Origin of the sequence: Microcoleus sp. S28C3, from assembly GCF_036700785.1 — a bacterium.
Lineage (GTDB): Bacteria > Cyanobacteriota > Cyanobacteriia > Cyanobacteriales > Microcoleaceae > Microcoleus > Microcoleus asticus.
Map to the genome: position 1 here is coordinate 1 of NZ_JAUBPO010000012.1, position 57,671 is coordinate 57,671.

Here is a 57,671-nt window from a genome sequence, read left to right on the forward strand (position 1 = left end):
GCCGCTTTTACCAACAAGGTATGCGGGCTGCAACCCTTATACAGTCTATCTCGTAGACCTCTTTGTCACCCCCCCAGGAAATAGACAGATCCTTCTAACTCCCAATGAGGTAAATTTCTGTAAGTAACTTTTAATTGAGCATCTCTGAGTTTAAGCGGCAGACTAGAACCCTGTCCCACAAAAAGCTGATATTGACCTGTGGGGTGGGCATCTTTCCCGCCCAAATCCTGATTGCTTGCCTGACTCAAATTTTCGCGAATCATATGACTAAGTACAACCGCAACTTAGTATAAAATAGCCTAAAAAAAGCAAAATCTCAATACCCTTACCGATGATTTTTGTAAAGTCTTTAAGCCTTGTGGGGTGGGCATCTTGCCCACCCCAAATATGCAAGTTAAATGGTCACAACTCCTCTCATCTTCAAAATCTTCTCTGCCGCACTTTCAGATACCGGCATCACCGATAACCGATTGCCTTTCCTCACCAGCAAAATCTCATCAGCGCTAAACTTTTGTTTCAGTTCATCCAAAGATATTAACTTAGCAAATTCCTCAACAAACTCAACTATCACAGTTTGCCAGCGAGGAGAATCAAACGGCGATTTTGGATCGTAATATTCGCTATTCATATCGAACTGACTCGGGTCAGCAATTTCAGTTTCCACGACACGCGCTAACCCGACAATTCCCGGTATTTTAGTATTAGAATGGTAAAAAAATACTAAGTCTCTCCGACTCATTTCTCGCATAAAATTGCGCGCTTGATAGTTGCGAACGCCATCCCAAATGGAAGTGCGATCGCCCTTCAAGTCCGCAATACTGTAAACATCGGGTTCCGACTTCATCAGCCAATAATTCATAGAATATCTTTCCGCTTCTGCAACCACAGAGTCAACATCAAATAAACAAAAATATGCACGCACAAAATACCCCAGTTCAAACCCAAATTTTCCCACGTTGGATCGTAAACAGGAGTAGGCTCAAAGGGCTGAGGAAGTATGCTGCCGTCCGGTAATGTAGTAGGTGCGGGAACCATCCCATTCACATTAACTAAAGAGCCGTAAGCACCCACAGACCAGCGGCTTAACATCAGCCAAGAAAACTTGCTCGCCACACCTTCCATCTTAAACAAAACTCCCGAAAAAATAATCTGAGGCAGCAATAATAGAGGCAAAGCACTGTTAGCTTGAGAGCTATTTTTAACAAGCGCAGAAACGACTAATCCGAGACTTATGCAGCTCATTAAAGTTAGGAATGTGGTAATACTTGCTCCCACAGGCCAGGAAATAAAACTCGGTTCGGGGGATTTAAAGGCACTCAGAATAACTCCTACCATTAACAGCGTTTGCAATACTGCCAAACCGGAAAGTATGAAAAATTTTGAACCTAAATAAGCAAACAATCCTAAATTTACCAAACGTTCGCGCAAATAAATAGCAGATTCTTTTACAATTTCTTGCAGAGAAGTTGCCAGTCCCACCCAAATAGCCGCGCAGGTAAATACAAACAAAACTCTGAGCGCTAAAGGTGCTAAAGTTGCCTCCGGCGCTCCAATTAACGGGTCTTTGTCTCTGACGGCCAACCGCAGCAAACTAATGCCGCTCGGCGCTGTTAAAAGAGCCAAACTCAAGTTAACTAAGTCGCGGGAAATAAGCTGAAAATAGCGCTGGGCGAGCAAAACGAGTTGTTTTACAAAAGATACAGATTTTGGCACAGAAGGTGCAGAGGGTGTTTTTCCACCGGGGTTGCCGATGCTGAAGTGGTTGACAATATAGCGCTGATAGTAGGGAGATTGTTTAAACTTTTCCGCCCAGATTAAAACGTTGTTTTCTCCTGTTTCTAATTCGTTGTAAATGTCTGCAAAATCGCCAGTTTTGACATCGAAAAAATCGAGCGCTTCCCTAGGCGGGCCGAAGTAACAGAGGCGTCCGCCGCGACCCATAAAAACGATACGATCGCACATCGTGATATTTGCCGTCGCGTGAGTCACCAGAATCACCGTCCGGCCTTGATTTGCCAACTTTCGCAGCAGTTGCATCATCTTCTTATCCAAACCCGGATCTAGTCCTGAAGTCGGTTCGTCTAAAAAGAAAAGTTTCGGGTCTGCTAACAGTTCAACTCCGATGCTGACCCGCTTCCGCTGTCCGCCGCTAAGCTGTTTTACTAAAGCCTTGCGGCGGTGAGTCATTTCAATATCTTCTAAAGTTTTTGCGACTACCTGATTGACATCTGTATCGGGAGGTAATCGCAATTTAGCTGCATAACTCAAGACTTCTTCTACTTTTAAATCTGCGTGAACTATATCATCTTGAGGCACGTAACCGATTTGATTGCGGTAAATATTGAAGTTTTGGCGCAGGTTATCGCCGTTGAGAAACACAGCGCCGTTAGTAGTTTTTTCAATGCCTAAAAGCGTCCGCATTAAAGTAGATTTTCCCGCACCGCTACCGCCGACTAAAGCCACAAACTGCCCCGGTTCGATCGCCAAAGTGATGCCATCCAAACGCTTTGGAATCACCAGACTGTCAGCATCCAAACGAATTTGATTGCCGGAGTCTTGCATCTCCAACTCACCGCTGCGGTAAGTTAGAGTAAACGGGCCGATCCGAATTGCATCTCCATCGGACAATTGTACGGAATTTGTGACTCGCTGACCGTGCACAAAAACCCCGTTAACGCTGTGGTCTCGCAAAATATAATTGCCGCGACTGTCTTGGTCAATTGTGGCGTGGCGTCTAGAAACAAGCGGCGCATCTAATTGCAGCGAAGCGTTTGGATCGCGGCCCAACAAAACCGACCGATTCTTAAGAAGAATTGACTGCTTGCTAGGGACAGCAACCTGATTCGCCAGCGGATTAAAATAACTCAGCAAAACTTGATTTTGAGGATCGAGACCGATTTTAATTTCTGTACCGTCTTTCAGACAATAACCGTCATTGGGAGTGATGCGAGTGCGATCGACAAATAAGCCATTAGTGCTCGGTCGCTGCCCGTCACCGTCGTAAATCCAGTAATTATCCCCAATTTGGCGCAAAACAGCGTGAACGCCGGAAACTGCCCGCCAAGCATCGGGAATGACTAAATCAGCACGAGTGCGATCGCGCCCCAATACGTGCTGCTGCTGTTTTAACTCTAACTGTAAAACCTCCCCTTGATTGCTTAATACTAAATACGGTCGATCGCTTAAAGCAGTCAGTTGTCCTATATTGCCTGTCATACTTCAATCGCGGTTTTTGCACTCACTTTTGTCAGCATATCAAAAGTAGGACAACAATACACTTATATTAAGCAAGTCTACTTACCAACAACCGACAAACTGCGAAGCCGATTAATTGCCGCCGCCAATTCAAACCGTCGAAACATGGCAAAATCCCCTTCAGGAAAAGGCGATAAAATATTCATCCCCTGCGCGTCAATATCTGCCATAACCAAATCTATGATTTCCGACAAAGTGCGTTTCCCGTCCGTGTATTGCTGCTTAGCATAAACCATTGCCGCAGCGATCGCCCTTAACTGTCCGCTGTCCACAATTTGCTCAACAGCACCCAAATCAATCTCCTCAGTTCCGAAAGCCAATTCATCAACATCCCGCACCTTCACCCGCACATCTCGCCGTCCCCGACTCGGATCTAAACTAGCAGGAACCGGCACTCTTTGAGTAATCTCACCAAAATATTCTCCCCCTTCAGCAGCACGGCTAATCGAGTAATTATTAGCAATCTCTTTAGCTTTTTCAGTCACGTTATCTGCTTGAAAATTATCCATTGCAATCACAGTATCCGCCACATCAAAATAATCGCCGCTTCCCCCCATTACTAAAATAGTCGATACGCCATAATCCGCATACAATTGTCTCACTTTATCAATAAACGGCGTAATCGGTTCCTTATTCTTGGCGATGAGTTCTTGCATTCGGCGATCGCGAATCATGAAATTCGTCGCCGCCGTATCCTCATCCACCAATAAAACAGGCACTAAATCCCCTTCTGAAATAGCGACTAATTCCGTCTCTAAAACAAAAGACTGAGCTTCTTCCCTCTTCCCTCTTCCTTCTTCCTTCTTCCCTCTTCCCTCTTCCTTCTTCCTTCTCCCCACTTCCAAAGCCTCAATAATATTAGCAGCTTGCGACGTGCTACCGCTCGCATTTTCAGTATAAAATTGTGCAGTATCTCTACCTTGTGGCAAGTGGTTAATAAAAGGCGAAATATCAACTCCCGCCACACTTCTGCCATCTTCCGCCCTAATTTTAACCGCCGCCGGATTACTCACCACAAATTCCCGGCCATCTCCCGGAATTCGGTTGTAAACTCCCAGCTCAATCGCCCTGAGTAAAGTTGATTTGCCGTGATAGCCGCCGCCAACAATCAAAGTAATGCCAGTGGGAATACCCATACCGGAAATTAAACCGCGATTCGGACAATTCAAGTCAACTTTTAACGACGGTGGCGACTGAAAAGCCACAGCATTATTTAACAAAGGACTGTTGTCAACACCGCTGCGGCGGGGTAAAATAGAACCGTCAGCCACAAACGCAACTAATCCTTTTTCAGCTAACTGTTTCCGCAGCCAGTCAGCATCTTCTACAGTTTCAACATGACGGCGACATTCAGCAGCATTTAAGTTAGCATACTCCAGAGATTTGCTGACAATTTCCGGGATATCTTCGCACAGCATTTCAGCAGCTTGTCGCCCTAAAATACTACGTCCACTCGCTGGAAGTCCGACGGCAAATCGCAGTTCAACTCCTCCTAAATCTTCAAGATCGGATGTATTTGAGGAAATGATAAATGCGGAAGTTCGTTCTAAAACTTCTTGTCCGAAGCGAGTCACTGCAATCATACCACTTTTCCCTGTGCCGCGTTTGCTGCTGATGCTGTAGGCTGCTTTGTCAAACTGGCGAGTTAGGTAATCTCTGAGGGCTATTTCTCGACTGCGAGAGTGGAAAAGTTGACAAGGAATTTGAGCAATGTTGGGGGGAACTCTGACTCTAAATTTACTGGGAGAAGCAAACGGATCTCCCTGCACGTAATCAATAATTAATGTGAATTCAGAAAAGTCGTAGTTACCTTGAATGTCTTTGTAGGCTTTGTAACCTCGATTATCTAGTTGCAATAAATGCCGTTGCAGACTTTCTTTGTTAATCATTTGTTATTAGTTATTTGTTATTAATTAATTTGTTATTAGTTATTTTAGCTGCTTCCTAGGCTCTGCCTGGGAACCGATGTCCAGAGGGTCTGCCTCGCTTGCTTTGAGTGGGAAAATCGGAGGCAGAGCCTCCGGATATGCGTTAGCAGGCAGAGCTTGGTAAGAAGTAGATTACCAATTAGCGAATTTGCAATAATTTAGCAGTAGCATTAACAACAATTTGAGCAGAACCGGCGAAAAAAGGTCGATCGATAGTTGCTAATGTATCGCTAGATTGGTGATAGTGGGGCGATCGCAAATTTGCAGTATCCGTCACCAACACAGCACCAATCCCTTTATACCAGAAAGGCGCGTGGTCGCTCCGCAAAACATCGGGAGTCAGCAACCCTTTCAGGGGAACCGGCAGCGCCACCACCGGCGGCAAATCGGCTTTTCCAGACTCCGCAAAACTTTTCAACAGCAGCGGATGTTCCGCATCCCCAATCACAGCGATAAACTCGCCTTTGTCGGGAGATTTTACCCCCGATGCTTCTAGAAAAGGTTGCGCTGTCAATCCTTCGGGATATTGCTGGCATCCGGACGTGCGGCACGCATAACCTACCATATCGAGGACGATCGCTCCCTGCAAATTTTTTAACCGCGCCTCGCTACCAGTGAATGCTAAACTGCCTAAAAGTCCGATTTCTTCCCTGTCGAAAAATGCTACTTGCAATGTCCGAGGTGTGGGGCGGGAACCCAGCAATCTTGCTACTTCTAAAACTACAGCAACTCCCGTCGCATTGTCGTCAGCGCCTGGGGAGTTTGGCACAGTATCGTAGTGTGCTGCGACTAAAATTGAACCTGCGTTTGAGTCAGTTCCTTTTCTCTCAGAGAAAACGTTGATTCCGCGATCGAACGACTGCAAATCCGGGGAAAATCCTAATGTTTGCAGTTGTTGGGAAATGTAGTCTCTAGTAAAAGAGCGAGATCGTTCTCCCTCGCGTTCTCCTGCTAAAGTTTCGACGTGTTTCCACAACCGGGACTGGTCAATTGGGGGCAAAGAAAAAGCATCATTTTCAGCAGGAGGCGGTAAGGGAGAAGGATTTTGGGAAGTGTGGATATTGCGATCGATCGAAACTTCGGGTACAGCCGACAACCGTTGCCACGAGTGAGAACCCCAACCCGCAACCGTCACCGCAACCAGAATAAATAGCGCTATCCAAATCAATTGTTTCATCAGTAAGTCTATTTGAGATTTTAGACAAAGCTTACGCACTCCTCACTCTCATAAACCGCGTTTTTTAGAGGGAGTCCGGGCTGCAACGAAGTTTTCTCGTACAACCCAGTTAATGCGTCCAGGACTGTTAGATTTTATATTTTATATTGACACCATAGTTAAAAATAAACCTGTTTCAAAAAATGAGACTCAAATTTTTTAACATTAGCTACAGCTAAGGCAGAACCAGGTTGTATACTTTTTGATTACAAGATAATAACCTAGGTAAAAACCTTTGAATTTCGCCGTCGAATATCTTGCTTATTGGAGCCTTCGACGGCGACATCCAACCCTACTAATTTACCTTTAAAATTCACAGTTTAACACTACTTTTTTTCCCACTCAATCTCCTTATTTTCCAATATCAACCCGCTGCTGCTGGGGAAAGCATAAGGAATTGTTTTTGCCGAAAATTCAACTATTTGAGTGGGTTGTTGAAACCACTCGGAATAACTGGGATTGAGTTGATCGTACAGTGCTTTTAAAGCTTGGATCTCTGCTTCTAGCTGCGCTGCTGCTTGATTGATTCTGCGAGCTTGTGCTTGCAATCGTTTTTCCCCAGTTTGAACGTGGTTTTCTACTTCTTGCCAGTGCTGTCCAGCCAGCAAGTTTTCTAATTCACCTTGTTTGTAATTGAGTACAGCCTGTTTTTGTTGCAATTGCTTTTCAATAATTTTAGTCTCTCGGTCAATCTCCTGGATTTGCTGCAACCACTGCTCCCCAAAAGCAGCATTTTGCTGGTGGAACTCGGCAATGGCCTCAGGAGTATTATTCTTGGGAAAACTGACTGCCACTCGGCACTCAGAGCGCTGTACGCTAAGTTGGTCCCGCGACTCTTGCAGGGCGGCAACTTCTGCTTGCAGCGTGCGGACTTCTTTTTGGAGTTCTGGGATCGTCTGACTCATTGGTTCAATTAGTGGGTGTCTGCATCGATTTTAAGCTAATTGTTTATTTTTATAACCAATCCCAGCCGCCTCCTTGGAGGAATTATCTAATTTTAGCGCGCTTAGGGCCGGTGTCTGAGCATAATGGCTGAGAATTTGTGGCACAATGGCTGATGACACATTTTAACTTAAGATTAAAATGATAATTATTTACGAACACCAATATTTGGTTGTAAAATCAAATTCAGCCCATAACGTTGGATATGTTTTGTTGTTTACCTCAAGTTAAGAGCGAGTGTGTTCAGGTTTTCTACAGCGCAAAAGCATCTATTTAACATTAGGAACAGGAGCAAATGAAAATTAGATATCGATTAATTTTGGCATCTTTAACTGCTGCTATTTTTGGTGTGGAATGTTGCATTAATGCAAAAATATTGCTGCCAAGTGTAGGGGATAGAGACGGCCGCGCTCTAGGAGAAAGTTTGGTTGCGCCTGAGAAATTTAGCTATTTGCGATCGGCATCTCACCCTCCTGCTTCTGTAAGCGCCGACTTATTTTTAGGAAAATTATCCCGCATAGAACCAGTAAATTTACCCAGCAACAATTTTATACAATCTGAGGAAATTCCTGAAAAAGAGCGTAGTTTTAAGTTAAAAATAATCGCTTATCTAGCTGTTATTTCTGTAGTAATCTCCTTATTAATTAGGACGAATAGAGTAAATATCTTATCCAAAGCTATCGGGTTAATCAAAACGAAGTCTGAAACAGGGAAAGACAAGTTACCAGAAGGAGAAAAAGTGTTGCCTCCAAAAAAAGAACAGGATATCTGGGATACTATTACCACAATGACCCAAGATTTGCAGCAAACTGCCGAATATGCCCTCGATATTTGCGAGGAAATGAACGTCTCGATAATTGCGACCACCCCGGGCGGTCATATTCTGTCGTTAAACCAAGCTACCTGTAAACTTTTGGGATACTCTAAAAAAGAGTTGTTAGGCAAACCAATAACCGAACTTTTTAATAAAACTGAATTACCTACGCCCGAGTTAGAATCAACAAATTTAACAACCGCAATTTCTGTCTGTAACATAGAAAAAGTCTATTTTTCCAAACATGGAAAAAAAATAATTGTACTGCTTTCTATTTCCACTATTCGCAACGGCAAAGGCGAGGTCAGCGGCCAGTTGTACATAGCACAAGATCTTACCGACAGCAAGCGGGCTGAAAGAAATTTGCGGCGCAGTGAAAAAAAGTTCCGGCAACTGATAGAAACTGTTAATGCAGCAGCATTGATCTATCACGGCAGACAGTTGCGCTATGTCAATTCTCAGACAGAAGCTCTGACTGGATATACTCGCAAAGAATTGCTAGGGTTGGATTTATACGACTTAATTCATCTAGATTTTATAGAAATAGTTAAAAACTGGGGTAAATGCAGCCAGCCACCAGCAAGCGCCGGCTCAAAATATGAAATAAAAATTCTCACGAAAACAGGAGAAGCCCGCTGGATTGAAGCAACTGTAGATATTATTAAATTTGAAAGAAAAACGTCAATATTAATTACAGCGTTTGACATCAGCGATCGCAAATTAGCAAAGTTAGAACTAGAAACATCTATTTCCTTGCTTCAGGCAACCATTGAATCAACAGCAGACGGCATTCTGGCGGTTGACGGCCAAGGAAAAGTTGTCAGCTTTAACCGTAAGTTTGCCCAAATGTGGCGGTTGCCAGATTTCCTGCTCGATTTGAGAGATAACAACCAAATTTTGGGTTTCGGAATCAACCAGTTAAAATACCCGGAAATCTTTCTCAACCGCGCTAAAGAATTGTCCGAGCGCCCGGCAGCAGAAAGTTTCGATATCATCGAATTTAAAGATGGCAGAATCTTGGAACGCTACTCGCTGCCACAGCGCACGGGAGGCCAAATTACTGGTCGAGTATTCAGCTTTCGGGATGTAACGGAACGCGTGCAATCCGAAGACAAGCTGCGCAAAAGCGAAGAACGCTTTCACCTGCTGACGCGGGCGACCAATGATGCAGTATGGGATTTTGATTTATTAAAAAATGAGTATTGGTTGAGTAAAGAGTTTGAAAACGTTTTTGGATATAAACTCAACGAAACTCAGACGATAGAATTAGAATCCTGGTGGCTAAATATTCATTCTGAAGAACGAGAAAAAGTGATGTTAAGCTTCAATGAAGCAATGAACTCAGACGCTCAATGTTGGTCAGAGGAATACAGCTTCCACCGTGCAGGCGGGGGATATGTTTTTGTGCTCGATCGCGGGTATATCATCCGCAATGAAAGTGGCAAAGCAGTAAGGGCGATCGGCACGATGATGGACATCACTCAGCGCAAGCAAGCTGAAGAAATTATCCGCTATCAAGCTGTTTACGACCAACTCACCGGTTTACCGAACCGGATACTTTTTAACGAGCGGCTGCTGGCGTCATTAAAAAAAGCTAAAACAACAAAAAAAATGCTAGCTGTGATGTTTTTAGACTTAGACAGATTCAAAAAGATTAATGATACACTAGGTCACGCTGCGGGCGATCGCCTGTTAGAAGGTTTTGCCGGACGCATCAGCGACACTTTGCGATCGACTGACACGGTTGCCCGCTGGGGAGGCGACGAATTTACCGTACTGCTTCCCGACATCAATTGCTTAGAAGATGCAGTTAAAACAGCTCAAAGAATACTCAACAATTTAAAGCCAGCATTTAAACTAGAAGAACAGGCGTTTCACGTCAGCAGCAGCATCGGCATAGCCCTTTATCCGGATGACGGTGAAGATGCCGAAACTTTAGTCAAAAATGCCGATGCCGCCTTGTACCGCGCTAAAGAAAAGGGAAGAAATAACTATCAGTTATATACTTCAACAATTAATCCCCAAGGCAGCCAGTTGCTAACTATAGAACACAGGCTGCACGAGGCTCTAGAAAAAGGAGAATTCGAGGTTTTCTACCAGCCAAAAGTCAACATCACTACTTGGAAAATTCAGGGTATGGAAGCCCTCCTGCGCTGGCAACATCCAGAATTAGGTTTAGTTACTCCCGCTACATTTATCCCGATCGCCGAAGAGAACGGACTAATTGTATCCATTGGGGAATGGGTGCTGCAAACTGCCTGCACTCAAAATAAAGCTTGGCAGGATGCTTTGCAGCCAGATTTGCGGGTAGCAGTCAACGTTTCGGCTCGGCAGTTCCAGCAATTTAATTTATTAGAAATGGTAGCGAACTGCTTGGAAAAAACTGGTTTAGCACCCAAGTATTTAGAGTTAGAAATTACTGAGACTACAGCAATGCAAGATGTGGATTATACCACAACTGTTCTGAGGGAATTGCAGAATATGGGAGTGCAGATTGCGCTGGACGATTTCGGCACGGGTTATTGTTCTTTAAATTATCTCAAAAAGTTTCCCTTGAATATCTTAAAAATAGACAGGTCGTTTGTCAGCGAACTGACGACCGATCCGTGCGAACGGGCGATCGCCAATGCTGTAGCGACCCTGGGGCGAGATTTGAACTTGAGTGTTGTAGCCGAAGGAGTAGAAACTAAAGAGCAGTTGGAGTGTTTGCGATCGCTCCACTGTCAAGAAATTCAGGGTTATTATTTCAGCCCTGCACTATCAGCCAATGATGCTAGCAAGCTATTGGTAAATTCTCAGTTGCGACAAGTAAAAACTGCATGATACTTATCGGTGAGGGCGATCGGGTTTTAAGATTATTGAATGTTTAATTTTATGTATGAAAGTATATTAAGTGCGCGAGTAAAGGAGAGTGTCACGATCCAAATCAACCAGCGAAAACTAATCTTTCGAGGAATACCTCAGCTATCAAGACAATACCGACAACCGCTACGAATTGATTGATGGAAAGTTAATCGCGCGGCCGCCAGAATTAGAACCAAATACCGCTATTGCCAACTATTTATTTTTGGTGCTAGTTAAGGTTGGCATCCCTTGGCGGCTCATCAAAACGCATAACTGCGAAATCCAGGTTCCTATCTTGCGGGGCGATGCAGCTAACCGCTATCTCGACTTGGTAATTCTCACCGCAGAGCACATCCCCCTGACGGCAAACAGGCTGACTTTCACCCTCAATATACCTGCCCCTCAGTTGGTAGTTAAGGTCGTCAGTCCCGGCAGAGTCGGGAACGGGAGTACGATCCTCTTCGAGGGCTTCGCCAACGCAAACGAGCTCAGTCCTCCGCCTGTGGCATCCCGGAGTATTGGATTGTTGACCCCTTTCTCTCACAAGCGTTAAATAGGTGAAAATCCAAGCAAACAAATTAACGCCAAGCTCGATCAATTATCCTAAGAAAGCCGATTTGACTGAGTTTCATCAGCAAGCAATTGGGATGCTGATTCCCGTCTTGCCATCAGCCACCGTCTGCGTTTCCAATTCACCAAACCAGTGATTAATAAAACGGTGGGTATAAAACCGATGAATACATAGAGAATGCGAGTATAAATTCCGCCGAAAAGACCGAAATGAAGAGTACCGATCGCAATCATAAACTTGAACATAGGCGGCGGTTCTACAACCCGATTGACATTCAACACTTTCCCGCTGTATCGGTTCAATTCTACGTTACTCAAAGCAAATCGAATTGACTCGTGAGCAAGTTGCTTGCTAACCGTAATTTTTTCAGCTTGATGTTCGTCAAAAACTACATAAGTCGTTTTTCCATCCGGCATAGCTGCATCAGCTTTGCGTAATAGTTCGCTTAAAGCTACCGGTTGTTTGGCAGGAGGTAATACTTTTGCAACTTGCGGAGGTTGATTGAATGCAAATAGCAGGGCAAAGCCTGAAAGCATGGCACCTGTCGCAGCCAGAATCAGTAAAAATGTACTTGATAAAATGCCTCCGACTTGATGGATGTCGTAACTTAATAACGGTAGTGGCGCCGTTGTGCGAACTGTAAAGCCTCTTTTCAATTTTCGCCAACCAGTCCACAACATTGTCCCTGTAATTACGATTAGTAAAAATAGCAAACCCGTCACGCCGACAATCACCGATCCTACTTTACCAAGGGCTAATTTGGAGTGCAAATTGTAGATAAATCCCATTAGCGATCGCTCCCATTTTCTCACCCCTAAAACCTTAGCCGTGTAGGGATTGACAAATGTATCTAGGTTTTCCCCGTCTTTGGCTTTTATTGTTACCTGATAGCTGCCATCCGGCGTTTGAGGAAAGCGAATCGACTCTAGAGGGAAGTCAGGATAAGCAGCTTGAACTGGCGCAACTATGTTATCAAGGGATACTAGTTTTGCTTGGGGAACAACTCGCATTAAAGATGGGTTAATTCTGCGATCGAGTTCTTGGTGAAAGACAATGGCGCTACCTGTCAAACTAATGATACTTAGTAATAGCCCGATTGCGATCGCAATCGCACCATGTATTGTTACTATTGGTTGGCGAACTTTCATATTTTTTCACTCTTTATTTAGATAAAAAACGTATTTAGCGGTAGGTTAATGACACTAGCTGTGAGATTTTAAACGGCGATAATTAGCCATCAAAACTATACGGAAACCGTGGACTCTGCCTCTGTTAAGCTAATGGTCATAGCAGGTATTGGGTTCAGTTCTGAGTTAACCATTCTAAGAGCGTTGGCGGAGGCCAAATGCGTCCGCCCTCGCGCCGTGCTTAAAATGCCTTTGTTAGCGTTACTTCGCACTGCTCAGCTTTCAGGCCGTGCAAAATATTAGAAAGAAAAACCACGTCACTCACTCTCCTTTGCCACATTTTGTTTTGCCGCCACCGCAATAAGTCGCAAACCAAGGACTGAATTTAGCCGGATCTTCTTTATCGTTGGTTATATTCACAAGCGTTGCAAAGCTAGATGGCTTACTGGCATACCGAAAGTGCATATGTATTGGTTCGCCATTTAATTCACCGTGCGGCGGGACGAAACTCAGATACTGGAACTGATTGCAGCCTGGATCTTGCTTTTCCTGTTTCGCTAACTCAAATAAATCCCAAGCTACTTTGTACTCTTTGTAATACTTGGAATCGGGAGTTGCACCCATGTAGACGTACTGGCAGTTGCGCGCGATCGGTTTTTTACCGGCTGCATCTGCGTAGAAGCTGAATTTCTCCATTTTCTCGATATCAATGCGTTTGGGATTGCGCGGATCTTTGACAGAGTTCTGGTGTTCTGCGTTGAGATTAAACACGCCATTAAATCCTAAATAAGGGACTTTGTAGGCATTGAGGGAGAGAACCTGAGTTGTTACAGGCGACGGGGGCACGATTTTCTGGGGCGCTTGCGGGGCTGTCTTTTCAGAGGTGCTAGAAGCGTTTGTCGGGGCTGCCCCGTCGGCCGGTTTAGTCGCTTCAGGTATATCTGATGCGGCTTGACAGGCGATCGCCACTACCGCAGTTAAAGCTAGAATTGTTTTGAGTTGAAATCGTTTCATGGATATCTCCTTGTAGAAAATTTAGAGTGCGATCGAGTCGCTGCCAACTCGCAAAATAACTCTCAAAACTGTATGGAAAATGAAGCAATTACTGTCAGTGGTTCACCAAGCTGATTGCTGGACGAGCGGCTATTTCGGACAGATTCAATGTAGTCGATATCGAACAAATTTTTGATGTTGATAGAAGCTCGCCAATTATCCCGCTGATAAAAAACAGCAGCATTGGGAACGAAATAACTACTTGCTTGAAAGCTGTTAGCTAAATCCCCTTGTCTTTCGCCAACAAAGTTGAATCCAACCCCAAAACCTAAACCCTGCAAATTGCCGCTTTGAATTTCATAAGTTGTCCACAGACTAGCGCTGTGTTTGGGAACATTAAACAATCTGTTGCCAACCAGAGATCGGTCTGTATCTGCTGTAACTTCCGCGTCAGTGTAGGCGTAAGCGGCAATCACATTCCAACCGGGCAAAATTTGTCCGGCTACGTCTAATTCAACTCCTCGACTCCGCTGTTCCCCAGAGGCAATTGAAGACAAAGGATTATTCGGATCGGCTACAGCAACGTTTTGTTTTGTAATGTCAAAGTATGCCAAAGTAGCAAGTAGCCTTCTGTCGAGCAACTCAGCTTTGACACCGACTTCGTACCCCGATCCTGTTTCGGGTTCGATGAGACCGCCGCCGGATGTTGTTTCCGAACCCGGATTGAAAGATCGCGAATAGCTGGCATAAAGAGAAAGTTCTGGGATGGGTTGATAAACAATCCCTACACGGGGGGTAAAATCATCGTAATTTTGAGTTGTTTCGCTCGCATCTGGGTTGGAAGTACCCGGAATTACTCGGTTTTTTTGCTCTGCGGTGTCATAGCGAAGCCCTGCTAGCAGCTTTAAATTCTCGAAAATTGAAATTTGATCTTGCACGTAGAATCCATATCGGCTTGTCTCTACATCATTCCCACCAAAGCCAGCTAGTGTACCCTCGTCTGGTTTGGGAACTTGACCGTAAACCGGATTGAAAATATCGAGGGGAATTGCTGTTTCAAAATCCCCTACTGAGAAAATTCTTTCATCGTTGTAACTGATGTCTGCACCGAAAATGAGAGTGTGGTCGACTGAACCTGTAGCAAATTCGCCAACGAAGTTTGTTTGGAGGGCGTAGTTTTTATTTTGCCCGTCTTGAGAAGCCCAGAAGCGAGTAACGGTGCCAGTTTCTTCATCAAAGTCAAATGGAAGAGCGAGTACGTTGTAATCGTAGTTGTAGGATGAATAGCGAAACGCATTCCGCAACTTCCAGTTCTCGCTGAAACGGTGCTCGAAATTGTAGGCAACATCGAAGTATTGGGTTCCTATCATCTCATCACGTTCGCCGCTAATACGATCGCGCGGAACGTCAACAATCCGATTGCCAAGAACAGGCAGTCCATCATCAGGATCTAGCTTATCATCGATGTATTCTAGGGAAACTGTCAAGTCGGTGCGATCGCCAATTCTCCAGGTAAGTGTTGGCCCAATAAACAAGCGCTCGTCGTTTTGTTCGTAGCCTCGAAAATTCTCAGTTGTTTGGTACAATCCGTTCAGGCGGTAAAGCAGGTTGCCATCTGAGGTTAAGGGGCCGGAAATGTCAAAGCGGGGGCTGACAAAATTCCTGCTTCCGAGTTGCAGTTCAGCTTCGTAGAAAGGTTCTGACAGCGGTTTTTTGGATACTAAGTTAATTAAACCCCCCGGTTGAATTTCGCCATACAATATTGAAGCCGGCCCTTTAAGAACTTCAACGCGATCGAGGTTGGCGACTTCTGGAATAGTTTGAAAAGAACCGTACTGCCTAAACCCATCTCGCAAGATAGGAGCATTGTTAAAACCTCGAATGCCGAAAGTGCTGCCTCGGCCTGTAGAGCTTCCGCCGTATGTGACACCGCTAACGTTGCGCAATGCTTCTTCGATTCGCACGACTTGTTGATCTTCAATCACGTCTTGGGGGATAATTTGAATTGACTGAGGAATATCGCGAATTGGCGTGTCGGTGCGGGTGGCGGAGGAAGCATTGGGGATGACATAGGGAGTTTGCTGACGGGCGGTGACTGTGATATTAATATCTTCTTGGGGACTGGGTGTCACGCCTAAAACTAATCCCCGATCGCTGTTTACTACCTCTGATGTCGGTGCTGCTTTTATGCCAGTTACACTCACTTGAATCCGATTGCCTTCCAACTGAGTTACTGTTACGGATGCAATTCCTCGATCGGCACTAGAAGCTTGAAATCCCGCACCTGAAGGTAAAGCTAATTGGGCATTTTCAATATCTGCGATCGCGCTTTTTCCCTCTATTGTGGTCGTAGCTTGCAGCACTTGCCCGTCAGGTGTCTCTAGAATTACTTCTAAACCGCTGGCAGTTGGGTTCAATCGCACGCCCGTTACTTGTACAACTGATTGAGAGATTTTCACAGTATCGTCCAAACCTCTAAAACTCAGTACCGACGGACGCAATAGCCCTTGGGCGCTGGTGCTGGGTTGTTCTATTTCGTCAACTTTAGGAATGGATCTCGTCGGTATTGATAGCCCAGCGGCTACTGGTGGAGGATTGGGGATAGAGGTAGAGCGATCGTCATTGTCAGAAATATTTTGCGTCAACAGGGGATTGGGTTGGCGAAATTCGTCCTCCGCAGTTTGCTTTGTTTCAAGCTTTTCACTTTTAATCGACGACTTCTTAAGGGAGAGTTCTGGCCGTGCCCCAAGAGCGCGATCGGGCAAGGGTTGAGGCAATTCCTCTGACTCGCCCGGACGCTCGAAAGGCGTTGGTGTCTGGCGGCTCGATCGCGATGCTTCAGTTAAGTCCTCTTTAGCAGCGTCAGCCGCCACAGACGGCGCGGTACCAATACTCAGCAGTGCAACGCACGCCAACGGTAAATACAGTTTCATCGGAACACCACACACCGGTAATATTTTTGGGTTGCTACGCAATTAGTAAGGGTCGCGGTCAACAAGCCAGCAGTTTATTGCTAATATTTGCAGTAACTTCGTCGAAATAAAATAACTCTGCTGCCAATGTCAAGTAAATCTGCAACTTTTTTTTGATAAAGCCTATTCCAGGTTTATGAAGTGTAGTAGGGACACGGCTGGGCCCCGTATCCCTAGGAGGATCGAACGGTAGGGGCGTCTACTTCATAAACGTGGAATCTGCTGTAAGTAGCGAGGACTTGAGCTATAAGCTTCGGACTTAAGTCTTGGAGCGGTCTTTCGGCTTAAGTTGACATCTCGTCGTCGGCTCGCTCTAATCAAGAACTAATCTTAATAAGCTCTTGCGACAGAAGCAAGAAAAACTTTTTGAGGAGGAACATAGATCGGGCGATCCAACCCCGCTGGATCCGACTCGCCGGGAAGTCCCCACCTAACATTCCTATAGGTAGGGACTTCCCGGCGGTTTTGTTAAAACTTAAAATAGTGTGCAGAATAACGGACTTGCACCTAAAGACAGAGGAAAATAGCGCTACTCCAACATAAAAGCTTTGTCTATGCAGCCAATTCGCACATTTAACGTTTCCCCCTCGCTACCGACAATTCTCGAACCCCTGCGCAAGCTTGCCTACAATTTGCACTGGGACTGGAACGTCGATACCAAAGACCTCTTCCGCCGCCTCGATCGAGACCTGTGGGACTCCAGCAACCAAAACCCGGTGCTGATGCTCGGAACCATATCTCAAGAGCGACTGCAAGAAATGGCAGAAGACGAAGGCTTCATCGCCCAAATGAACCGAGCCGCCCAGCAGTTAGACGATTACCTCAAAAATCGCGCCTGGTACCGCAAACAGCGCGGCACAGAGCTGCAAGAATGCTATGCTTACTTTTCGATGGAATTCGGCTTAGTTAAAGCCCTACCGATCTATTCCGGCGGTTTGGGCGTGCTCGCGGGCGACCACCTCAAATCAGCTAGCGATTTGGGCTTGCCCTTAGTCGGCGTTGGCTTGCTTTACCAAGAAGGTTATTTTTCGCAGTATCTCAACGCCGACGGCTGGCAGCAAGAACGCTATCCGCTCAACGATTTCTACAATATGCCGCTGCACCCAGAACGCAATCCCGACGGTTCGGAATTGCGGATTGAGGTGGACTATCCCGGCCGCAAGGTGTATGCCCGAATTTGGCGGGTACAAGTGGGAACGGTTCCTTTGTACCTGATGGATACAAATATTGAACCTAACAGCCGCTACGACCAAGATATTACCGACCAACTGTATGGCGGTGATAAAACTCTGCGGATGCACCAAGAAATCATGCTGGGCATCGGCGGCGTGAAAATGCTCAAGGCATTGGGGCTGACAGTTACTGCTTATCACATGAATGAAGGCCACGCGGCTTTCATGGCTTTGGAACGCATTCGGATGCTGATGGAGGAATATCACCTGAGTTTCGTGGAAGCGGAACAGGTGGTGGTTTCGAGCAGTATGTTTACGACTCACACGCCGGTACCTGCTGGGTTTGACTTGTTCGAGCCGGATATGGTGATGCACTATCTCGATCAATATCCCAAGATTTTTGGCTTGTCGCAAGATGAGTTTCTGGGATTGGGCCGCGAGAATACTCGCGATTTGTCCGGGCCTCTAAATATGGCAATTTTGGCTATTAAAATGTCAAGTTTTGTCAACGGGGTGGCGGCTTTGCACGGTGTGGTGTCGCGCCCGATGTTTCAGGGATTGTGGCCGGGTTTGCCGCAGGAAGAAGTGCCGATTACTTCGATTACCAACGGGGTTCACGCTCGCAGTTGTGTGGCGAAGTCTACTCAGGAGTTGTACGATCGATACCTCGGCCCGGATTGGGAAATGACTCGCAAGGACGATCGACTCTGGGACAGGCTGTCGTCGATTCCTGATGAGGAATTGTGGCGGAATCACGAACGCTGTAGATCGGAGTTGGTGGTGTTCGCACGGGAGTGGCTGCAAAAGACTTTGCGCGAGCGCGGTGCGGCCCAAACGGAAATCGAGCGGGCCCGGGAGGCTCTCAATCCCAAGGTGCTGACGATCGGGTTTGCCCGCCGCTTTGCTACTTACAAGCGGGCTACACTGTTTTTGCGCGATGTCGAGCGAATTATGCGGATCATGCGGGACAGCAACCGTCCCGTGCAGTTTGTGATTGCTGGGAAGGCTCACCCGATGGATATTCCGGGTAAGGAATTGATTCGGGATATCGTTCACTTCATCCGCGAGCACGACACGATGAGCTCGATGGTCTTTTTGCCGAACTACGACATTAACGTCGCTCGGATGATGGTGTCTGGCTGCGATGTGTGGCTGAATACGCCGCGCCGCCCCCGGGAAGCTTCCGGGACTTCGGGGATGAAAGCTTCGATGAACGGTTTACCGAATCTGAGCATCCTCGACGGATGGTGGGATGAGGCTGATTATGTTCGTACCGGTTGGCCGATCGGACATGGGGAGTTTTACGAAGATACTAAGTATCAGGATGAGGTCGAGGCGAATGCTTTGTACGACTTGATGGAAAAGGAAGTTGTACCGCTGTTTTACAACCGGGATGATGATGGAATTCCCCGCGGTTGGACGGCGAAAATGAAGGATTCGATTCGCTTGAATTGTCCTTTCTTTAATACTGCTCGGATGGTGAAGGATTACGCGCGGCGGGCATATTTCCCGGTGAGCGATCGATTCCACACCATGACTTCGGATAATTGCGCTCCCGCCAAGGAGTTGTCTCACTGGAAGAAGCACATTCTCGCGAAGTGGAAGGATATTAAAATTGAGGCTGTTGATATTTCCCAGGATAAGGAAGTTAAGGTCAATCAGTCGATCGCTGTTAAATCTCGGATTAATCTGATGGGATTGACGCCTGCGGACGTGCAAGTCGAACTTTATCAAGGTTCGGTTGATGCTAACGGAAATATCATCGGTGGCGTGCCGGTGGTGATGGAGTATTTGGGAGAAGATTCTCACAATACTAGCCTTTATACGGCTGACATTACTTATACTTCTAGCGGCTTGCAAGGTTTGTCGTTGCGGGTTTTGCCGAAGCACGACAATCTCAGCAGTCCTTATGAAGCTGGCGTGATTCTCTGGGCACATTAGTCAGTTGACTGTTGACTGTTGACTGTTGACTGTTGTCATGCCCTATTCTGTCATTCTTCCTCTCGTGTTATCGAAGTTGGGGAATGACGATGTAGCCGGTTGTGCGATCGCCCAATACCAAATTCCGCTCTATTCCCCAGTACCACCAGTGCGCGCCGATATAAGCGCACAGCAAGGCATCTAGCTTGTCTTCTAAGACTTTGAGGGTTGCAACACTGGTGGGGATTTCTAAAGGAATTAAACCGCCAAGGCTCACAGGCATCTTGCCTGTGCCACAAGACAGATTTAGAGAGGGTTCAAGGCTCGGTAAAATATCTATAATATACTGGCAGAGTTTCATCAATTCTAGTTGACGTTCTGCCAGTTTTCCTTTTTTGTATTTGATGATTTTGTCTAATTTAAATAAGTTTATTGTGGCTGGATGGGGATAGACTTCTATTTGATATCTGCCTAATTTTTGAGCTTCTATTATTGGTGCGTGGACAAATCCTCTGGCTTCTAAACTGAGGCCGAATTCGATTGTTTTTTGGGCGAAGGGGCGGGAAAGATTGGCGGGATAGCAGCCGGCGTGGTAGCGCCCGAAGTGTTTGTGGGTGAGTTTGTCTGCTTCGCGCATTCCCGCAGGATTAGGGATGATTGTGGGGGCGTCTACTGCGATTATTGCTGGTTCGGTTGGGGAGACTTGGGTATCGATCCAGGTGAGAATGTCGTTAAGGGATTGTTGGCGATCGCACTCTATTAATTCTAATTGGTTATTTTGCCAATTCAAACAGCACAAACCGCTTGCTCCTGAGCTCCAACCTAAGTCTATGCCGATAAATTTCATATAGTTCTGGACGCACGGGTGGTCAGAAACTGGGTTTTTTTGCCAAATACTTCGTTACAGCCGGCAAAAACCGCAAAAAACCCGGTTTCTTTGGCTTTGATGCGTCCACTCAACTCTTCTCTTGCTTCTCATCCGATGGCGGGGGCTGTTGTTTCATTTCCTTTTGGTGTTCTCTGGCTGCTTGCTCCAAAATGAATGCTGACAAGCTGCTGACTGAACGGCGTTCTTGACTTGCCCACTCTTCAAGGATGTCATAGATTCCATCGGCTAAATAGGTCGCTAAGCGTTTGGTCATCAGAGATTCATTATTTTTTAGTATAAGCCGATCGTAATTGTGCTGTATCTAGACCATCCTGTCGAGTTTGGCTCATTTAAAGCATTTATGTGTGCTGTATCTATGCTATAGTTTCAAAAAGTCAAAAGCCAGCGCTGAACTTTTGCAGGGCCTGCGCTGGCTGATGGTTCCCCAGATACAAGGAGACAATCCACATAATAAGGAGACAATTACTATGGTAAAGCCTGTGAGCGACGGCAGCGAATATAACCGCGGCTATCAACAAGCTGTGAATGATTTTGGCATAACGCAACTGCTGTCGGGTATCCGCAGCTACTCTGATGAAGACTTTGATGCCGATCGCGCGCGCATGACTGGGCCAGAGATCGAAAGCTTTGCGGTGTTTCTGATTCTGCGCGTCGGGGCGAATCTCAAAGGAAGTACGATCGCCGGCTACCTCAACACTCTCAGAAAAGCCAATTCTCCGACGATCGCCGATCGCCCCGCGATCGAACTCAACTCAAATTCGCGATCGAAAACACCTGAAAAGTCAAAGCAGGGCGATCGCAATTCTTGGGCGATCGTCCGAATTTTACCGAATGCGGAGCACTATACGATCGCGCGTTTTGTCAACCGCCAAGATGCGGACGATCGGCGGAGGGCTTTGTGTCGGTTTATTCCAGGGGGTGTTTTTGAAGTTGTTATGTGCGATCGCACCTAACAAATAAACACAAATGACGGTGACAATGGTAGCGACTTAGTATTAAGTCCGTCGGAGGTTTTAACCTCCGCTTAACAGCAAAAGTCCGTCGGGGTTAAAACCCCTGGCGGGCTTCTGGCGGGCCTCGGGAGAATGAAACAGCCCTGAAGATTTAGGGGGGCATACACTTCTATTCAAACGAGAGATACAGATAAGTTGACACCAATGAATAGTCTTGTCTCCCGATCGTACATTTTTACCTAAACTCTCCCCCACAAAGCCAATCCGCCGCCCCTTCCCCTAGCCGCAATTATCCCATCTTCTACCAGAAAATATGCAAAAAATGCCTGCTTCCCCACACTCAAACTAAAAAAATCCGCTTCCCGCGCTTCTCCACCGCGAATAAATCCTTGATACACAGTTTTACCCAACAATTTCACCGTAATTTTGGTAAAATCAAAAGCTAAAATATTTTTATTAACCAAAAACTTAGTCGGCCCGGAAAGAGTTAGTACGATCGCCCCAACTTGCACCGAATTCTCCACCCTGCCGATTTCGCTATTCTCTTCCCCTTCAGCAACAGGTTCTGCCGAATAAGCAATTTGAATTTTCGCAATCCACTGAGGGATGTAACGTCCCGCACCCAACACAATCCCCGCTTTTTGTCTAGTCTTTTTTGTGCCGGTAATAAAGCAGAGTTGCCAGTTGCCGATTAATTGCTCGAAAGAATAGCGAATTTTATTGTTTTTCGCGTTTTTCTCAGCTTCTAAGAGGGCGGCAACTACAGCGTCGGGAGATGGTTTATAATTAGATTTGGCAGCTTGTTCGAGTATAGATAGATTTTCCATTTAATAATATACAGAGTTGTATTTTAAGGGTGGTAGCTGAGTCGATCACCCCCTAAATTCCCCAAAAGATTGGGGATTAGGGGTTGACTTTTACAGCTTCTTCGCCCTGATTAAGGGGGGCTTTTACAGCTTCTTGTCCCACCCCATACTCGCCTTGTTAAGGAGGGCTAGGGACGATCGCATCTGTTAAATGTGTAAGTCCTAAAGCTGCAAGACATTGATAATATTAGCTGAAGTAGCGGAGAAAAACATGGTTGCGATCGCCCCCACAGACACAGAAATCATCGTCATCGGCAGCGGGATCGGCGGCTTGACTTGCGCTGCAATGCTTGCCCGCTATGGCTTTGAGGTTGTGGTTTGCGAAAGCCATTCGATCGCGGGCGGGGCCGCACACGGTTTTGAACGCGACGGATTTAGCTTCGACTCCGGGCCCTCCCTGTACTCAGGATTATCCTACAGCCCGTCTGCGAATCCCCTGCGGCAAGTTTTGGATGCGATAGGCGAAAAACTCCCCTGCATCACCTACGATACCTGGGGTTGCTGTTTGCCAGAAGGCGATTTCGACACATCCGTCGGTGCGAGTCAATTTGGCGAAGTGCTCGCACAACTGCGCGGCGCGGAAGCAGTCGCCGAATGGCGGCAACTCCAGCGCATCATGGAGCCCTACGCCAAAGCTGCCATAGCTTTGCCCTCCCTGGCTTTGCGCTTCGATTTGGGCGCTGTTTTTACCCTCGGTCAATTTGCGCCGGCTTTCCTGCAAAGTGCTGGCGACGCGATCGCACTTGCAGGCCCTTTCAGCAAAATAATGGACAAAAATGTCAAAGATCCGTTTGTCCGAAATTGGCTGAATTTGTTGTGTTTCCTGCTGTCTGGACTTCCCGCCGACGGAACGATCGCAGCCGAAGTCGCTTTCATGTTCGCCGACTGGTATCGCCCCAATGCAGTTTTGGACTATCCGATCGGCGGTAGTGCAGCTTTGGTAAATGCCCTGGTACGCGGTTTAGAGCGCCACGGAGGGCGGTTGCTGCTAAATTCCCACGTTGCAGAAGTTTTGGTGGAAAACAACCGGGCTGCGGGCGTGCGGCTGCGATCGGGCAAAATTATTCGATCGCACAAAGCCGTCGTCTCCAACGCTTCCGTTTGGGATACCCTGAAACTGTTGCCTGAAACCTCTGTCCCGCAAAGGTTTCGGCAAGAACGGCAGGCGACGCCCGAGTGCGACAGCTTCATGCACCTGCATCTGGGAATTGATGCTGCCGGAATGCGATCGGACTTGGCTTGTCACTACATCTTCGTCAAAGACTGGGAAATGGGCGTTTCGGCCCCTCAGAACGTCGTTCTCGTCTCGATTCCCTCCCTCCTCGACCCAGACCTCGCGCCTCCGGGAAAGCACGTCATTCACGCATATACCCCCGGAAACGAGCCTTACGATTTGTGGCAAAAGCTCGATCGCACCAGCGAAGAGTACAAGCTGCAAAAACAAGCGCGCGCCGAGGTAATGTGGGAAGCCTTAGAGAGAATTATCCCCAATATTCGATCGCGCGCAGAAGTCACCTTAATTGGGACACCCCTCACCCACGAACGGTTTTTGCGCCGCCATCGCGGTTCCTACGGGCCCGGAATTCGGGCGGGTAGCGGCTTGTTTCCCGGGCCGAGAACGCCTTTAGCGGGGCTGTTTTGCTGCGGAGATTCGACGTTTCCGGGAATTGGTTTGCCCGCTGTTGCTGCTAGCGGGGCGATCGCAGCCAATACGATCGCACCTTTGTACAAACATTTGCAATTGATTCGGGAAGTTATTAGTTAGTTGTTATTAGATATCTCCCATAATTCTTGTGGAACAGACACCGTACCTTTTCAAAACCTGCTTTTTAGGAGATGTCTATTAGTTATTTGTTATTTGTTATTTGTTAACGGAATTATTGAAGCGCTTTCAGCGCGAAGGATGCGAAGCCAAGAGTAAAGAATAATTTGATATAGTTAGTAAAATGTGACCGATATCTGTCAGCATAGAAAAAGATAGTTCGATCGCAAAGAGGCCACCGTGCAACCCGTAGACTTTACAACTTTAACCGCAGCTTGCAGCGAACTGCGAGCCCAATGGCTGCCAGCGCGCTTAGAACAAGTCTACCAGCGCGATCGATTTACCGTGTCCCTGGCCCTCCGTACCATGAAAGGGCGCGGCTGGATTGACCTTTCCTGGCATCCTGTGGCCGCCCGCATCTGCGTCGGCGACCCCCCGCCCCGCATTCCCGACACCTTCACCTTCAGCGAACAACTGCGGCATCAACTCAGCGGTTTAGCCCTAGTTTCCATCGCCCCTGTGGCATCCTGGGAAAGAGTCATCGACTTGCAATTTGCCAAACGCCCCGGAGAACCAGCCCTCTGGCACCTCTACGCCGAAATCATGGGCAAGTACAGCAACGTCATCCTCACCGCCCAAGACAACCTCGTTGTCACCTGCGCCCACCAAGTCAGCGCCAAACAGTCCACCGTCCGTCCCATCCAAACCGGGCAGCCCTACGAAATGCCCCCGTCTTTGACCGATGCAGTGCCTAGTCTGAGCGAATCTCAAAACCGCTGGCAATCGCGAATTAGCCTGGTTCCCGGTCAATTAAAGGGCAATCTGCTGAAGAATTACCGAGGGATGAGTAAAGCCTTGGTTTTGTCAATGATTCGATCGGCAAATTTAGACCCCGAACAATCCACCGACAGCCTCAATCCCGACGACTGGCAGCAACTATTCCAGCGCTGGCTATACTGGCTGCAATGCCTAGAAAACTCCAAATTTCACCCGAGTTTTACCCCCGAAGGCTACACCGTCATCGATTGGCCGACACCCGATATAAAAGAGGCAGAACCTGGAAACGAATCTAACTCCTCTGTTCCTTCTTCCATCTCTTCGGTTCAAGAATTACTTAACAGCTACTACACAGGGGAAATCAATCAAGAAGTATTCGCCCAACTGCGGCACCAGCTTACCCAAAAACTCAACAATGTCTTAGCAAAACTGCGCCTCAAAGCCAACACATTTAAAGAACGTTTGCAGCAATCGGCAGACGCAGACACCCACAAATCCCAAGCCGATTTGCTGATGGCAAATTTGCAGCATTGGGAACCGGGAATGAAATCAATTTCTCTCCCCGACTTTGAAACCGAGAAACCAGTTATCATTCCCCTAAATCCGGAAAAAAACGCAGTTCAAAACGCTCAAGCCCTCTACAAAAAACACCAAAAACTTAAAAGAGCCCGCATTGCAGTAGAACCTTTGTTAGCCGCCGTACAGGAAGAAATCGACTATTTAGAACAAGTTGAAGTCGCACTTTCAGTATTGGAAACCTACCGCAACACCCAAGATTTGCAAACCCTCGCCGAAATCCGCGAAGAACTGATCCAGCAAAAATATTTAGATGTACCAGATTACCGCAGTACCGACAAAAATGCTGCGATCGAATTTCACCGCTACCAAAGCCCCAGCGGCTTTGAATTATTAATCGGGCGCAACAACCGCCAAAACGACCAACTGACTTTTCGCACCGCCAACGACTACGACTTGTGGTTCCACACCCTAGAGATTCCCGGAAGTCACGCTTTGCTGCGTCTGAAACCCGGTACTGTGGCTGAAGAAACCGATTTGCAATTTGCCGCCGACATGACTGCTTACTACAGTCGCGCCCGCCACAGCGAACAAGTCCCCGTGGTTTATACAGAACCGAAATATGTATACAAGCCGAAAGGTGCTAAACCTGGTATGGTTGTATACAAGCAGGAGCGAATTGTCTGGGGTAGACCGCAGCAAGCTCCGGCTTGAGTTATAGAAAGTGAGGAAAAGGTCGATCGGCAATCGAAACCTGGTTTTTACCCAAAACAACCTGTTTGGAACCGATAAACCTACGCAGAAACCGGATTTTTGAAGCCACGTTGGATTATACAAAGTGACGGGGAGTGCGATCGCCCTAAAAATTAAAATGCCTCTGTAATGTAAAGTTTTATTACACAAAATTAAATTTTGTTGTTATAATACCGCTTAAGAGAGATGATATTTCTTTGAGAACCCGCTGCAAAGAAACGTGCAACTTGGGTTTCCTCACTGTGAGAAAAACACTGTGGGAACACAACGGATTTAACTATTTGTGCAGACCAGCTTTTGCTAAAGCTGGTCGTTTCTGTTTAAACATTAAACCCAAGCCCCCACCGATTTTAGATTGGCGATTTTAGATATTAGATTAAAACCGCCAATCTAAAATCTAAAATCTAAAATCTAAAATCGGTGTGGGCTGCTCCTAGAAAGTAAACGTCGTTCTGAAAACCCCAATCACCAAATCAGAATTATCTTTATTGTGGTCGGGAGCAGTCAGCCAAATCAGGCCAGGAGTGATAGAAATATTGTCGCTCAACTTAAACTGATAAAAACCTTCAAGATGCAGCGAAGTATCCTTATCTTCCGGCAAAGTCCGATTAGTAGAATTCGTCACCCGCGGCTCCATACCTACCAGAATCCCCGCCACATTTCCTTCTTTCAACAAATCGGGAAAAGCCAAAGTAACTGCCCAGTTCCAGATTTTTTGATCCCCCCGCTGCACAGAACCGGTAGGAGTAGCCAAATTGGATAAAATGCGCTGGTTGGTGTAACCCGCCCAACCGCCAATTGCAAATCTCCGGTTCAACTGCCACGAAGCTTGCGCGCCGTAGGAATTGCTAGAAACTGGCAGATTGCTATCGCTGTCGAGCCCGAAAGAACCGAGACGCGCCGGGAAATTAGAAGCATTGCTGCCGGTACCGGTAACAAAGTTGTAGGAATTAACGTAAGTTAAACCTAAAGCCATGTTATCGTTCGGTTTGAAAGTCAACTGAGCCAAACCGCCGTAAGAACCGTTGAACAAACCGTTACCCCGCGTCGGGTCCGCCGCGTTGCCCGCCAAATATCCCAAACTCAGTTCGAGTTTTTCCCCGAATTGCTGCCGCAGAGCTATGCCAGAACCGCCAGTCAAATAGTAAATCGGATTGCGAGTACCGAAGTTAGAAAGAGCGCCGTAGCCGCCGTCTCCGTCAAAGTAAGGGTTGACTGTGTTGGTAAAATCGTCAGCCGCGCCGGCGTTGGCTTCTAGAATTACAGTAGTGCTTTTGCTTAGAGGGAATTGGTAAAGCAGCGCATCTAAACCTACAGTATTGCTAGCCTCGCCAAAAGGCCCGGCATTAAACCGCAATTCTCCTTCAGCGGTTTTCGTATTATTAGTAGAAAACGAACCCAGATTCAAAACTTGCAGTCGAGTTCTCAGCAAATCTTCTCCAGAAAAACTGGTGTCAAAATTGAGACGAACCCTGCTGCCAAAAGCCGTCGTTTTATCAGCTTCGCGACCCTCGGCATCCTCTCCTCCGGCAATTCCAGTCAAAGCAAATACCACTTCGCCGTTGAGTTTAGTCGTAGTTGAAAACTGATTTGCTTCTAATTCAGAGGTGCGCGCTTCCAAAACATCGACGCGGCCGCGCAAAGTTGCCAATTCCGCCGCAAATTCTTCTTGCAACCTTTGCACAGAAGCCAAATCTTCTCGCGTCGCCAGATTTCTCGAACCGCCTTGAATCAGCTCGCTAACTTTATCCAAACACGCATTTAAACCGGCTGCAAACTCGTAGCGAGTCATCGCCCGGTTGCCGCGGAAAGTGCCGTCAGGATAGCCAGCTATACAACCGTAGCGCTCTACTAGGGATTGCAAAGCTTGGAACGCCCAATCGGTGGGCCGAACGTCGGAAAGTTGCGAAACAGAAGTTACTTGGCCGGCCGCATCTTCGCTGCTGCTGTCTTCTGCGCTGTATTGGTTGATTTGTTCTAAAACATTTGACTGTGCTTGAGGTTGGGCACTTGGATCGCTCGATTGGGCAATCGGATCGGGTTGTGCTGCCGCTTTTTCTGCGTTTAAATTAGCCAGTGGGGCGGCGGGTTGCGTTTCGCTTAAGTTTGCGGGCGCGACTGCGGGGATTTGCTCTGCGACTGGTTGTTCGGCACTTAAATTTGCGGGCGCGACTGCGGGTTTGGTTTCGCTTAAATCTGCTGCTGCAACTTCCGGTGCTTTTGCTTGTTCGGCAACTGGGGCGATCGCTTCGTTAGCTAAGCCCTCGTAGAGGTTCGCACTTTCTTTCTCAATAGTTTCAACAGTCAAGTTGCTAGCTAGTGACGCTGGTTCGACCGTCATCGCTGCCGTCTCAGACTTTGCCACCTCGGTTGCAGCACCTGCTAATTGCAATTGATGAGCTTGAGCTGTCGCGGCAATTTCTACAGGTTGCTCTGCTGCTAGCGCCCTCGAAGATACGACTAAACTTGCTGCCAATACAGCGGGACTAACTAAAAGTCCCTTCCACAAAAATTTGGACATTTTTCCTCACACCACATTGAGCCGATCGCCCGTTCCGAAGATTTAGGCGCTCGCAAATCACCTTCAGTATTCCGCCTAATAGTATTTCTTGTCAACAATTGGGGGAATCGTTGTCGCAGATTGCGGTTTGGCTGTCTCTGATTTCATAACACCCCCGTTTATGCCAAAAATCCTTGGTTCGATCTCGATATCTACGTAGAAACCCAGTTGATCGCTTTAGGGTGCGTAAGTGATCCCTCGGTAAGATTAATATTGACAGAACTGGCGCTAACAAATCGTTCGATCGGCTACAAATACAAGTGAAAAAACTCAAATACGCCTTAGTTCACGAATGGTTGACGCCCTTAGCTACTGGCGGTTCAGAACTCGTAGTGCAGGAAATCCTCAAACACGTAGACGAGGCAGATGTCTATGCCCTCATCGACTTTGAATCGGCCAATCCCGAAAGCTATCTTTTCGGGCGACAGATTGGCACAACATTTTTGCAGCATTTTCCCGGAGCCCGCAGCGGTGTCCAAAAATATCTGCCCTTGCTGCCGATCGCGATCGAACAACTAGATCTGCGAGAATACGACATCATCCTCTCATCATCCCATGCCGTCGCCAAAGGTATCCTCAGCAGTCCCCAGCAACTGCACGTCTGCTACTGCCACACGCCCATGCGCTACGCTTGGGACTTAACTTTTGACTATTTGCGCAGCAGCAAAGCCGGACGGGGCATCCCGGGGCTGCTGACGCGATATTTGTTGCATCGACTGCGGCAGTGGGACGTAATTTCCGCCAACCGCGTTGATTATTTCATCGCCAACTCCCAACACACGGCGCGCCGAATTTGGCGGTGCTACCGGCGGCGGGCCGAGGTGATTTATCCGCCGGTAAACATCGATCGATTTTCCTTGATGCGGCAAAAACAAGACTTTTACGTCACAGTTTGCCGGTTGGTAAGTTACAAAAACGTTAGTGCGATCGTCCAAGCATTCAATCAACTCGGGCATACTCTAATTGTCATCGGCACCGGGCCAGAATTAGAAATGATTCGGCAAATCGCCAAACCCAACGTGCAAGTGCTCGGCTGGCAGCCCGCCTCCCTAGTTGAAAAGTACATGGCAGAGGCGAAAGCTTTTGTCTATGCAGCTTGCGAAGATTTTGGCATAGCTTTAGTAGAAGCTCAAGCTTGCGGAACGCCGGTAATTTCCTATGCAGCAGGCGGCGCCTTAGAAACAGTGCTCGACATTCGCCAACATCCAGAGACTGGGACAGGTTTATTTTTTTCTTCCCAAACCGCAGCAGCATTAGTCGAAGCTGTCGAGGAATTTGAGCAGTTGCAAGGCAAATTTGAGCCAGAAATCTGCAGGTTGCGCGCTGAACAGTTTGCCCCCGAAGTCTTTGGGGAGCGCTATCTAGCTTTTGTGGAACACTGCTATCAGGAATTTCAATCCCGCGATTTTACCAAGTCTGGGAGTTGAGAGAGTTGGAGAGGGGGAGAAGGCCAGAAGGCCAGAAGGGGCAAATCTGCCTTCTGCCTTGTGCCTTTTGCATAAGTGCCTTCAGAAGCCCTCTGTATAAATGCTTTGTGCCCTCTTCACGCTTGATGACTTCCATCGGACTTCTTCCTTCAGAAGCCTTATGCCTTAAGCTTCCGCTGCCTTCAAAATAGCTGCATTCTGCCTTCTCAAGTATTCAGAAGGCAGAAAATTGAGTATTTGAAACATAATTCAGAGAACAAAGCGTCTTGAGGCTTTATGATCAGGACTGTGTGTGGTGTGAAGTGAAGGAGTAAGATGACTGCCGACAGCCAACTAATCTCCGGCAAGGTAATTCGAGCGATCGCAAGACGCGGTTTTGGGCCTGTCCTGCAAGGAGATAGACGAATAAGTCGTTCTCTACAGAGCCTCGACGGAGAACTTTTCAAGCGGTTATTTGACATCCTGTTTTCCTTATCGGTTCTGATCCTGTTTGCTCCGGTTTACCTGCTTTTGGCTTTCTTAATCGCCTTAAGCTCGTCCGGGCCTATTTTTTACGTACAGGAACGAGTAGGCAAAAACCGTAAAAGGTTTTATTGCCTTAAATTCAGAACGATGGTGGAAAATGCGGACGACATATTGCTGGAAATCATGGAAAATTCTCCGCATTTGCGTCAAGAGTTTGAGGACAATTTCAAGCTGAAACAAGACCCTCGAATTACCTGGATTGGAAGATTTTTACGAATGACAAGTTTAGACGAATTTCCCCAGTTTTGGAATGTTTTAAAAGGAGATATGAGCGTCGTCGGGCCGAGACCTTTAGTTGAAGAAGAACTGCCGAGATACGGCCGTCACATCAACAAAATTCTCACCATAAGACCTGGAATTACAGGCTTGTGGCAAGTGTCCGGTCGCAACGACATTCCCTATCCCCGCCGAGTCCAAATCGACCTCTATTATGCAAATGACAAAAACCTTTGGATGGATATGTGGATTGTTTTCAAAACAATAGGAGTTGTGATATTTCCCAAAAATAACGGCGCATATTAATTTTTGTCCGCAGTCAGCAATCAGTAGTTAGTTTTATTTGTTACTAGCCACTGATGCTGACTACTGACAGCAAGCGACAAACTCTTTGTCAAAACTAAACAGTTTCTTGATGCCGATCGACGAATTGTGAGTTAACGTAGAGTTTGAGAAGAGGATCTACAGGCAACAACAGCCTCTGCCCACAAAGTCCGAAGTGAATTAACACAGCCTGTCAAAGGAAAATCAGATGACGCAACGCAAGCGAGCGCTAATAACAGGTATTACAGGCCAAGACGGCTCCTACTTGAGCGAGTTACTGTTAGAGAAAGGATATGAAGTTCACGGCATTATCCGGCGCAGTTCCAGTTTCAATACCGATAGAATTGACCACATCTATGTAGATCCTCACAGCGAGGGAGCGCGGTTGTTTCTGCACTACGGCGACTTAACCGACGGTACTACTCTGCGCCGGATATTGGAAGAAGTTCAGCCGGTAGAAATTTATAACTTAGGCGCTCAATCTCACGTTCGAGTCAGTTTTGACTCGCCGGAATATACGGTTGACACAGTAGGAATGGGAGTATTGCGCCTGCTAGAAGCAATTCGGGACTATCAGCGCCGCACCGGCATAGAAGTGCGGTTCTATCAAGCAGGTTCTTCGGAAATGTTTGGTTTGGTGCAGGAAGTTCCGCAGAAGGAAACAACTCCTTTTTATCCCAGAAGTCCTTACGCCTGCGCCAAAGTTTACGGTCACTGGCAAACAGTAAATTATCGCGAATCTTACGGACTTTTTGCCTGCAACGGCATCTTGTTCAATCACGAATCTCCCCGCCGCGGTGAAACTTTTGTAACTCGAAAAATTACTCGCGCCGTTGCCAGAATAGTCGCAGGCAAGCAGAAAAAGATTTTCTTGGGCAATCTCGATTCCAAGCGGGACTGGGGCTATGCTAAAGACTACGTGCAGGCGATGTGGCTGATGCTGCAAAAAGACAAGCCTGACGATTATGTCATTGCTACTAACGAGACCCATTCCATTAAGGAATTTCTCGATTTGGCTTTTACTTACGTCAATTTAGATTGGCAAAAATATGTGGAGTTTGACGAACGCTACTTGCGTCCGGCAGAAGTCGAACTGTTGATTGGCGATTCGACTAAGGCGCGCCAGCAATTAAATTGGGAACCTTCTGTAACTTTTCAGGAGTTAGTACATTTAATGGTAGATGCTGACATGAAAGCTTTAGACCAGCAAGGTCGGGGTTCGGGCAACGGATTTGATTGAGTAGCTAAACAAAGCCGTCAGTGCGAACAATTTGTAGGGGTAGTGCCCCGTGTCTACCCCCTTTCGCGAAAGGCGCGCACCGGGGGGGTTGCCCCTGCACACAATCCATAAAGGATTAGAGGATTGTTACAGCTAAGTAGGTGGCGACAAATAAACACTACATGGGAGGACGGGTGAACTCACTGCTCTACTCGCTTGTATCTCGCGATCTTAAGCCGTACTCGCCCCCACTATATACTATGGTTTTTTTCGAGCATCTACTCATTAGCGCGATCGGCATTCAAAGAACCAGCTTAATTGCTCGCAAAATTTTCAGATGTGCGGGCTAACAAAAACATTAAAATGATAGTTGAGGACTCGCGGCTCATAAATCTAACTTTCGGGTGTACACGGCTCACATTTTCCCTATCTGCATTAGCTAAAACTGATTTGTGGGCAACCGCGTTCTGTAGCTGAAAGCTTTTTTTGCTAAAGCAACAATTTTAGAATTGGAATTGTCGATCGACCCTTATTCAAAATCCCGAGGCTAAAATTATGACAAGCTTGGATTTAAGCAGCAAACGCATTCTAGTCACGGGCGGCGCCGGTTTTTTGGGCCGTCAGGTAATCGACCAGTTAGTGAAAGCAGGGGCCGATGCTGATAAAATTGCGGTGACTCGATCGCGCGACTGCGACCTCCGCGTTATGGAAAACTGCAAGCGCGCCGCCGACCAACAAGATCTCATCATTCACCTCGCCGCCCACGTCGGCGGCATCGGTTTAAACCAACTCAAGCCCGCTGAATTATTTTACGACAATTTGATGATGGGCGCGCAACTAATCCACGCCGCCTACGAAGCAGGAGTAGAAAAATTTGTCTGCATCGGCACGATTTGCGCTTATCCCAACTTTACCCCAGTTCCTTTCAAAGAAGATGACCTGTGGAACGGCTATCCAGAGGTAACTAACGCACCTTACGGAATTGCCAAAAAAGCCTTATTAGTGCAACTGCAATCCTACCGCCAGCAGTACGGATTCAACGGTATCTACTTGCTACCAGTAAATCTGTACGGCCCGGAAGATAACTTTGACCCCAAAAGTTCCCACGTCATCCCCGCATTAATTCGTAAAGTCCACGAAGCGCAAAAAAGAGGAGACAAAACACTCTCAGTTTGGGGCGACGGCAGTCCTAGCCGCGAGTTTTTGTATTCCACAGATGCCGCGCGGGGAATTGTGATGGCGGCTCAATCTTACAGTGAATCTGACCCTGTAAATTTGGGAACGAATAGCGAAGTTAAAATTCGCGATTTAGTGGAAACGATTTGCGAATTGATGGGATTTGAGGGAGAAATTGTTTGGGAAACAGACAGACCAAACGGTCAGCCACGCCGCTGTTTGGATACGGAAAGGGCTAAGCAAAAGTTTGGTTTTGTTGCTGAGGTGAAGTTTAAGGAAGGTTTGAAAAATACGATTGATTGGTATCGAAAACACGCAGTTTGAGTATGAAAAACCCGGTTTCTTGAAGAAACCGGGTTTTTTTAGTTATCAACCTCTTGGCATTCTGAATCTGGTTTTCTTGATTGGTCTACCTTGAGTAGCTTGGCGAATTGGTGTATGCAAACTATTGTATGGTGTACCTGCCATAATCATTGGCTTGCTTTATATTCCACCGTGACTACTGGCATTACTTTGGGATTACCCACATTATTTACTGTACTGGCTTGGAAAAACAAGAATTGGTCAGTTGTAGATCGGATCGCACTACTCATTGATTACGCTAGCGGCGCTGGCGTTCATTCCATGTTCATTGGGCTTTGAAGAAGTTGGAGGCGCGCGATCGCACGTCTGGCACAGTCTTAGGTTAGCCATCCCAAAATAACTTATGTATAGAGACTTGGTAGCAGATTAACTATTTATATCTCCGACTAAGCAATATTTATTAAACATCTATAAGTATAGGTGTAAATCCTTAACAAACGTTGTCAAAAAATGTTAATTGCCAGCTTATAAATTAAGGTATAAAAACGATATCTATAGCAATCCTAAATGATTTATGATATAATAGCCAAAATCACTACATAATTTATCCATGTTAGAAGAGTTAACGGAATTTATCCAATCTAATCCCGAGCCCCGCGAGTTGAAACGAGCAATTGCCGTCTCTATGCAGCTTAAAGGATATAAGCATCGAGAGATTCAGGAAAGTTTATCAGTGAGTTCTGGCTTTATTAGTAAATGGACTCAGATATTTATCATGCAAGGTCTATCTGCTCTCAAGCTGGCTTATAAGGGTTCTGTGGGATATTTAAAATCTGAGGAACGGGCTGCCATCATTGATTGGCTACACAAAAAGAATTATTGGAATTTAGGAGAACTAAAAGCTTATATAGAGTCGCGGTATGAGATAGTTTTTAGTTCTCAGCAGAGTTACTATGAGATTTTTGACGCTGCTGGCTTAACCTGGAAAAAATCTCAAAAACGTAATCCTAAAACAGATCCGGAACTGGTCAAAAAAAAAAAGAATTGACCCAATGGCTAGAAGCTCATCGTAATGAAATCGAATTAGGTGAATTAGTAGTTTTTTTTCAGGATGAATGTCATCTTCTTTGGGGAGATATTTGTGGCTATGTTTGGGGCAAGAAGAATGAAAGATTAGAAGTGCCAATAGTTAATGAGAAAGAGCGACAGACTTACTTTGGCGCAGTAAATATTGCAACTGGTCAAAGTCTGATCCAGGCATATCCAAAGGGAAATGGGGAACATACTATTGAATATATAAAATATCTGATGAGCCAATATAACGACAAGCGGATAGCATTAATTTGGGATGGCGCTAAATATCATTCTTCAGCAGAAGTTAAAGACTTTTTATCAGTGGTGAATAAGGGTTTAGAAGAATCTGATTGGAAAATCACTTGTATGAGATTTGCACCCAACGCTCCGACTCAGAATCCAATTGAAGATATTTGGTTACAAGCTAAAAAATGGATTAGGAAGTGCTATCATATGTGTAAGACATTTGCTGCCGTCAAATATATATTTAAGTTAGTTACTCATTATCAGATATTTGATTTCCCCAAGCTTCACAGTTATGGTAAATTCTCACAAATCATATAGGATTGCTATATATAATATTAGAGCGTTTTTTGTAAAAGTTAATATATTATATTATTGAATTTAGTCATTTGGTGTAAGCGTTGGTGATTTCCGTTATGAAACGCTAAATATGCAAGTCAGAGAAACCAGTATCGACAAAGCTTCTGGATGTTAAACTTATTTTTCTCATACCCTGATTAAGCAACGCCAGATTGGGGAGCGATCTAACTCACGAACGAGTTCTTTGAGCAGCAAATTGACCGCTTTAGGCGTTAGACGCGATCGCACTTACGTGAAATTGGGCATAAGTTCGATCGCCCCCAACAAACCGATCGCAATCCAATTACTACCGGATCGTCGCTCAAAGTACCCGAGATCGACTACAGTAAACACAAAATATTATTGGCGGTGATTTGAGTGATTGAGACTTTAGCAACAGGAATCGCAGCAGCCGGTTCGCTGCTAGCATTGGGCGGATTGGGCCTAGAGTTGAACTATCGCCGGACTGGGAGTGCAAATAAACTAGAACTAACAGCCGGAGAATGGCACTTAGCCATCTCCGAACCCAACCGCTATTTTTTAGTGGGGGAAATGGAGTTCCGCAACCTGACACAGCGGTTCGAGGTGATGTTACCGGAAGTGCGGGCACAGGTGAAACTGCTGTCAGACGGAAGTTTAGATGGCGTTACTTCCCAGACAAAGGTGATTCCTTGCCACAAAGAGGCAGCAGCCAGAGCAGACGATTACTGGTTCGGCTATATTGTTAAAGCCCAAAAAACCACGAAAATTAAAGTTTCTGTAGACATTCAAGGGCAAGATTTAACCAAATTGCAGTCAGCTTGGGTGCAAGTACACTTCGTCACCTACGGCCCCGGCGGGCGCATCCCCAAAGTCCGTAACGTAGTAGTCCCGCTGCAATTTCCGAACTCGGACACCGTACCCACAGCCAGAAATGTTGGAGTTGCAGAAGTCTTGCCGATTCGCACCCACATACTGGCGGAACTGGACAATCCCGTCGAAATTGTCAAGCGGTACGTGCTGCCGCGCGCCCAGAAAGGCGATATTGTCGCCCTGGCAGAAACTCCCCTAGCTTTGATGCAGGGACGCTACCGCCATCCCAGCGAAGTCAAACCCGGATGGGCGGCAAAGCGAGTGTGCTTGTTTTTCTTGCCCACGTCGAGTTTGGCGACGGCTTGCGGAATGCAGACGTTGGTTGATGTAGTCGGCCCTTGGCGCGTAGTAGCAGCATTTGCGATCGGCGCTGTAGCCAAAATATTTGGCAAACCGGGAGTCTTTTACCAACTAGCAGGCGAACAAGCCAGGCTGATCGACGACGTTACCGGGACTTTGCCGCCCTTCGACCAATTTATTGTCCTCGGCCCGGACAATCCCCAGCAAGTTGTAGAAGAAATTCAACGAGAAACCGGACTTGCGGCGGCGATCGTAGACGCTAATGACTTGAAAGCAGTTAAGATATTAGCAGCGACCTCCGATTTATCGGTAACATTTTTAGAGCAAGCCTTGCGCAGCAACCCCGCTGGGAATGCTGACGAGCGCACACCGGTCGTTTTAATTCGACCTCTGCCACAAAAATCTTGAGTTGAAAACAGAAAATTAAAAATTCAAAAAGATGATTTGAAATTTTTAATTTTCGATCGATCGAGAAAGGGAGAAGAATCAAAAGTTCTAAGTTTTGAACTCAAAATATACGCTTTCAAAACTCAAAACTTCTCTAACTCTTCCCCTTTCTGAATTTTTATTTTTAAATTTCCATTCCCCACTTTCATGCTATGACTTCATTTCCCTCCCAAAACCAAAACCAGGTTGTGATTCGCCCGTTTCAGTATCGCGACATCGAGGTGATGGAACAACTGTGCGCGGAAACAGCCGAAGAGCCAGAAAACCGCAAGGGCGGAAGCTGCGACGTGGTACTAGGTAGAAAGTTGCAGCAGATTCGCCGCTGGTACGGACTGCTAAAGATTTTTAGCTGGTTTCCCAACCCTTGTCAGTCTCTGTTCCGGGCCCACGTTGCCGAAGAAGAGGGGAGCGTTAAGGGCATAATTCAGATTTCTCCTTTCAACCGCACCCGCAGCACTTGGCGGATCGATCGCATAGGAGTAGACCCGGAAGCCCGCAGCAAAGGAATTGGTTCCATGCTGCTGCGCTACTGCTTTGAGGCAGTCTGGGAGGCGCGGACGTGGCTGTTGGAAGTGAATGTCGGCGACAAAACTTCCCTAGCTTTGTATCGGCAGAACGGGTTTCAGCCTTTGGCCCAGATGACTTACTGGACGATCGCCCCAGAACGCCTTCAAGAAATGGCAAACTCGACGCCAGATTTGCCCAACCTGCTGCCTGTTAGCAACGCCGACGCTCAGTTGCTCTACCAACTGGATACTGCCTCTATGCCACCGCTGGTGCGCCAAGTATTCGATCGCCACATTCAAGATTTCAAAACCAGTTTTTTCGGCGCTTTAGTCGAAGGTGCCAGACAGTGGCTGGGCAAAACCGAGGTAGTCAGCGGCTACGTGTTTGAACCGCAGCGCAAAGCCGCGATCGGCTATTTTCAGGTGCAGCTATCCCGCAACGGCCACCAACCGCACGTCGCTCAGTTAACGGTACACCCGGCCTACACTTGGCTTTACCCTGAACTGCTGTCCCAGATGGCGCGCCTCGTTCAAGATTTCCCGGTTCAAAGCCTGCAACTGGCTTCCGCTGACTATCAGCCGGAACGGGAAGCTTATTTAGAGCAATTTGGAGCAGTGCGCGTGGAACACAGTTTGCTGATGTCTCGATCGGTGTGGCACAAATTGCGCGAGTCCAAGTTGGTCTCTCTCGAAGGACTCCAGCTATCAGAAATGTTGCAAAGCTTCCAGCCAACTCGCAAACCCGTACCGGGCCGGATGTCCTGGCTCGGCCCAATGGCTGGGGAAGCGACAGCAGGGCCCCCGTCCTGTGAGATTAAACCCATGTTGGCTGACTCAGGAAACAGCCAAATAAATCAAGTTAACCCCTTGAACTTCCAAAATTCCGAATCAGCAGCAACAGATAGCAGCAGCATTTTGCCTCTAAAATTGCCTGAATTGCCTCTAGACGGAGGCTGGCCCGGAGAACTCAATTCTTAATAAGTGAAAGCAGAAGGTAGAAGGTAGAAGGCAGAAAAAAAGAAAATTAATCATCCAATAAATTCCTTTTTTTCTGTCATAATCCCAAAATATCCCTTCTGCTTTTGATTGATATCAACTTAAGATTACCTATATTCTTCTTGCTTTATTCTATTCTTGCTTAGCGTTTTTCGCGTCTTCGCGGTTCGTTAAAGAAGATTATTTCCGCAAAAAAACAGTAAATCTAAAATCTAAAATCTAAAATCTAAAATCTAAAATTGAATGTCCAACGATAAATTATGGATTTCAGCTCTGGGATTGGATATCGGTCTCAAACGTGTCGGCATCGCCGGGTGTGACGGCACCGGTTTAATAGCTACGGGCATTACAACTCTAGTACGATCGTCCTTTGATCGGGACGTAGCTTATCTCAGAGAGCTCGTCCGAGAGCGGAGAGTGCAAATTTTGGTTGCAGGCTTGCCCTACTCGCTGAGCGGAGAATTGGGTGCTCAAGCCCGACAGGTGCAGAAATATGCTGCTCGCATCGCCGCAGCCTTAGAACTCCCCTTAGAGTACGTGGACGAGAGCCTGACTTCGGTTGAGGCAGAGGAATTGATGAAAGCACAAGGGATTTCGCTGTCGCAAAATAAGGGTTCGATCGATCGCAAAGCAGCGGCCCTGATTTTGCAGCAGTGGCTAGACGAACGGAGGCAAAATATCTGCGCCATTCCCAATCCTTGATAGCTTGTAACAGAGGCGTGATATCCTGGTTGTGCAAGTTTGCGAAGCACACCTGTAACCCTTGACAAACTGGAGAAAATTCTGCTGTACCCTCGGTACTAAAGAAGCACAAAATCGTGATTTGTCCTCAGTGTCGCTTGCTGACTCGACTGAGATTAAAACGCTGCACTCCTCGCCTGTGGAAAAAGCCGCGAGTCTCGCGGTTTAAGCTTGTGGACTGGCGATAGTCGCCCACTTAGCCAGAATATCGCCACGAAAATTCCCAATTGTCAAGCAAACGTTACTGAATTATTGACGGAAAATAAGATACACGCGATGTCCTCATCCCCATACCGCAAAAAAGAGAATGGCAATTCCAACGAAGAGTCCGTCACCCTGACGGATGAAGTTGGGCGATCGCTCACTTGCAACATAGAATATTCTATGAACCTAGAAGGTCAAGAATACGCTTTGCTGCTTCCGATTGACTCACCCGTAGAAATTTTTACTTGGCAGGGAGACGATACCGATGAAGCAGCAATTCCTGTAGAAGACGAGACCGAAATTGACAAAATTTTTGATACAGCTAAAGTTGTCCTGCAAGAGCAGAACTTGACCCTTCGACGCACGGCGGTGACGCTGACTGTGGTTGGCGAATTGCCGGAATTTCCCGAAGAGGATATGGCATCCGATGTCGATCCGGATGAGGAGTCCGAGTTTGAGGAGCTGATGTGGCTGACCAGCTTCTACCACGAAGAACAGGAATATGCCATTTATACGCCTCTCGACCCGTTCTTTATCTTGGCTAGAATGAATGACGACGGCAAGCCAGAATTGCTCTCGGAAGAAGAGTTCCAAAGGCTGGAACCGATGTTGCCTATGCTGGAAGACCAGTTTTTTGACGAACTTGATTAGATATTAATTGCAGGCAGAAGGTCTGACGGCAAAAAGCAGAATTTTTTACTATTTTATAAAAAAGTAAACTGCTCGCTCGATCGAATTTTTTCGAGATTGTGCCTTCAGCCTTTACGCTCGGGCTTTTGAATTGGGCCGCGTGAATTGGGTCTTTTAAATGGCTTGTATCCGTAACTTTTCGGTCATCAATCGCAGGTCATCAGTCATTAGTCGCTAGTTAATCGCCACTTATCCAGGACAACGGACTATGAATAAAGAACAAATGACAACAGGCAGCGCGCGCGAGGGCCGAAAAGGTACTCCGCAAGTCTCTAAATGGTTGTTTTATCTGGCGTTGCTGCCGGCAATCTGGGGGATTTGCGCTTGGCAGGGCTGGGCTTGGTGGAGCTGGGCTTCGGCGCCGCCTAAAATAGCTGAAACGTCAACTTCCCCGGCAGAGGATGCTGCTGTTTCAATCCAAATCCCGGAGGGTACTCCCAGTCAAAAAATCGGCCGGGATTTAGAGGCCGCAGGGTTGATTCGATCGAGCTCGGCATGGAATATGTGGGCCCGCTGGCTGACTCTGCAAAACCGCGAGGGAGGTTTTCAAGCAGGAACTTACCAACTGTCGCCGACTCAGCCTCTGAGTGCAGTTGCTGACAAAATTTGGAAGGGCGAAGTCGTACAGCAGAGTTTCACGATTCCAGAAGGGTGGTCGCTGCAACAAATGAGCGCTTATTTTGAAGCGCAAGGTTTTTTCCCCGCTAAAGATTTTATTGCGGTGGCGAGTCAAGTTCCCTACGCCCAGTACCCTTGGCTGCCGAGCGGCTTACCTCATTTGGAAGGGTTTTTGTACCCGGATACTTATCAGCTAGACGGCGATGCAATTAGCCCGGAAGCTGTCATCAAGCAAATGCTCGGTCGTTTCGAGCAGTTGGCTTTGCCGATATATCAAAAGAATCAGAAGAATACTAAGCTGGATTTGAAAGAGTGGGTGACGCTGGCGAGTATTGTGGAAAAAGAGGCTGTAGTTGCTTCCGAGCGCAATCGCATTGCTGGAGTGTTTACCAGTCGCTTGAATAAAGGCATGAAGTTGGGTTCAGATCCGACTGTTGAATACGCCCTCGGCATCAGGCAAACCAAGGAAAAACCTCTGACTTTTAAGCAGGTGGAAACGCCTTCTCCCTACAATACTTATGTGAATGTAGGGCTGCCGCCAACTCCGATCGCATCTCCGGGAATAGCAAGTTTGGAGGCGACTCTGAATCCAGAAAATACAGAATACCTGTATTTTATGGCGCGGTATGACGGCACTCACATTTTTAGCCGCACGCAGGCGGAACACGATGCTGCTGTTGCTAAAGTTGACCAGCAGTTGCGATCGACCCAATAGATAGGTAATGACTAATACAAAAGTAAAAAGTCAAAAGTAAGACAGCAAAAGCAATAATTATTCACTTTTGATTTTTTACTTTTTTAATCTTTAACTTCCAATTTCTTATTTCTCAATCTAAAACCTAAAATCTAAAATCATTATGACTTGGGGTAAAATACTACAGCCTGACTTAGTTCTAGGCGATTCAGTCATGAAGTTAACGGCTGATATTCTGCAAAAATATAATATTAAAGGATTAGTTTTGGATGTGGACGAAACTCTCGTTCCCATTACAGCAATGAATGCTTCTCCTGAACTCACCTTGTGGGTGGAAGAAATAAAACCGGTGGTATCGCTGTGGTTGGCGAGCAATAATGTAAACCAGATTCGGATCGGTCGGATTGCTGAGTCTTTGAATCTACCTTACATCACGGGTGCTGCTAAGCCGTCGCGCCGCAAGTTGCGAAGGGCTATTAGTGCGATGAATTTGCCGGTGGAACAGGTGGCGATGGTGGGCGATCGACTTTTTACTGATGTTTTAGCTGGCAATCGTTTGGGTATGTTTACTATTTTAGTGGAACCCATGGTTGATGCTGGGTATGCGCTTCGCAAGTATCCGGTGCGCTCTTTTGAAGTTTGGATCTCTCAAGCTTTGGGGGCTTCTCTGAAAATTAAAGATTAAATTGGGCATAGGGCATAGGGCATAGGGCATAGGGCATTGGTAACTAATGACAACAAACAACAGTCAACAGTCAACAGTCAACAGTCAACAGTCAACAGTCAACAAACCAATGACTAAAACTATTGTTGTTAAAATAGGAACTTCGACGCTGACTCGATCGACTACGGGAAACTTAGCTCTTTCAACTATTGCTGCATTGGTCGAAATTTTAGCCGGTTTGCGGCAGCAAGGTCATCGAGTAGTTTTGGTTTCTTCGGGTGCGGTTGGGGTGGGCTGCGCGCGCTTGGGTTTGACGGAACGCCCGCGAAACATTGCTCTGAAACAGGCTGTGGCGGCCGTGGGCCAAGGGCGGCTGATGCGGGTGTACGATGACTTGTTTACTACTTTGCAACAGCCGATCGCTCAAGTATTGCTCACCAGGCGCGATTTAGTGCAGCGCAACGGTTATGTTAATGCTTACAATACTTTTCAGCAACTGCTCAGATTGGGCGTGATTCCGATCGTCAATGAAAACGATACAGTAGCCGTAGACGAGCTCAAATTTGGCGATAATGACACGCTTTCGGCGCTGGTGGCGAGTTTAGTAGAAGCAGATTGGTTGTTCGTGCTCACAGATGTCGATCGGCTGTATTCCGCCGATCCGCGCAGCAATCCCGACGCGCAGCCGATCGCCCTAGTCCAAAGTATGGCACAGCTCACAGAATTTCAGGTGCAAACAGGAGATTCCCGCAGCGGTTGGGGAACCGGCGGAATGGTGACAAAAATTGAAGCCGCGAGAATAGCAACTGCATCGGGAGTGCGCACCGTCATCACTGACGGCTGCTTTCCTGGTAATATCGAGAAAATACTCAACGGAGAGTCGATCGGTACTCAATTCGAGCCTCAACCGCGCCCTGTAAACGCTCGCAAGCACTGGATAGCTAACGTGCTAGTTCCGGCAGGAAAACTATATTTAGATGCGGGTGCTGTCAAGGCAATTTCCCACGGCGGAAAATCGCTTTTAGCTGCGGGGATTGCTCAAGTAGAAGGACAATTTCAAGCTGATGATTCCGTGCAGTTGTGCGACGCAACAGGCAAGCAAATTGCTAGAGGACTTGTGAATTATAGCAGTTTAGAATTGAGACAAATCCAGGGCTGCAAGTCCGATAAAATTGCTGAGATTTTAGGGTATGCGGGTGTAGAAACGGCGGTACACCGAGATAATTTAGTGATTGTTTAAACTGCTACATATCGAGACAGTCGATCGCGCAATGAGCGAATGCAGAAATTGAGGATACTTGCAGCACAGTATTGCAAGAATTTGTTTGGCTGTGTCGGAACAGCTCGTTCATCGCTTCTGTAAACACTTCAAATACATTTTTTGCTAATTCTAAAGCTGCTTGGCGTTCCGCATTAGTAAGGTTTATCTCTGCTAAAACTTGCAACATCTCTGGCGTGTTTAAAAGGTGATAATTTTCTAAACCCACATCACCTCCTCCAAAATAAACATATTCTTTTTGGGTAATTTGCTGTAATTCCATTACCACTGCTAGCGCCGCCTCAAAAAAAACTTTAGCCGTTCCTTCGAGGACTTCCATTAACACCAGTTTCTGAATGGGAGAGGCTTTCCAAGCGTAGCGTTTGAGCACTGAACACAGCGATCGCGTTTTTTTAGTTTCTTCACCCCAAAGCATTCTAAAATCACCATAAGTTATTGATTGGTTAAAGCCCAGTTCCTCTAGGTATTCTAGATAATCGTGCCAGTAATAGTTTTGGTTATAAGTATATTTATTAATTAGTTCCTGAACTTTGTTATCACTATAAGATTCTCGGATTACATATTTATTTAAATCGCTCAAGCTCACAGCCAAAGGAGCGAGAATAGGTGCAAAAATTAGTCTTTGCGGCAGGTAAATATTTCGATCGCCTAGAAATGCAAATAAGGGTAAGTCTGCAAATTCTTGCTTTTTTGTTTGAATAAACTCTAGAACTTCTTTCATAGCCTCGCACTCTCACTAAGTTGTTTAAACTGGGGTTCCACACCTGGCTTGATTATCGAGGTTTTGTAGGAAATATCTTTGTATTTGATATCATGTTTATTTGTGTTTGTAGTCAGGGCAAAGTGTGATTTGCATCATATTGTGTTCCACCATTAAATCGGGGTTGAGAAGCAGGGCACTCTTACCTACAGTTACTTGTGTGGCAATGAGTATAGATGACAATTTTCCATGACGAATTGCCTTTGGATGCGTTCTGGGTTAATCTATCTTTTGGATCAGTTAAGAAAATTATAGGAGTTAATCTTGGAACGGACTTTTTTAGCGATTAAGCCCGACGGCGTACAGCGCGGACTCGTCGGCGAAATTATCGGTCGTTTTGAAGCCAAAGGCTTTAAGCTAGTTGGCATGAAGCTAATCACGGCGAGTCGCGAACTTGCCGAACAGCATTATGGCGTACACAAAGAAAGACCCTTTTTTGCGGGACTGGTAGACTTCATTACTTCCGGGCCGATGGTGGCGATGGTGTGGGAAGGCGACGGCGTTGTGGCCTCGGCGAGGAAAATGATTGGCGCAACAAATCCTCTGAATTCAGAACCGGGGACAATTCGCGGCGATTTGGCTGTGAATGTCGGCCGCAATATTATTCACGGTTCAGATGCTGTGGAAACTGCCCGTGATGAAATTAGCCTTTGGTTCAAGGAAGAAGAATTGAGTGCTTGGACACCTTGTTTAACTCCTTGGATTGTGGAGTAGTTTTGATATTCTCCCGATTGATTAATCGGGAGATATAATACTTATCGCCCTCTTCGCCAGATTTCTCGCCCGTTGAGCATTTATGGTCAAAACTTAAAATTATTCTCAGTTCTATCAACACGACAAATTATCAACAATTAGGAAAAGCGATAGAATTTGAGATTTTTTATGGTTACCAGGATATTCCTGGTAACGAGAAGAAAAAACGTTAATCGGAACTTAAAAACTCCAAATAATTATCAGTCAATTCTTTGACTGCTAATTCGTAAAACTGCTGACCGTGTTCGGGGGTTGCTAAGCCTGGATTTGAACCCATTCTACCGTCGGGAAATCGGCGGCGGAAATCAGCAGCACCGTAAATTTTGTACCCGGAAGCGACTTCTTCCGAAAGCGGAGCTTGCTTGATTGCTTCTGGATAAAGGTACTGGGTTAAGGCGATTTCGCTGGGGGTGGCGTGGGAGCCTTCTTGGTTTCCGTACAATTCTTTTGCTAGTTTGTAGACTGAACCGCACATGAACCAGTTGCCGATTTGACACTGGATTCGATCGGCATTCGGTAAATTCACGTCTGACAAATGCGCGTAAGTCTCGGAAAATGCTGCTTTCATCGTGGCAATGTTGCCGCCGTGACCGTTAATGAAAAAATATTTTACGAATCCGGCTTTTGCCAAAGATGTAATATAATCCCTGATTACGAGTATTAGCGTCTGCGGTCGGAGGGTGATTGTGCCGGGAAAGCTGGTGTGGTGCAAAGCCATCCCTACATTAATTGTCGGGCCGATTAAGGCATTGGCAGCTTCGCCGACACCGCGGGCGATCGCACTCGCTGCAATGGCGTCAGTGCCGATCAAGCCGGTGGGCCCGTGCTGTTCGGTGGAGCCGATCGGGATAATTATGCCTCGGGAGCTATCGAGATAAGCTTCTACCTCGGGCCAGGTACTCAAATGCAGCAACATGATAGGGAGTCTACAGAATTTTTACTTGCTATAGTCGATCGTAGCGGGCACGGGAAAAAAAGGACTCTGGGCCAACTTATTATTGTATTCTTAAAAAAACCTTTACAGTGCGAGCGCAACTTTACATTTATATTACTTAACCTTAATAATTTAACCAATTGATTACCCAAACTTTACCTTTTAATAACCTTTTAAGAGTAGTATAACAAACATCTCCCTATAGATTGGGTGTTACCTGGTCGATTAACAGCGGGCAATGTTTTATGAAATTAACACCGACCCCTAAAAATGACCAGACTTCTGAGGCCAGGACGCAGGCAGACAGCGGGGCTCCGGCAACTGCTCTACGGTTGTATTCCTTGCACGAGCAAGTAGCAAAGGTCGAGCGCGTGTCTGTGGGATGGACTGGAGAAGGATTCTAAGCGATCGAACATATCGCGATCGTACAAGCGATCGCAGCGCGAGAGTGCCTCAGCTACCGAACAAGGCCCCTCTCGCTAGCCATATACAAACATAACTCCCACGGATATTTATGTCTTCTGCTGAATTAAGCGAAAGTCCTTCGAGGTTGGCTGTTGGACAAGCCGGCCGCATCTTGTTATTGGAAGGTGAAGACCTGTTGCGGGAAATGCTAGCTTTAGCCCTTAAAGAACAGGGCTACGAGGTGGTGGTTACTAGCGACGGGCGCAACGCTCTGCCTTCTGTACAGGCTTCTTCTTCATACCACGGTGAATTTGCCTTTAACCTGTTAATTATGGATTCAATTAACGGTTTGGATCTGTGTCGAATGTTACGGCATCAAGGAAATCCCGTCCCTATTTTGATTATCGGTGCTAGAGGAAGTGCCAACAATTGCGCTTTTTACTTAGAAGCCGGATCGGATGATTATCTGACCAAGCCTTTTGGAATGCGGGAGTTTATCGCTCGGTGTCGGGCGCTGATGCGGCGCCAGCGCCTCGGTCAGTTGCCGCAACCCGTGAGCCTGCAATATAAGAGCATAACTCTGTATCCTGAAGAGTGCCGGGTGTTGGTTCGCGGTGTGGAAGTGAAATTTTCTCCAAAACAGTTTCGCTTACTAGAACTATTTATGAGTAATCCCCGGCGAGTTTGGTCTCGCGATCATTTGCTGGAAAAAATTTGGGGTCAAGATTTTATCGGAGACAGCAAAACAGTTGACGTGCACATCCGCTGGCTGCGCGAAAAGTTAGAAATCGATCCGGGCAAACCGGAATATATCATTACGGTACGCGGGTTCGGCTATCGATTTGGTTAATTTTTTAAATGCGTGGTAGGGTGGCAAGTTGCAGTCAAATAGACGTAGGGACACAACATTGTTGTGTCCTTATTGGTCTGTGTAGGGCTTGGTGAATAAAAGCAGAAGGCTGGTCAGATAAAAGTTTTAATCTTGTTTTGACCTAGCAAGTGCAAGTTATAGCATAAGCGAGGTTCAAAACCCTTGCACTTGCGTGGTTCGTCGCTGGGTAAATTTGAGAAATAAGCGACGAACCTACTATTTTTAAAGTTGTGTGGCGCGAGCTTTTTCGCTAAGTAGCCACGTTCGCCTAAAAAGAAAAAACCACCTTTGATTGTGGACTCGCGCCACCGTCACCTTTCTACAGCAAGACTTTTAGACCAGGCTCGGCAGTCACTTCCGATCGGGCTGGCATTGCGCACCCAGTGCTCTCTAAGCCGATGATGAAGGACTTGCATTCCTGGCTGCAAACCGTAACTCAAAACTCCCCTGTCCACTCCCAACAGTGAAGTTTCCAGCAATCTCCTGCAACCGCAACAGCCGCCACCATATCTGAACAGGGAATTAATTCAATTAAAGACCATCTTGAGGCTTCTTCAGGGTTTTCTTCAACATTTAACAGCGCTGCTGGTTCTCCTGGTGCGAGGGTGACATCAAACTGATTCAGGGGAATAGAAAGTCCTTTACCGACTGCTTTAATGTAGGCTTCTTTGCGAGTCCAGCAGGTGAAAAAAGCTTTGGCTTGGAGATGTTCGGGGAGCGCTCGCAGCACTGAGCTTTCTAAAGGTGAAAAAAACTTTTCAGCAATATCCAGATAAGAAAAATTGGGATTTATGCCTTCAATATCGACACCAATATCTCGATTTTTGGTAATAGCAATTAGAGCCATTCCGCCAGAGTGAGACAAATTGAAACGCAGGGTATTTCCACCTTGGGCGGCGATGAGAGAGGGTTTGCCGTAAGGATTGTAGTCAAAGCGCAAAATGTGAGAATTTATGTTAAGATAGCGACTCAAAATCGATCTCAGCGCGCCACGACTTACAATAAATTGCGATCGACCTTTGGGAAACACAAAACGATCGGCTTTAGTCCGCTCGTCGGTAGAGAGAGTCTGTTGTAAACTCTGCAAGCAAGATTCTGTTTGAGCCAGAGAGACGCGCCAAACATGAATTTCGCCCACATCTAATGTCAAGTCGAGCGGTGGGGAATTCCACGAATCAAAAGCAGTAATCATGTATTTATCTTCTCTTATGACTCACCTCATGCAGCATTCCCAGAAACAGGCAAGATGCTTGTTATACTTTGAGCAACAGGCAAGATGCTTGTTATACTTTTAGAAACAGGCAAGATGCCTGTTCTACAACAGATGAATTGCAATCCCAAATGTTAACAAATCCAGGTTTGTACAACTTTTCCTGCAATTTTTTGTCCCAACCAAGGCGTATTTGCCGATCGCGACTTCAGACTGTGCCCCTCAACAGTCCAACTCATTTGCGGATCGAACAGAATCAGATCGGCAGAGACTCCCGGTGCAACCGTGGGGGGGGTTTGTCCGAGACAAACGGCCGGGCCTGCGCTCAAAACTCGCCACAGTTCTAAAGCCGAAAATTCGCCTGTTTCTATCAGTCCGTGCCATAGCAAAGGCAAAGCTAATTCCAAGCCGATCGCCCCGGGCGGACTATCAGCAAAAGCCACAGTTTTCTCCTCATAAGTATGCGGGTTGTGGTCGATCGCGATCGCATCAATTACGCCATCTTTCACAGCTTGAATCAGCGCTAATTGGTCGCTGAGATTGCCCAGCGGCGGTTCTAGGCGTAAATTCGGATCGTAGGCGAACAAAGCAGTCAAAGCATTTTTCCCGCCGGAATCTTTAGAGTTTCCTGAAATTGCCCCGACATTCAACAGCAAGTGCATCCAAGTCACACTCGCAGTCACCGGCAAACCCCGCGCCTTCGCATCTCGAATCAATTCCACGCTGCGCGCCGTAGAAACGCGCATAATGTGTACCGGAGTGCCCGCAGATGCCACCAACTCCAGGATTGCCGCCAAAGCCGAAGTTTCCGCACTCGCCGGAATTCCCGGTAAACCCAAGCGCACCGACACCGCACCCTCCCTCACCGCGCCATTTCCTGCCAAAGTTCGATCGCACGGCCACAAAGCCACAGACTTGCCCAAAGGCTTGATATACTCCAGCAAACGCCTCACCAGAGCCGGATTAGACAGCGGCAAACCGTCCGCAAAACCCACCACCGCAGAGGAGGCCAGCTCGCCCAACTCGGCCATCTGCTGCCCTTTAACGCCCGCTGTCAGCGCGCCCCAAAAATACAAGCGGGGCCGTCCGGGCGACAAACTGCCGATATGTTGCTGCAACAAAGCTAAACCGGCCAAATTGTCAACAGGTGGCGAGGTATCCGGCAAAATCGCCACTCGCGTAAAACCCCCAGCCGCCGCAGCCTGCATCAAAGATTCCAGCGTTTCCCGATCCTCAAAACCCGGTTCTCCGCTGTGACTGTAGATATCAGTTAACCCCGGCCCCAAAATCAGTCCCCGGCAATCCCGCACTTCCGTGTCAGCGGGAAACTCAGCAATTTTTTCCTCGACTGTTTTGATATCACCTTCAGCAATCAGAATATCAGCGATGCGATCGCTCCCTGAAACTGGATCTAGCACTCGTACATTTTGTAGCAGTTCGCGGCTCATATAGCAGAAGGAAGAAGGAAGTTCGGCAACGGATTATGTAACGGATGTAACGGATGTCAGGAAGAAGGAAGAAGCAATCCACCGCATTAGTTTCAGGAATTAAGAAATTCCTAAGCGTCGGGCGCGGTTGTTATCAAAATTCAAACATTTTTCAGGCGGGCAAAGCGTAGCGGTGGGTGTTCCTTCCGCTACGGGTTCGCGCTGAACACTTTACTAATTACAGTGCTCCTGCGGCTGTTTGGTCAAAAACGCCGCCGCTCAAATGAGTTGTGACATTCATCGCTTGTAATACCGGCAAACCATCGGGGCCGTGGGGATAATCAATCACGCTCACGGCTCCGTTTCCTTGTTTGAATTTCCAGAAATGTTCGGGTTCCAAACCGAATAGGTGGCAGAGAATTGCTTTGTTAATGGCATCGTGAGCAACGACAATTCCAGTACCGGAAACTGATTGTACGATTTCTCGCCAAGATGCGATCGCCCGAGTCCAAACGTGCTGCAAATTCTCTCCTTCCGGCATTTGCACTGTTTCAGGAGATGTTTTCCATTCCTCCAGCAAACCCGGATAGGATTGTTCTATTTCTGATTCAAATTTTCCTTCCCAAAGCCCGTGGCTGATTTCTCTCAACTCGTCGCGCAGTTCCAGTTGCAAACCGCCGTGATATTTGAGAATAATTTCCGCAGTTTCTTTCGGGCGCAGCATCGAACTGCTGATCGCAAAATCTAATTTTACATCCTTGAGAAATTCTGCCGCCCGCCGGGATTGTTCGCGACCGTTATCGTTGAGAGGCACGTCAATTTGCCCCTGAAATTTACCTGCTTTATTCCAGTCGGTTTCGCCGTGACGTACCAGCAACAAGCGCGGGCCTCGGTGTCCGTCCCTCGGTTTGGGAAAAATTTCCCCGGTATGGGAAGTTAAATTCAGCGATTCTAATTGAACTGCAACTTTCTTTTTTGGCTGTCCTTGCTCGTCGTTAGTAACAGGGGAAGGACCAAAATTAATGACGCTAATTCCGCAATTTGACTGTTGAATTGATTGATAGTAATCCGGGGTAATTTCCGACGCGGTGGCGATGAGAGCGCGGTTGATTCCGTTGTGACCTACTACTAGAATTGTGCCGTGCTGGTGGCGCGATAAAAGTTCTTGCCAAAAATGACGGGCGTTAGCAAAAATTGCCAATACGGGAAAGTGTTCGATGTCTCCGTCAGCAGATGGCAGTTTCATGGAAAATTTGTCTGGCTGTCTTTGCCACTGCTGATATGCTTCGGGGAATTTGTCGATCGCATCTTGGCGCAACATTCCTTCCCACAGAGGCAAATCGATTTCCATCAAATTATCAGTTGGCTCGAGTTGTGGCGGATTTGTCAAGCGCGACAGGATAATTTCCGCTGTTTCTTTGGCTCGTTGCAGGGGACTGGTATAGGCGGCATCAAAGGCGATACTGCTGAGTGTGTCGCCTACTTGCAGGGCGGCGCTGCGGCCTGCTTCTGTCAAAATCGATTTATCCAGGCGGCCTTGGATGCGGCGTTCTTGATTGTAGGTGCTTTTGCCGTGACGGACTAAGATAATGCGAGTCATTCGATTTTAGATTTTAGATTTTAGATTTTAGATTTAGCCTGCTACCCCGCTGCGGGTGCGCAGTGCGCACCTTACCCATACATGGCGGGTCAAGGATTTGTGGCGTAAGTCTTGTTGAGGCGAGTCAAAAAGATGAGCCAGTGAAATTTTACCAGTTGTCGGGATACTCTCGTCTGCAACGACCTATGATTAAAGACGGAAAAGATTTAGCCACGGATTCGCGCGGGACGGAAAAGCAGGAATGACATTGAAGCGGGTGATTTTAGGTATTTTAACGGCGATCGCGATCGCCCTGGTCGGTTTATCTTTAGTTGCTAGTTGGAACCAGCCACAAATTCAAAGTCGGCTGGAACTCTACCAGACAAATTTGCTGCTTCACGCCTCCGAGTGGCAAGGAGAAAATAATCAGAGTGCTAATTTAAGTTCGGCGCGCAACAATATTGTCGGTGCAGATCCTTTAAATACGGCTTTGACGCAATATCAAGAAGCGCGAGACTCGACTCGCAAAACTCTCGAAACAACTCAAGCACAATTTAAAGAAATTCAGTCGCCCGTGGCCTCCAAGTCTGCTGATAATACTCTTAATTTGGCTCAAAACAAGGCTTTGTCAGAGTCCATCGAGCAACAGTCAGTGCTGCTAAACGAACTTGACTTGCGCTTAGGAATCTTGCAGGCAAGCAGCGGCAAAACTCAGGCGGCGATCCAAACTTGGAAAAATTTAGTTGAGCGGTACAACACTCAAATTGATTACGACCCTTCGGCGGTCACTGCTAAAGTTTTAACGGGAATTTGGAGCAATCCGGCTCAACTGCTGCCGGATGCCGAGCAGAACATTAAAAAGTCTTTGGATGGCTGGTTTCGCTATCGCGCTCTCGCTCAACTTTACAAGCTGCAAGAACGTTCTAAAGAGCTGTTGGCGCTGCAAGCAGCAGAGCAAGCAACGGCTGAGCAAGCTGTAGAAAAGTTGGCAATTATAGTGGGCGTTCCGGCGATCGCACTTTGTATTGGTACGGTTTTGCTGGTTGGTTTGACCGTGCAGTGGCTGTTGCAGCGGAAGCAGTTAGATACAGCAGGTTCCGGCCCGCTGTTGGCGCGAAATGCGAGCTTGACTTGGGATGTGCCTTGGGACGGCGAGATTGTTTGGCAGGTCCTGGTTGTCGGCTTTTTCTTTGTCGGGCAAATCTTGATTCCCTATTTGTTGCTGCCGGTTTCTCTGGCTGTTTTAAAACTCAATCCTGCTACTTTTGACCCGCGCAACAAGGCTTTTTATATCTTTGCGACTTATTTGTTGCTGTCGGCTGGGGGGCTTTCGGTACTGTATTTTTCGGTCAAGTCTTTTTTGCCTTTGCCGGAAGGTTGGTTTCGGATTAATTGGCGGGGAAATTGGTTTTTGTGGGGTTTTGGCGGCTATTTTGTTGCTTTGCCTTTGGTAGTTTTGGTGTCGCTGATAAATCAGCAATTCTGGCAGGGACAAGGTGGCAGCAATCCGATTTTGCCGATCGTTCTCGAAGGTAGGGACAACGTGGCTTTGGCGGTGTTTTTCGGCACTGCTGCGATCGCCGCTCCGGTTTTTGAGGAAATCGTGTTTCGGGGCTTTCTGCTGCCTTCTCTGACTCGCTATTTGCCTGTTTGGGGGGCGATCGCAGGTTCTGCTTTCTTGTTTGCCGTGGCTCACTTGAATGTGTCTGAGATTCTGCCTTTGGCGACTTTGGGTGCGGTTTTGGGGTTTGTGTACACCCGATCGCGCAATCTCCTCGCTCCCATGCTTCTCCACAGTCTTTGGAACAGCGGTACTCTCCTGAGTCTGTTTCTTTTGGGCGGCGGCGCGAGTTAATTCGGGCGGTTGTTAATAATTGTGAATTAACGTTGTTTTTTTGACAGTTTTCGTGAGGGCGATCGACAAGGGCAAAAACAGCAGTAGGGTGCTCGGTGCGCCCCTAATATCTAGTTCGGTAAAATAATCCGAATTCCAGTAGGGGCTGGTTCACCCTCATCTTTAATATCAGCAACAGATCCAGATCGACCCGCCCCGGTCGCTTACTTTAGCGGAAAAACTTGGTTTAACATGGAAGTAATATCTTGTCGGCTGATGATTGAGAGACTGGCCCGGGCGATCGCACCAAGCAGAAGTTGACAATCCGGCCAATTTCTAGCTAAATTTTAATTTAGGATGAGGGTTAAACCCAATGAGCAATTTTAACAGCCGCAAGTTAGAGGGAACGCCGAGTTGGATGCGTTTCGCACCCTACGCAGCCCTAGGCATTTTAATATTTTCTCTCAATTCAGGCAGCGAACTCAATTATTTCTTGAGAGGCTACTTGGTCATTCTAGAGGCTCAAGCCGGTATAGTTCTGCTGTATTTTGCGATGTCTAAGTTTCGCAAAAACCCAAATAAATGAGTAAAAATTAGTAAGATTACTTAGCTCGATCGTTCATGGTCGCGCATTCACAGTCTATTGCGGAAGTTTAAAAAAAATGGGGAAAGTAAAAATGGTAAAAGATAAAAACGTAGCAGTTGTGTTAGCTTTCTTTGTAGGCCCTTTGGGAATTCATAAATTTTATTTGGGCAATAACTTAGCAGGGGTATTATACTTGCTATTTTCTTGGACATTAATTCCGTTCGTGATCGCATTTTTCGATTTTCTCGGCCTGCTGCTGATGTCGGAACAAGCTTTTCAGGTTCAGTACAATGGCGGTACGTTGCCCTCTGGGTATGCCCTCAGATCGGCAAAAGATGTAACAGGGGCGATCGGCGAATTAAAAAAACTTTACGATATGGGCGCAATTACGGCAGAAGAATATGAAGAAAAACGCCAAAAATTGCTGCGAGAATTGTAATTAAGAAGGAAGAAGGAAGTTCGGCAACGGATTGTGTAACGGATGTAACGGATGTCAGGAAGAAGGAAGAAGAAAGCCCACTATTTAAAAAGTGGGAGTGAAATAAGTAAGTGTGAGATCGCAACTATTTAAGGATAAAATTAAAGTGTCTCAAGATTTATACTGGCTGCGTCAAACTCCAAACTGGGTGTGGTATGCTTTTATTCCCTACTTCGGCGGATTGGCGATCGCCTATGCAGGCCAAAAGTCAAATATTCGCAGTTGGATGGGATGGGGTGTTGCCATTACTTTAGCAGCACTAGCGGTATCTTCTTCAGTTAATTTGGGTACGATCGTGTGGATCGCTCAAATTGTCACTGCTTTTAGTTTGAAAAAGCGCTATCTCATCAAAACCGCACCCAGAGGTTTACTGGTTCCGGCAACTGCAACCAATGCCGAAGAACTGGCAAACGTGCGCGGCAAAATAGATATTAACGAGTGTACCAAAGACGATATGGTCAGAATCTTGGGTTTGCCGATCGTCTACGCCAACGATATTGAATCTTTGCAAAACGAAGGCTACATTTTTACCCACGCCGAAGAGTTATCAGAAATAGCCGGAGTTCCCGAAAGTCACGTCAGACGCATCGCCCCGATGATTTGCTTCAGCTACAATTATCAAAAAGAATTGCAGTTTACTTGGAAACGGTTAAATATTCTTTCGCCGGAAGAGTTAATCGCCAGCGGTTTAGATCGGGTTGTTGCCGAAAAAATAGTTAGAGAAAGGCAGAGAAAAGGCGCTTACAAATCAGTTGTCGAAGTCAAGCGGCGGACGGGACTGCCTTTTGATTCGTACCGCCATATTTGTTAATTGCCGTTGTTAGCACGAACAGGTTATGACAATAAAATTAGAAGTTGACCGACAAAAATTGTATGATACAGATTACCTGAGATGGATTGAAACCACTGTGGAAAAGTTGCGGGTTCGCGACTATTCAAACATCGACTGGGAAAATCTGATTGCAGAAATAGAAGACATGGGGCGAAGGTAACACCGGAGTTGAGAAAGTAATCTGGTGGTAATTCTCCTGGACTTGTTTAAGTGGCAATTTCAACCGGATCAAAGAAGTGGTAGCATCTCTAAAATCTAAAATCTAAAATCTAAAATCTAAAATCGATAGATGGATTGAAACCACTGTGGAAAAGTTGCGGGTTCGCGACTATTCAAACATCGACTGGGAAAATCTGATTGCATAAATAGAAGGCATATTGACTTTCTGCCGCCGGTTTGGCCCAGATGAGATGATTCAAGGGTAGCATGGAAAAAAACTCGATCGCCTCCTGGTAATTGACATTCAATGCACCTGCTAGCAAAAATCTCCCCCACCAGGCGGGCCCAGCAAAATTATTAAAAAAGTATTGATCCTCTTGACATTTACACAGAATAATGATATTAAAATGTATTGATGAAACCCGTACTTTTCCCTAGCATCAACTCCAAGACCGGGTAAGTTTTCAAGACGATGCCTTAAATATCAGTAAATATCAGTGGTATCCTATCAGAATTATTATTGAAACGCAGAACGACACAATAGTAGCAGTAACGCTAAAATCACACTTATGCCTGACTCTCCTCCATCTCAAATCTCCCCAGAAGCTGCACCGGAAAGTGCTGCTACCGAAAACCGCACTGCCAAAACTCGGCAACTCTTGGGCATGAAAGGGGCCGCTAGCGGGGAAACATCCATCTGGAAAATTCGCTTGCAACTGATGAAACCGATTACCTGGATTCCCTTAATTTGGGGCGTGGTGTGCGGGGCGGCGTCTTCTGGAAACTATGTTTGGAACCTAGAGAATTTCTCGATCGCAGCAGCTTGTATGTTGATGTCAGGGCCGTTGCTGGCCGGGTACACTCAAACTTTGAACGATTTTTACGATCGCGACATCGACGCCATTAACGAGCCCTACCGTCCGATTCCTTCCGGTATGATCTCGATTCCCCAAGTAGTCGCGCAAATTTTGGTATTATTAGCCGCTGGCATTGGGGTGGCTTATGCTCTAGACTTGTGGGCGGGTCATGAATTCCCGATCATGACTGTTTTGACTCTCGGCGGCGCGTTTCTAGCTTATATCTACTCTGCGCCCCCGCTGAAACTCAAGCAGAATGGCTGGTTGGGAAATTATGCCCTGGGTGCTAGCTACATTGCCCTGCCTTGGTGGGCTGGTCAAGCTTTGTTTGGTACACTAGATCCAACTATTATGATTTTGACCCTGTTTTACAGTTTGGCAGGGCTGGGGATTGCGATCGTCAATGATTTCAAAAGTGTCGAAGGCGATCGGCAATTAGGGTTAAAATCTTTGCCAGTGATGTTTGGCATCGGCACCGCAGCTTGGATTTGCGTGTTGATGATCGACATATTTCAAGCTGGGATTGCAGGCTACCTGATCAGTATCCACCAAAACCTTTACGCTGTGATTCTCCTGCTGCTGATAATTCCCCAAATCACTTTTCAGGATATGTACTTTTTGCGTAATCCCCTGGAAAATGATGTTAAATATCAGGCAAGTGCTCAGCCTTTCTTGGTTTTGGGTATGCTGGTAGCAGCCTTGGCGCTGGGTAATGCGAGTTAAGCAGAGTTTGGAGGTTTGAGTTGTGAGGTTTGAGTTAAAGAGTTTTTAATTCAAAAAATCTAATTCAATTAGAAAAAAAATACCAAACTCCGCAGCGTTAATAAAAGTTTTGAATTTTGAGTTTTGAATTAAAAAGTTTTGAATTCAAAAATAATTAATTCAAGGCAGCGTGTTATTCAAGAAAAAATGTCGAATTAAAAATTAAAAATTGAAGAAAGCTAGCTTTGTGAATTTTTAATTTTTAATCGGACTTGATGAGGTTTGAAGGTCTGAACGTGGCAGAATTTTTCTCAAATATCAAAGGTAAATTGAGCAAAGTCACTAACGCAATAAGCGGTAATTCCGATCGAGAACCGCCCAAGGCTGCGAAGGGTAATAAGCTCAACTCGCCCGAAACCGAGGCGGAATTTTTTACACGGACAACGGCGGCCGGATCGGAGTATGTGGTAGAAGAAGATCCTGCACCCCTAGAAGAGTCGGAAATAAATTGGGAATTAGACCCGGAGATTCAGAGGTATCAAATAGTTAAGCGCGATTGGGAAGGGTTGAAGCGCTTAATCGCTTGGTTGGAAATTGAACCTCAAGTTACCAGCTTG

Annotated in this window: 45 protein-coding genes and 2 pseudogenes (1 of these 47 running past the window's edge); 29 read left to right on the forward strand and 18 right to left on the reverse strand. The window is 46.7% G+C overall.

Annotated elements, in window-relative coordinates; all coding sequences use genetic code 11:
- Positions 1–65 precede the first annotated feature (65 nt).
- From QUA13_RS05685 to QUA13_RS05710, 6 genes are all read right to left on the reverse strand, one after another.
- On the reverse strand, positions 66–263 hold the full coding sequence (locus QUA13_RS05685) for a hypothetical protein (protein ID WP_333197293.1): 198 nt from the start codon (positions 261–263) through the stop codon (positions 66–68).
- 131 nt (positions 264–394) lie between these two features.
- The gene (locus QUA13_RS05690) at positions 395–859 is read right to left on the reverse strand and encodes an EVE domain-containing protein (protein ID WP_333197294.1); all 465 of its coding nucleotides are present in this window, start codon (positions 857–859) and stop codon (positions 395–397) included.
- Positions 856–3,216: an FHA domain-containing protein gene (locus QUA13_RS05695; protein ID WP_333197296.1), complete on the reverse strand. Its 2,361-nt coding sequence runs from the start codon at positions 3,214–3,216 to the stop codon at positions 856–858. The genes QUA13_RS05690 and QUA13_RS05695 overlap by 4 nt, the downstream gene beginning before the upstream one ends.
- 77 nt (positions 3,217–3,293) lie before the next feature.
- Entirely contained in the window at positions 3,294–5,144 is a 1,851-nt protein-coding gene (locus QUA13_RS05700) for an ABC-ATPase domain-containing protein (RefSeq protein WP_333197299.1), read from the reverse strand.
- 178 nt (positions 5,145–5,322) lie between these two features.
- On the reverse strand, positions 5,323–6,360 hold the full coding sequence (locus tag QUA13_RS05705) for a M20/M25/M40 family metallo-hydrolase (RefSeq protein WP_333197300.1): 1,038 nt from the start codon (positions 6,358–6,360) through the stop codon (positions 5,323–5,325).
- Positions 6,361–6,725: 365 nt separating this feature from the next.
- Positions 6,726–7,304: a hypothetical protein gene (locus QUA13_RS05710; protein ID WP_333197302.1), complete on the reverse strand. Its 579-nt coding sequence runs from the start codon at positions 7,302–7,304 to the stop codon at positions 6,726–6,728.
- Positions 7,305–7,636: 332 nt separating this feature from the next.
- On the opposite strand from QUA13_RS05710, the gene QUA13_RS05715 reads away from it, so the two are divergent.
- Positions 7,637–10,978 (forward strand): EAL domain-containing protein, encoded by a 3,342-nt coding sequence (locus QUA13_RS05715; protein WP_333197303.1) that lies wholly within the window; start codon positions 7,637–7,639, stop codon positions 10,976–10,978.
- A 172-nt stretch (positions 10,979–11,150) separates the two neighbouring features.
- Complete coding sequence (locus tag QUA13_RS05720; protein WP_333197306.1) at positions 11,151–11,552, forward strand: hypothetical protein; 402 nt, start codon at positions 11,151–11,153, stop codon at positions 11,550–11,552.
- 50 nt (positions 11,553–11,602) lie between these two features.
- Here the strand turns inward: QUA13_RS05720 and QUA13_RS05725 are convergent, their stop codons facing one another.
- From QUA13_RS05725 to QUA13_RS05735, 3 genes are all read right to left on the reverse strand, one after another.
- The gene (locus QUA13_RS05725) at positions 11,603–12,718 is read right to left on the reverse strand and encodes a PepSY-associated TM helix domain-containing protein (protein WP_333197308.1); all 1,116 of its coding nucleotides are present in this window, start codon (positions 12,716–12,718) and stop codon (positions 11,603–11,605) included.
- A gap of 300 nt (positions 12,719–13,018) precedes the next feature.
- Complete coding sequence (locus QUA13_RS05730) at positions 13,019–13,711, reverse strand: hypothetical protein (RefSeq protein ID WP_333197310.1); 693 nt, start codon at positions 13,709–13,711, stop codon at positions 13,019–13,021.
- Positions 13,712–13,773: 62 nt separating this feature from the next.
- Positions 13,774–16,623, reverse strand: a complete 2,850-nt coding sequence (locus QUA13_RS05735) for a TonB-dependent siderophore receptor (protein WP_333197312.1) — start codon at positions 16,621–16,623, stop codon at positions 13,774–13,776.
- Between the two features lie 593 nt (positions 16,624–17,216).
- Here QUA13_RS05735 and glgP point away from each other — a divergent pair.
- Entirely contained in the window at positions 17,217–19,775 is a 2,559-nt protein-coding gene (gene glgP / locus QUA13_RS05740; RefSeq protein ID WP_172188861.1) for an alpha-glucan family phosphorylase, read from the forward strand.
- 67 nt (positions 19,776–19,842) lie between these two features.
- Here the strand turns inward: glgP and QUA13_RS05745 are convergent, their stop codons facing one another.
- A complete protein-coding gene (locus tag QUA13_RS05745) occupies positions 19,843–20,601 on the reverse strand; it encodes a DUF429 domain-containing protein (RefSeq protein WP_333197314.1) in 759 nt (252 codons plus the stop codon).
- 109 nt (positions 20,602–20,710) lie between these two features.
- Positions 20,711–20,896 carry a ribbon-helix-helix domain-containing protein gene (locus tag QUA13_RS05750; protein ID WP_333190835.1) on the reverse strand — a complete coding sequence of 62 codons (186 nt, stop codon included), beginning with the start codon at positions 20,894–20,896 and terminating at the stop codon, positions 20,711–20,713.
- A gap of 214 nt (positions 20,897–21,110) precedes the next feature.
- Between QUA13_RS05750 and QUA13_RS05755 the strand changes: the two genes are divergently transcribed.
- Positions 21,111–21,596 carry a hypothetical protein gene (locus QUA13_RS05755; RefSeq protein WP_333197315.1) on the forward strand — a complete coding sequence of 162 codons (486 nt, stop codon included), beginning with the start codon at positions 21,111–21,113 and terminating at the stop codon, positions 21,594–21,596.
- 239 nt (positions 21,597–21,835) lie between these two features.
- Here the strand turns inward: QUA13_RS05755 and QUA13_RS05760 are convergent, their stop codons facing one another.
- Positions 21,836–22,423, reverse strand: a complete 588-nt coding sequence (locus QUA13_RS05760; protein WP_333197317.1) for a hypothetical protein — start codon at positions 22,421–22,423, stop codon at positions 21,836–21,838.
- 250 nt (positions 22,424–22,673) lie between these two features.
- Here QUA13_RS05760 and QUA13_RS05765 point away from each other — a divergent pair, with 250 nt between their 5' ends.
- Positions 22,674–24,227, forward strand: a complete 1,554-nt coding sequence (locus tag QUA13_RS05765; RefSeq protein WP_333197391.1) for an NAD(P)/FAD-dependent oxidoreductase — start codon at positions 22,674–22,676, stop codon at positions 24,225–24,227.
- Positions 24,228–24,464: 237 nt separating this feature from the next.
- Complete coding sequence (locus QUA13_RS05770) at positions 24,465–26,231, forward strand: NFACT RNA binding domain-containing protein (RefSeq protein ID WP_333197319.1); 1,767 nt, start codon at positions 24,465–24,467, stop codon at positions 26,229–26,231.
- 472 nt (positions 26,232–26,703) lie between these two features.
- Here the strand turns inward: QUA13_RS05770 and QUA13_RS05775 are convergent, their stop codons facing one another.
- Entirely contained in the window at positions 26,704–28,791 is a 2,088-nt protein-coding gene (locus QUA13_RS05775; protein ID WP_333197320.1) for an iron uptake porin, read from the reverse strand.
- 299 nt (positions 28,792–29,090) lie between these two features.
- Here QUA13_RS05775 and QUA13_RS05780 point away from each other — a divergent pair, with 299 nt between their 5' ends.
- The 12 genes and pseudogenes from QUA13_RS05780 (at position 29,091) to proB (ending at position 43,628) form a co-directional block, all read left to right on the forward strand.
- The gene (locus QUA13_RS05780) at positions 29,091–30,257 is read left to right on the forward strand and encodes a glycosyltransferase (protein ID WP_333197322.1); all 1,167 of its coding nucleotides are present in this window, start codon (positions 29,091–29,093) and stop codon (positions 30,255–30,257) included.
- Positions 30,258–30,572: 315 nt separating this feature from the next.
- Positions 30,573–31,304, forward strand: a complete 732-nt coding sequence (locus QUA13_RS05785; RefSeq protein ID WP_172188878.1) for a sugar transferase — start codon at positions 30,573–30,575, stop codon at positions 31,302–31,304.
- 226 nt (positions 31,305–31,530) lie between these two features.
- Positions 31,531–32,562: a GDP-mannose 4,6-dehydratase gene (gene gmd / locus QUA13_RS05790; protein WP_172188880.1), complete on the forward strand. Its 1,032-nt coding sequence runs from the start codon at positions 31,531–31,533 to the stop codon at positions 32,560–32,562.
- A 534-nt stretch (positions 32,563–33,096) separates the two neighbouring features.
- Complete coding sequence (locus QUA13_RS05795) at positions 33,097–34,041, forward strand: GDP-L-fucose synthase (RefSeq protein ID WP_333197325.1); 945 nt, start codon at positions 33,097–33,099, stop codon at positions 34,039–34,041.
- Positions 34,042–34,630: 589 nt separating this feature from the next.
- Positions 34,631–35,658 (forward strand): annotated as a pseudogene (locus tag QUA13_RS05800) (IS630 family transposase).
- A 396-nt stretch (positions 35,659–36,054) separates the two neighbouring features.
- Entirely contained in the window at positions 36,055–37,236 is a 1,182-nt protein-coding gene (locus QUA13_RS05805) for a F420-0:Gamma-glutamyl ligase (RefSeq protein WP_333197327.1), read from the forward strand.
- A 191-nt stretch (positions 37,237–37,427) separates the two neighbouring features.
- A complete protein-coding gene (locus tag QUA13_RS05810; protein ID WP_333197329.1) occupies positions 37,428–38,759 on the forward strand; it encodes a GNAT family N-acetyltransferase in 1,332 nt (443 codons plus the stop codon).
- A 261-nt stretch (positions 38,760–39,020) separates the two neighbouring features.
- Positions 39,021–39,479, forward strand: coding sequence for a Holliday junction resolvase RuvX (gene ruvX / locus QUA13_RS05815; protein WP_333197330.1), 459 nt, complete (start codon positions 39,021–39,023; stop codon positions 39,477–39,479).
- A 315-nt stretch (positions 39,480–39,794) separates the two neighbouring features.
- Positions 39,795–40,373, forward strand: coding sequence for a DUF3727 domain-containing protein (locus QUA13_RS05820; protein WP_172188895.1), 579 nt, complete (start codon positions 39,795–39,797; stop codon positions 40,371–40,373).
- 247 nt (positions 40,374–40,620) lie between these two features.
- The gene (gene mltG / locus QUA13_RS05825) at positions 40,621–41,745 is read left to right on the forward strand and encodes an endolytic transglycosylase MltG (protein ID WP_333197334.1); all 1,125 of its coding nucleotides are present in this window, start codon (positions 40,621–40,623) and stop codon (positions 41,743–41,745) included.
- 142 nt (positions 41,746–41,887) lie between these two features.
- Positions 41,888–42,409 carry a YqeG family HAD IIIA-type phosphatase gene (locus QUA13_RS05830; protein WP_333197336.1) on the forward strand — a complete coding sequence of 174 codons (522 nt, stop codon included), beginning with the start codon at positions 41,888–41,890 and terminating at the stop codon, positions 42,407–42,409.
- Between the two features lie 109 nt (positions 42,410–42,518).
- On the forward strand, positions 42,519–43,628 hold the full coding sequence (proB, locus tag QUA13_RS05835) for a glutamate 5-kinase (RefSeq protein WP_172188901.1): 1,110 nt from the start codon (positions 42,519–42,521) through the stop codon (positions 43,626–43,628).
- A 4-nt stretch (positions 43,629–43,632) separates the two neighbouring features.
- Here the strand turns inward: proB and QUA13_RS05840 are convergent, their stop codons facing one another.
- A complete protein-coding gene (locus tag QUA13_RS05840) occupies positions 43,633–44,388 on the reverse strand; it encodes a hypothetical protein (RefSeq protein WP_333197338.1) in 756 nt (251 codons plus the stop codon).
- Positions 44,389–44,691: 303 nt separating this feature from the next.
- Between QUA13_RS05840 and ndk the strand changes: the two genes are divergently transcribed.
- Complete coding sequence (gene ndk, locus QUA13_RS05845; protein WP_333190817.1) at positions 44,692–45,141, forward strand: nucleoside-diphosphate kinase; 450 nt, start codon at positions 44,692–44,694, stop codon at positions 45,139–45,141.
- Positions 45,142–45,349: 208 nt separating this feature from the next.
- On the opposite strand, the gene QUA13_RS05850 is transcribed toward ndk, so the two are convergent.
- A complete protein-coding gene (locus QUA13_RS05850; protein ID WP_333197339.1) occupies positions 45,350–46,096 on the reverse strand; it encodes a creatininase family protein in 747 nt (248 codons plus the stop codon).
- Between the two features lie 263 nt (positions 46,097–46,359).
- Between QUA13_RS05850 and QUA13_RS05855 the strand changes: the two genes are divergently transcribed.
- Positions 46,360–46,518, forward strand: coding sequence for a hypothetical protein (locus QUA13_RS05855; protein ID WP_333197341.1), 159 nt, complete (start codon positions 46,360–46,362; stop codon positions 46,516–46,518).
- Positions 46,519–46,628: 110 nt separating this feature from the next.
- The gene (locus tag QUA13_RS05860; RefSeq protein ID WP_333190814.1) at positions 46,629–47,369 is read left to right on the forward strand and encodes a response regulator transcription factor; all 741 of its coding nucleotides are present in this window, start codon (positions 46,629–46,631) and stop codon (positions 47,367–47,369) included.
- A gap of 457 nt (positions 47,370–47,826) precedes the next feature.
- Here the strand turns inward: QUA13_RS05860 and QUA13_RS05865 are convergent, their stop codons facing one another.
- The 3 genes from QUA13_RS05865 to QUA13_RS05875 all read right to left on the reverse strand — a co-directional run bounded on the left by QUA13_RS05865 (position 47,827) and on the right by QUA13_RS05875 (position 51,627).
- The gene (locus QUA13_RS05865) at positions 47,827–48,582 is read right to left on the reverse strand and encodes a 4'-phosphopantetheinyl transferase superfamily protein (RefSeq protein WP_333197342.1); all 756 of its coding nucleotides are present in this window, start codon (positions 48,580–48,582) and stop codon (positions 47,827–47,829) included.
- Positions 48,583–48,734: 152 nt separating this feature from the next.
- Positions 48,735–50,048: a dihydroorotase gene (locus tag QUA13_RS05870; protein WP_333197344.1), complete on the reverse strand. Its 1,314-nt coding sequence runs from the start codon at positions 50,046–50,048 to the stop codon at positions 48,735–48,737.
- A gap of 217 nt (positions 50,049–50,265) precedes the next feature.
- Positions 50,266–51,627 (reverse strand): histidine phosphatase family protein, encoded by a 1,362-nt coding sequence (locus QUA13_RS05875; protein ID WP_333197345.1) that lies wholly within the window; start codon positions 51,625–51,627, stop codon positions 50,266–50,268.
- Positions 51,628–51,868: 241 nt separating this feature from the next.
- Between QUA13_RS05875 and QUA13_RS05880 the strand changes: the two genes are divergently transcribed.
- The 8 genes and pseudogenes from QUA13_RS05880 to QUA13_RS05915 form a co-directional block, all read left to right on the forward strand.
- Positions 51,869–53,461: a type II CAAX endopeptidase family protein gene (locus QUA13_RS05880; RefSeq protein ID WP_333197346.1), complete on the forward strand. Its 1,593-nt coding sequence runs from the start codon at positions 51,869–51,871 to the stop codon at positions 53,459–53,461.
- A gap of 352 nt (positions 53,462–53,813) precedes the next feature.
- Entirely contained in the window at positions 53,814–54,026 is a 213-nt protein-coding gene (locus tag QUA13_RS05885) for a hypothetical protein (protein WP_172188922.1), read from the forward strand.
- Positions 54,027–54,117: 91 nt separating this feature from the next.
- On the forward strand, positions 54,118–54,465 hold the full coding sequence (locus QUA13_RS05890) for an NINE protein (protein ID WP_333197347.1): 348 nt from the start codon (positions 54,118–54,120) through the stop codon (positions 54,463–54,465).
- Positions 54,466–54,610: 145 nt separating this feature from the next.
- Positions 54,611–55,315, forward strand: a complete 705-nt coding sequence (locus QUA13_RS05895) for a helix-hairpin-helix domain-containing protein (RefSeq protein WP_333190809.1) — start codon at positions 54,611–54,613, stop codon at positions 55,313–55,315.
- A gap of 25 nt (positions 55,316–55,340) precedes the next feature.
- Positions 55,341–55,580, forward strand: a pseudogene (locus QUA13_RS05900) (DUF29 domain-containing protein); the annotation flags it as partial.
- Positions 55,581–55,629: 49 nt separating this feature from the next.
- Entirely contained in the window at positions 55,630–55,701 is a 72-nt protein-coding gene (locus tag QUA13_RS05905; protein ID WP_333197394.1) for a hypothetical protein, read from the forward strand.
- Positions 55,702–56,064: 363 nt separating this feature from the next.
- Positions 56,065–57,075, forward strand: coding sequence for a chlorophyll synthase ChlG (chlG, locus tag QUA13_RS05910; RefSeq protein WP_333197349.1), 1,011 nt, complete (start codon positions 56,065–56,067; stop codon positions 57,073–57,075).
- 254 nt (positions 57,076–57,329) lie between these two features.
- On the forward strand, positions 57,330–57,671 hold the 5' portion of the coding sequence (locus tag QUA13_RS05915; RefSeq protein WP_333197351.1) for a PBP1A family penicillin-binding protein. The gene runs 2,238 nt beyond the window's last position; only the first 342 of its 2,580 coding nucleotides appear in the window; the start codon lies at positions 57,330–57,332; the stop codon falls past the right edge of the window.

Coding starts and splice junctions, on each gene's coding strand:
- QUA13_RS05685 (WP_333197293.1), bottom strand. CDS start 263: ATGATTCGCGAAAATTTGAGTCAGGCAAGCAATCAGGATTTGGGCGGG.
- QUA13_RS05690 (WP_333197294.1), bottom strand. CDS start 859: ATGAATTATTGGCTGATGAAGTCGGAACCCGATGTTTACAGTATTGCG.
- QUA13_RS05695 (WP_333197296.1), bottom strand. CDS start 3,216: ATGACAGGCAATATAGGACAACTGACTGCTTTAAGCGATCGACCGTAT.
- QUA13_RS05700 (WP_333197299.1), bottom strand. CDS start 5,144: ATGATTAACAAAGAAAGTCTGCAACGGCATTTATTGCAACTAGATAAT.
- QUA13_RS05705 (WP_333197300.1), bottom strand. CDS start 6,360: ATGAAACAATTGATTTGGATAGCGCTATTTATTCTGGTTGCGGTGACG.
- QUA13_RS05710 (WP_333197302.1), bottom strand. CDS start 7,304: ATGAGTCAGACGATCCCAGAACTCCAAAAAGAAGTCCGCACGCTGCAA.
- QUA13_RS05715 (WP_333197303.1), top strand. CDS start 7,637: ATGAAAATTAGATATCGATTAATTTTGGCATCTTTAACTGCTGCTATT.
- QUA13_RS05725 (WP_333197308.1), bottom strand. CDS start 12,718: ATGAAAGTTCGCCAACCAATAGTAACAATACATGGTGCGATTGCGATC.
- QUA13_RS05730 (WP_333197310.1), bottom strand. CDS start 13,711: ATGAAACGATTTCAACTCAAAACAATTCTAGCTTTAACTGCGGTAGTG.
- QUA13_RS05735 (WP_333197312.1), bottom strand. CDS start 16,623: ATGAAACTGTATTTACCGTTGGCGTGCGTTGCACTGCTGAGTATTGGT.
- glgP (WP_172188861.1), top strand. CDS start 17,217: ATGCAGCCAATTCGCACATTTAACGTTTCCCCCTCGCTACCGACAATT.
- QUA13_RS05745 (WP_333197314.1), bottom strand. CDS start 20,601: ATGAAATTTATCGGCATAGACTTAGGTTGGAGCTCAGGAGCAAGCGGT.
- QUA13_RS05750 (WP_333190835.1), bottom strand. CDS start 20,896: ATGACCAAACGCTTAGCGACCTATTTAGCCGATGGAATCTATGACATC.
- QUA13_RS05755 (WP_333197315.1), top strand. CDS start 21,111: ATGGTAAAGCCTGTGAGCGACGGCAGCGAATATAACCGCGGCTATCAA.
- QUA13_RS05760 (WP_333197317.1), bottom strand. CDS start 22,423: ATGGAAAATCTATCTATACTCGAACAAGCTGCCAAATCTAATTATAAA.
- QUA13_RS05765 (WP_333197391.1), top strand. CDS start 22,674: ATGGTTGCGATCGCCCCCACAGACACAGAAATCATCGTCATCGGCAGC.
- QUA13_RS05775 (WP_333197320.1), bottom strand. CDS start 28,791: ATGTCCAAATTTTTGTGGAAGGGACTTTTAGTTAGTCCCGCTGTATTG.
- QUA13_RS05785 (WP_172188878.1), top strand. CDS start 30,573: ATGACTGCCGACAGCCAACTAATCTCCGGCAAGGTAATTCGAGCGATC.
- gmd (WP_172188880.1), top strand. CDS start 31,531: ATGACGCAACGCAAGCGAGCGCTAATAACAGGTATTACAGGCCAAGAC.
- QUA13_RS05795 (WP_333197325.1), top strand. CDS start 33,097: ATGACAAGCTTGGATTTAAGCAGCAAACGCATTCTAGTCACGGGCGGC.
- QUA13_RS05810 (WP_333197329.1), top strand. CDS start 37,428: ATGACTTCATTTCCCTCCCAAAACCAAAACCAGGTTGTGATTCGCCCG.
- ruvX (WP_333197330.1), top strand. CDS start 39,021: ATGTCCAACGATAAATTATGGATTTCAGCTCTGGGATTGGATATCGGT.
- QUA13_RS05820 (WP_172188895.1), top strand. CDS start 39,795: ATGTCCTCATCCCCATACCGCAAAAAAGAGAATGGCAATTCCAACGAA.
- mltG (WP_333197334.1), top strand. CDS start 40,621: ATGAATAAAGAACAAATGACAACAGGCAGCGCGCGCGAGGGCCGAAAA.
- QUA13_RS05830 (WP_333197336.1), top strand. CDS start 41,888: ATGACTTGGGGTAAAATACTACAGCCTGACTTAGTTCTAGGCGATTCA.
- proB (WP_172188901.1), top strand. CDS start 42,519: ATGACTAAAACTATTGTTGTTAAAATAGGAACTTCGACGCTGACTCGA.
- QUA13_RS05840 (WP_333197338.1), bottom strand. CDS start 44,388: ATGAAAGAAGTTCTAGAGTTTATTCAAACAAAAAAGCAAGAATTTGCA.
- QUA13_RS05850 (WP_333197339.1), bottom strand. CDS start 46,096: ATGTTGCTGCATTTGAGTACCTGGCCCGAGGTAGAAGCTTATCTCGAT.
- QUA13_RS05855 (WP_333197341.1), top strand. CDS start 46,360: ATGAAATTAACACCGACCCCTAAAAATGACCAGACTTCTGAGGCCAGG.
- QUA13_RS05860 (WP_333190814.1), top strand. CDS start 46,629: ATGTCTTCTGCTGAATTAAGCGAAAGTCCTTCGAGGTTGGCTGTTGGA.
- QUA13_RS05865 (WP_333197342.1), bottom strand. CDS start 48,582: ATGATTACTGCTTTTGATTCGTGGAATTCCCCACCGCTCGACTTGACA.
- QUA13_RS05870 (WP_333197344.1), bottom strand. CDS start 50,048: ATGAGCCGCGAACTGCTACAAAATGTACGAGTGCTAGATCCAGTTTCA.
- QUA13_RS05875 (WP_333197345.1), bottom strand. CDS start 51,627: ATGACTCGCATTATCTTAGTCCGTCACGGCAAAAGCACCTACAATCAA.
- QUA13_RS05880 (WP_333197346.1), top strand. CDS start 51,869: ATGACATTGAAGCGGGTGATTTTAGGTATTTTAACGGCGATCGCGATC.
- QUA13_RS05885 (WP_172188922.1), top strand. CDS start 53,814: ATGAGCAATTTTAACAGCCGCAAGTTAGAGGGAACGCCGAGTTGGATG.
- QUA13_RS05890 (WP_333197347.1), top strand. CDS start 54,118: ATGGTAAAAGATAAAAACGTAGCAGTTGTGTTAGCTTTCTTTGTAGGC.
- chlG (WP_333197349.1), top strand. CDS start 56,065: ATGCCTGACTCTCCTCCATCTCAAATCTCCCCAGAAGCTGCACCGGAA.